This window comes from Porcincola sp. LCP21S3_C12 (genome assembly GCF_052118625.1).
Taxonomy (GTDB): domain Bacteria; phylum Bacillota; class Clostridia; order Lachnospirales; family Lachnospiraceae; genus Porcincola.
The window spans coordinates 1-41,247 of the sequence record NZ_JBQKGW010000022.1 but is presented as its reverse complement, the minus strand read 5'-3'; the positions used below and the strand labels follow the sequence as shown (position 1 = coordinate 41,247).

Annotated in this window: 48 protein-coding genes; 47 read left to right on the top strand and 1 reads right to left on the bottom strand. The window is 50.2% G+C overall.

The genetic code is table 11. The annotated features are described in order from the left end of the window. The 14 genes from ACTQ1N_RS10870 to ACTQ1N_RS10805 all read left to right on the top strand — a co-directional run. On the top strand, window positions 1-194 hold a 194-nt coding region (locus ACTQ1N_RS10870), incomplete at its 5' end, for a hypothetical protein (protein ID WP_441956756.1). A gap of 384 nt (window positions 195-578) precedes the next feature. Continuing rightward, window positions 579-1,205, top strand: coding sequence for a hypothetical protein (locus ACTQ1N_RS10865; protein ID WP_441956755.1), 627 nt, complete (start codon window positions 579-581; stop codon window positions 1,203-1,205). Between the two features lie 96 nt (window positions 1,206-1,301). Further along, window positions 1,302-1,670, top strand: coding sequence for a DUF3846 domain-containing protein (locus tag ACTQ1N_RS10860; RefSeq protein ID WP_441956754.1), 369 nt, complete (start codon window positions 1,302-1,304; stop codon window positions 1,668-1,670). Then, entirely contained in the window at window positions 1,663-3,105 is a 1,443-nt protein-coding gene (locus tag ACTQ1N_RS10855) for a DEAD/DEAH box helicase (protein ID WP_441956753.1), read from the top strand. The genes ACTQ1N_RS10860 and ACTQ1N_RS10855 overlap by 8 nt, the downstream gene beginning before the upstream one ends. A gap of 32 nt (window positions 3,106-3,137) precedes the next feature. Then, the gene (locus tag ACTQ1N_RS10850; protein ID WP_441956752.1) at window positions 3,138-3,551 is read left to right on the top strand and encodes a gp33 family protein; all 414 of its coding nucleotides are present in this window, start codon (window positions 3,138-3,140) and stop codon (window positions 3,549-3,551) included. A gap of 80 nt (window positions 3,552-3,631) precedes the next feature. Continuing rightward, window positions 3,632-4,417 carry a hypothetical protein gene (locus ACTQ1N_RS10845; RefSeq protein WP_441956751.1) on the top strand — a complete coding sequence of 262 codons (786 nt, stop codon included), beginning with the start codon at window positions 3,632-3,634 and terminating at the stop codon, window positions 4,415-4,417. A 91-nt stretch (window positions 4,418-4,508) separates the two neighbouring features. Continuing rightward, entirely contained in the window at window positions 4,509-6,443 is a 1,935-nt protein-coding gene (locus tag ACTQ1N_RS10840; RefSeq protein WP_441956750.1) for a bifunctional 3'-5' exonuclease/DNA polymerase, read from the top strand. Between the two features lie 115 nt (window positions 6,444-6,558). Continuing rightward, entirely contained in the window at window positions 6,559-7,338 is a 780-nt protein-coding gene (locus ACTQ1N_RS10835) for a phage antirepressor (RefSeq protein WP_441206699.1), read from the top strand. Between the two features lie 3 nt (window positions 7,339-7,341). Next, complete coding sequence (locus ACTQ1N_RS10830; protein WP_441206700.1) at window positions 7,342-7,800, top strand: DUF7768 domain-containing protein; 459 nt, start codon at window positions 7,342-7,344, stop codon at window positions 7,798-7,800. Then, window positions 7,797-10,286 carry a phage/plasmid primase, P4 family gene (locus ACTQ1N_RS10825; protein WP_441206702.1) on the top strand — a complete coding sequence of 830 codons (2,490 nt, stop codon included), beginning with the start codon at window positions 7,797-7,799 and terminating at the stop codon, window positions 10,284-10,286. Before ACTQ1N_RS10830 ends, ACTQ1N_RS10825 begins: the two co-directional genes overlap by 4 nt. A 436-nt stretch (window positions 10,287-10,722) precedes the next feature. Beyond that, a complete protein-coding gene (locus ACTQ1N_RS10820; protein ID WP_441956749.1) occupies window positions 10,723-11,025 on the top strand; it encodes a VRR-NUC domain-containing protein in 303 nt (100 codons plus the stop codon). Beyond that, the gene (locus ACTQ1N_RS10815) at window positions 11,022-11,258 is read left to right on the top strand and encodes a hypothetical protein (RefSeq protein ID WP_441956748.1); all 237 of its coding nucleotides are present in this window, start codon (window positions 11,022-11,024) and stop codon (window positions 11,256-11,258) included. The genes ACTQ1N_RS10820 and ACTQ1N_RS10815 overlap by 4 nt, the downstream gene beginning before the upstream one ends. Further along, complete coding sequence (locus ACTQ1N_RS10810) at window positions 11,255-11,680, top strand: sigma factor-like helix-turn-helix DNA-binding protein (protein ID WP_441956747.1); 426 nt, start codon at window positions 11,255-11,257, stop codon at window positions 11,678-11,680. Before ACTQ1N_RS10815 ends, ACTQ1N_RS10810 begins: the two co-directional genes overlap by 4 nt. 138 nt (window positions 11,681-11,818) lie before the next feature. After that, window positions 11,819-12,178, top strand: a complete 360-nt coding sequence (locus ACTQ1N_RS10805) for an HNH endonuclease (RefSeq protein ID WP_441956746.1) — start codon at window positions 11,819-11,821, stop codon at window positions 12,176-12,178. 98 nt (window positions 12,179-12,276) lie between these two features. Here ACTQ1N_RS10805 and ACTQ1N_RS10800 read toward each other — a convergent pair whose 3' ends face one another. Continuing rightward, the gene (locus ACTQ1N_RS10800) at window positions 12,277-12,408 is read right to left on the bottom strand and encodes a hypothetical protein (protein WP_441956745.1); all 132 of its coding nucleotides are present in this window, start codon (window positions 12,406-12,408) and stop codon (window positions 12,277-12,279) included. A gap of 237 nt (window positions 12,409-12,645) precedes the next feature. On the opposite strand from ACTQ1N_RS10800, the gene ACTQ1N_RS10795 reads away from it, so the two are divergent. The 33 genes from ACTQ1N_RS10795 (at window position 12,646) to ACTQ1N_RS10635 (ending at window position 41,148) form a co-directional block, all read left to right on the top strand. Beyond that, window positions 12,646-13,902, top strand: coding sequence for a site-specific DNA-methyltransferase (locus ACTQ1N_RS10795; RefSeq protein ID WP_441956744.1), 1,257 nt, complete (start codon window positions 12,646-12,648; stop codon window positions 13,900-13,902). A 121-nt stretch (window positions 13,903-14,023) separates the two neighbouring features. After that, window positions 14,024-14,767, top strand: a complete 744-nt coding sequence (locus ACTQ1N_RS10790) for a virulence protein (RefSeq protein ID WP_441956743.1) — start codon at window positions 14,024-14,026, stop codon at window positions 14,765-14,767. Beyond that, window positions 14,764-14,988 carry a DUF4314 domain-containing protein gene (locus tag ACTQ1N_RS10785; RefSeq protein ID WP_441956742.1) on the top strand — a complete coding sequence of 75 codons (225 nt, stop codon included), beginning with the start codon at window positions 14,764-14,766 and terminating at the stop codon, window positions 14,986-14,988. The genes ACTQ1N_RS10790 and ACTQ1N_RS10785 overlap by 4 nt, the downstream gene beginning before the upstream one ends. 1 nt (window position 14,989) lies before the next feature. Then, a complete protein-coding gene (locus ACTQ1N_RS10780; protein ID WP_441100585.1) occupies window positions 14,990-15,169 on the top strand; it encodes a DUF5049 domain-containing protein in 180 nt (59 codons plus the stop codon). A gap of 130 nt (window positions 15,170-15,299) precedes the next feature. Further along, on the top strand, window positions 15,300-15,734 hold the full coding sequence (locus ACTQ1N_RS10775) for a DUF7698 family protein (RefSeq protein ID WP_441956741.1): 435 nt from the start codon (window positions 15,300-15,302) through the stop codon (window positions 15,732-15,734). A gap of 182 nt (window positions 15,735-15,916) precedes the next feature. After that, on the top strand, window positions 15,917-16,144 hold the full coding sequence (locus tag ACTQ1N_RS10770) for a DUF7678 domain-containing protein (protein ID WP_441956740.1): 228 nt from the start codon (window positions 15,917-15,919) through the stop codon (window positions 16,142-16,144). A 147-nt stretch (window positions 16,145-16,291) separates the two neighbouring features. Beyond that, a complete protein-coding gene (locus ACTQ1N_RS10765; RefSeq protein WP_441206720.1) occupies window positions 16,292-16,765 on the top strand; it encodes a phage terminase small subunit P27 family in 474 nt (157 codons plus the stop codon). Between the two features lie 20 nt (window positions 16,766-16,785). Next, window positions 16,786-18,381 (top strand): terminase large subunit, encoded by a 1,596-nt coding sequence (locus ACTQ1N_RS10760; RefSeq protein WP_441956757.1) that lies wholly within the window; start codon window positions 16,786-16,788, stop codon window positions 18,379-18,381. A gap of 14 nt (window positions 18,382-18,395) precedes the next feature. Then, complete coding sequence (locus tag ACTQ1N_RS10755) at window positions 18,396-19,769, top strand: phage portal protein (RefSeq protein ID WP_441206721.1); 1,374 nt, start codon at window positions 18,396-18,398, stop codon at window positions 19,767-19,769. Beyond that, on the top strand, window positions 19,766-20,620 hold the full coding sequence (locus tag ACTQ1N_RS10750; RefSeq protein WP_441206722.1) for a head maturation protease, ClpP-related: 855 nt from the start codon (window positions 19,766-19,768) through the stop codon (window positions 20,618-20,620). Before ACTQ1N_RS10755 ends, ACTQ1N_RS10750 begins: the two co-directional genes overlap by 4 nt. A gap of 13 nt (window positions 20,621-20,633) precedes the next feature. Next, complete coding sequence (locus tag ACTQ1N_RS10745) at window positions 20,634-21,827, top strand: phage major capsid protein (protein ID WP_441206723.1); 1,194 nt, start codon at window positions 20,634-20,636, stop codon at window positions 21,825-21,827. 81 nt (window positions 21,828-21,908) lie between these two features. Beyond that, entirely contained in the window at window positions 21,909-22,178 is a 270-nt protein-coding gene (locus ACTQ1N_RS10740) for a head-tail connector protein (RefSeq protein WP_441206724.1), read from the top strand. Window positions 22,179-22,190: 12 nt separating this feature from the next. Then, the gene (locus ACTQ1N_RS10735) at window positions 22,191-22,523 is read left to right on the top strand and encodes a phage head closure protein (protein WP_441206725.1); all 333 of its coding nucleotides are present in this window, start codon (window positions 22,191-22,193) and stop codon (window positions 22,521-22,523) included. After that, entirely contained in the window at window positions 22,520-22,891 is a 372-nt protein-coding gene (locus ACTQ1N_RS10730) for an HK97 gp10 family phage protein (protein ID WP_441206726.1), read from the top strand. Before ACTQ1N_RS10735 ends, ACTQ1N_RS10730 begins: the two co-directional genes overlap by 4 nt. Before the next feature lie 15 nt (window positions 22,892-22,906). Further along, on the top strand, window positions 22,907-23,233 hold the full coding sequence (locus tag ACTQ1N_RS10725; RefSeq protein WP_441206727.1) for a hypothetical protein: 327 nt from the start codon (window positions 22,907-22,909) through the stop codon (window positions 23,231-23,233). A gap of 1 nt (window position 23,234) precedes the next feature. After that, window positions 23,235-23,885, top strand: coding sequence for a major tail protein (locus ACTQ1N_RS10720; protein ID WP_441206728.1), 651 nt, complete (start codon window positions 23,235-23,237; stop codon window positions 23,883-23,885). A gap of 15 nt (window positions 23,886-23,900) precedes the next feature. Then, window positions 23,901-24,275 carry a hypothetical protein gene (locus ACTQ1N_RS10715; protein WP_441206729.1) on the top strand — a complete coding sequence of 125 codons (375 nt, stop codon included), beginning with the start codon at window positions 23,901-23,903 and terminating at the stop codon, window positions 24,273-24,275. A 32-nt stretch (window positions 24,276-24,307) separates the two neighbouring features. Next, window positions 24,308-24,442: a hypothetical protein gene (locus tag ACTQ1N_RS10710; RefSeq protein ID WP_441100600.1), complete on the top strand. Its 135-nt coding sequence runs from the start codon at window positions 24,308-24,310 to the stop codon at window positions 24,440-24,442. Between the two features lie 55 nt (window positions 24,443-24,497). Continuing rightward, window positions 24,498-27,149 carry a phage tail tape measure protein gene (locus ACTQ1N_RS10705; protein ID WP_441206730.1) on the top strand — a complete coding sequence of 884 codons (2,652 nt, stop codon included), beginning with the start codon at window positions 24,498-24,500 and terminating at the stop codon, window positions 27,147-27,149. 3 nt (window positions 27,150-27,152) lie between these two features. Next, a complete protein-coding gene (locus ACTQ1N_RS10700; protein ID WP_441206731.1) occupies window positions 27,153-27,521 on the top strand; it encodes a hypothetical protein in 369 nt (122 codons plus the stop codon). Window positions 27,522-27,536: 15 nt separating this feature from the next. Further along, window positions 27,537-29,666: a hypothetical protein gene (locus ACTQ1N_RS10695; protein WP_441206732.1), complete on the top strand. Its 2,130-nt coding sequence runs from the start codon at window positions 27,537-27,539 to the stop codon at window positions 29,664-29,666. Then, the gene (locus tag ACTQ1N_RS10690; RefSeq protein ID WP_441206733.1) at window positions 29,663-31,123 is read left to right on the top strand and encodes a hypothetical protein; all 1,461 of its coding nucleotides are present in this window, start codon (window positions 29,663-29,665) and stop codon (window positions 31,121-31,123) included. Before ACTQ1N_RS10695 ends, ACTQ1N_RS10690 begins: the two co-directional genes overlap by 4 nt. After that, the gene (locus ACTQ1N_RS10685; RefSeq protein WP_441206734.1) at window positions 31,120-31,971 is read left to right on the top strand and encodes a hypothetical protein; all 852 of its coding nucleotides are present in this window, start codon (window positions 31,120-31,122) and stop codon (window positions 31,969-31,971) included. Before ACTQ1N_RS10690 ends, ACTQ1N_RS10685 begins: the two co-directional genes overlap by 4 nt. Window positions 31,972-31,988: 17 nt before the next feature. Further along, window positions 31,989-32,318, top strand: coding sequence for a hypothetical protein (locus ACTQ1N_RS10680; protein WP_441206735.1), 330 nt, complete (start codon window positions 31,989-31,991; stop codon window positions 32,316-32,318). Window positions 32,319-32,321: 3 nt separating this feature from the next. Further along, the gene (locus ACTQ1N_RS10675; protein ID WP_441206736.1) at window positions 32,322-32,591 is read left to right on the top strand and encodes a phage holin family protein; all 270 of its coding nucleotides are present in this window, start codon (window positions 32,322-32,324) and stop codon (window positions 32,589-32,591) included. 129 nt (window positions 32,592-32,720) lie between these two features. After that, complete coding sequence (locus tag ACTQ1N_RS10670) at window positions 32,721-33,482, top strand: LysM peptidoglycan-binding domain-containing protein (protein ID WP_441956739.1); 762 nt, start codon at window positions 32,721-32,723, stop codon at window positions 33,480-33,482. Window positions 33,483-33,722: 240 nt separating this feature from the next. Continuing rightward, window positions 33,723-34,541: a hypothetical protein gene (locus tag ACTQ1N_RS10665; RefSeq protein ID WP_441956738.1), complete on the top strand. Its 819-nt coding sequence runs from the start codon at window positions 33,723-33,725 to the stop codon at window positions 34,539-34,541. Continuing rightward, a complete protein-coding gene (locus ACTQ1N_RS10660) occupies window positions 34,541-36,253 on the top strand; it encodes a recombinase family protein (protein WP_441956737.1) in 1,713 nt (570 codons plus the stop codon). Before ACTQ1N_RS10665 ends, ACTQ1N_RS10660 begins: the two co-directional genes overlap by 1 nt. 219 nt (window positions 36,254-36,472) lie before the next feature. Continuing rightward, a complete protein-coding gene (locus tag ACTQ1N_RS10655; RefSeq protein WP_441956736.1) occupies window positions 36,473-37,285 on the top strand; it encodes a PD-(D/E)XK nuclease family transposase in 813 nt (270 codons plus the stop codon). Between the two features lie 104 nt (window positions 37,286-37,389). Then, window positions 37,390-37,617, top strand: coding sequence for a hypothetical protein (locus ACTQ1N_RS10650; RefSeq protein ID WP_441956735.1), 228 nt, complete (start codon window positions 37,390-37,392; stop codon window positions 37,615-37,617). A gap of 619 nt (window positions 37,618-38,236) precedes the next feature. Continuing rightward, window positions 38,237-39,448, top strand: a complete 1,212-nt coding sequence (gene cps2T, locus ACTQ1N_RS10645; RefSeq protein ID WP_441956734.1) for a beta 1-4 rhamnosyltransferase Cps2T — start codon at window positions 38,237-38,239, stop codon at window positions 39,446-39,448. A gap of 42 nt (window positions 39,449-39,490) precedes the next feature. After that, window positions 39,491-40,819, top strand: coding sequence for a glycosyltransferase (locus ACTQ1N_RS10640; protein ID WP_441956733.1), 1,329 nt, complete (start codon window positions 39,491-39,493; stop codon window positions 40,817-40,819). Next, the gene (locus ACTQ1N_RS10635; RefSeq protein ID WP_441956732.1) at window positions 40,807-41,148 is read left to right on the top strand and encodes a hypothetical protein; all 342 of its coding nucleotides are present in this window, start codon (window positions 40,807-40,809) and stop codon (window positions 41,146-41,148) included. The genes ACTQ1N_RS10640 and ACTQ1N_RS10635 overlap by 13 nt, the downstream gene beginning before the upstream one ends. Window positions 41,149-41,247 lie beyond the last annotated feature (99 nt).

Here is a 41,247-nt window from a genome sequence, read left to right as displayed (position 1 = left end):
AATCTGGCATCTGGTGTACAAAACTGGCGTTTCGTTTACAAATATGCAGTTTTCAATTTACAAACAAGCATCTCGCCTTACAAACTGGCGTCTCGGATTACAACTCAGCCAGTAGTTCAAAAGGAACTACAGAAAACAAGGAATCTATCCATAGGATAGCACAAGCGCATACAAATCTCAAATATATTATTTGAGAAAAGGATGTGACAAAGATTCCGTTTCACTTCGTTTATAGAGACAGAAAGGAGCCAAGCGATGAACACAGAAGTCAAAAGAACGATCCGGCCACCGTAGAAAAAGGCCGTATTGCAGATGCAATTCCTTAACTCCCGGGAGGAACGTTCAGGAAAGAACGGCCTCCTACATTACCAATAAATCTATCTCAAAGTCTGAGTGCGCATAAGACGGCGGGAAGCACATAGAGGTCACAAGAATCCAATACAGGATTTCTTGTCTCTGATGCTTTTCACCGTTCTTGTCGTGCACATTTTCAGGTGCCAGGAGTCGGTGAACTATCAGCCGGCTCCTTTTTTTGTGCTTTCCCGCCGCAGCAACAGCTCAGCGGAAAGGAACAAAAGATGCCAAGAGGCAAGAGTAAGGATTATTCCGACCAGTTCGGAGGACTGGATATCGCAAAGGACCGCTACGACGAGAACCGGGAAGGTTTCGTCGATGAGCAGGGCAACTACCACTACGTGACGGGAATTGGTATGGGTGCGGCAGTGCCGCCTGTTGTTCCGCTCCATGGCAAGAACGGAGAGGACAATTCTGAGTGGATCAAGATACTGGCAGAAGAAGATCACAAGGTGAATATCCAGAAGCGCAATGACAAGGATCATGCGGATGGCCTTTATATCTCTTACAAGAGGCGGCAAGACACAGATGACAGAGGGCTTAACGCTGGATGCAGTCCAATAGATAAGGAGACATATCTTCGGTGGGAAGCAAAGCAGAACGGGGAGGAAGACGATGATGAGGACCCTGTCTTAGTGTTTGTCCATGAATTTCTCTGCAGCCTGAATGATGCGGACCAGACCATCATGTACGGAGTTTTTGGAAGTGAACGGAAGCAGAATGACGTTGCGGATGAGCTGCATCGGGATCCGAAGTCGATCAGCCGCAGCATCCAGCGAATTGAGAGGCGTCTTACGAAGGCTTTGGCCGATAAGCTTGGTTACCACGGAGAAGATCGTCACAAGGAATAAGACCGGTTGATTTTTATGGCTCCTTTACGGGGGAAGAGGGACGATTCCTTCTTCCCTTGTATTTCATTCATTTCTCAGAAAGGAGAGAAACACACGATGAACACATGGAAAGTTGTTGTTGCAAAGCCAGGCAAGAAGGCGGAGATCAGAGTGATTCCAGCAGTCTATGAGTCACTGAAGGAATTGGTCGGAGGCCCTGTCGAGGTGACGGAACCGCTGTCGGAGGATACCGCTGTTCTCTGCAATGAAGAGGGAAAACTCATGGGACTGCCGATGAACCGGATCATCAGGGGCGATAATGGAAATCCCGTGGATGTTTACTGTGGAACAATCGTTTGTATCGGCAGCCGCCCGGAGAATGAGGAGTTTGATTCCCTGACAGATATAGAGGCTGCCATCTACATGATGATGTATGACGATCCGGATTTTATGTACCGCAAAGAAAGTGAGGACAGCGATGATTGATCGGTCGATGTCACTTCCAATGCCGGTCAAGGTTCGTCCTTATGCTCATCAGCAGGCGGGGTATGACTTCGCCTGCCAGGTATTTGGTCTTTCCGACGGAAGAATGAGATCACACGGGGTGGCATTTCTCATGGAAATGGGAACCGGAAAGACGCTGACGAGCATTGGAGTTACCGGTGCCCTCTATCAGTTTGGACTGGTGAATCGGGTCCTTGTGGCCTGCCCGCTGTCAATCACAGGGGTATGGGAAGAGGAGTTTCAGGCGTTTGCCGACTATCCGGTGAATATCACGGTATTGAAAGGCACTAGTGAAAAGAAGAAACAGCAGATTTCTAAGATCCCGTCGGATGGTCTGCAGGTTCTTATTGTAAATTACGAGTCCGCATGGAGGCTGGAAGCGGAGCTTTTGAAGTTTGATGCTGATCTCATCATTGCCGATGAAGGCCATAAGCTGAAGGACAACAGGTCCCGCCAGTCAAAGGGGATGCAGCATCTCGGAGATAAGGCAAGATACAAGCTGCTTCTTACCGGAACGGTCATTACCAACCGGGAGATGGATGTGTTCTCACAGTATCGCTTCTTAGATAGCCGGATTTTTGGCACGAGCTTTTATGCCTTCCGAAATCGCTACTTTGACATGACAGGATACGGGAACCATATCCCGGTCTTCCGGCAGTCGATGGCAGATGACTTCCTAAAGCGGATGCATTGCATCGCCTACAGGGTGACTAAGGCGGAGTGCCTTGATCTGCCACAGATCCGGGAGGAAGTACGAAAGATTGATCTGGAGCCGAAGGCAATGAAGATGTATGAACAGCTGCAGGAGGAATGCTTCACTCAGCTCAAAGGTTCCGAGGTGACAGCAGCCAATGTCCTGACAAAGATGCTCAGGCTCTCCCAGCTTACAGGCGGCCATCTGACGGATGATGAACACCATGTCCGCCCGGTCAGCCATGCGAAGCTCGATGCCTTGTCGGACATCATCGATGCGGCGGTAAGCGATGGCCAGAAACTCGTTGTGATGGCACGGTTTGTGGCCGAGATGGATGACATCGAGGAGCTGCTAAAAAGCAAAGGCATCGGATATGCCGTGGTTCGCGGTGGGGTAAAGGATCGGGATGATGAAGTAAAGCATTTCCAGACGGATCCTTCCTGTCAGGTTTTTGTCGGTCAGATCGCAGCAGCAGGACTTGGGATCACACTTACGGCGGCACACACCATGGTGTTCTACAGCCTCGATTATTCCATGAGTAACTTTGATCAGGCCAAGGCAAGAATCCACAGGGTAGGGCAGAAACAGAAGTGCCTGTATATCTATCTCATTGCCAGAGGAACGGTCGACAGTAAGGCGCTCCGGTCGCTCCGAAAAAAAGTAAATCTTGCCAAAGCGCTCGTGGATGACTACAGAAACGGAAGAAACCCGTTTGATGAATAAATATACATCAAATATGCATTATGGAGGAAGACATGATGGAACAGACAGAAGTATTTAAGATGGCTGACGAACTGAAGGCGGCAAAGGACGAAAAGAAGGAGCTGGAGGCAAAGACCAAGGAGGTCAATGCCAGGATCGAGGAGCTGGATCGGGAGCTTTCGGATGCCATGGCAGATGCGGAGTGTGACAAATTCACCAGAAACGGCAGCACGTTTTATCTGAATTCGAGGCTCTATGCGTCTCCGGCGGCAGGAGGAAGGGATGCACTGATTCATGCTTTAAAGGACAACGGTTATGGCAGTATCGTGACCGAAACAGTCAACGCTAATACCCTGGCTTCCTTCTGCAAGGAGCAGATGACCGCGAATGAGGATGAGCTGCCGGAGTGGCTTTCCGGTGTTGTGAATACATTCGAAAAGGTCACGGTTGGTATCCGGAAAAAATAAGCGGTTGATTTCTATGTCCCTATAACGGGAAAGAGAGGTTCTTTCCCGTGTAAAGGACTGTCAAAAAGGAGGACAGCAAGATGTCAGAAGAAAATGCAGTTATGAAAACAGAGAAGAAGGAACTCGCAGAGCAGAACAGCTTCGCATCCGGTGGGAATCTCGAAATTCTTCAGGAAGCATTAGGCGGTGGTGAATGCACCGGCCTTACCTTCCGCTTCGATCGCATCAAAATCCCTTCCGGCGGGAGCCTTGCCTTTGAGGTGCCGGGAGATGAGGAAGAGACCGAGATGGCAAAAACCATCACGGCGGTCATTGCGTTCCATCACCCGGCTTTCGGATACTATGCAACGAAGTTTCAGGGCGGCTCCAACCCACCGGACTGTGGATCATTTGACGGTATTCATGGCACAGGAAATCCGGGCGGCCTCTGCAGGGCATGCCCGTATAACAAGTTCGGATCCGGCGGCAACAAGTCCAAGGCCTGCAAGAACCGCCACATGCTCTATCTTGTGCGCGAAGGCGAGATTTTCCCGGTGGTGATTTCACTTCCAACTGGGAGCCTTAAGAGCTTCACCGACTACGTGAAGCATCAGCTGACCAAGGGCAGGAAACTTTCCAACATCGTGACACAGATCTCTTTGGAGAAGGCAACGAACGATGAGGGCATTGTCTATTCTAAGGCGAAGTTTAAGTTCGTCCGTGTCTTAAATGACGATGAGAAGAAATTCATCGGGGAGATGACAGGCCTTATCCGGAATTATGCCGATAGCCTTACGATAGGCGACATGACAGACGAGGAAGCTTCCGCAGAGGAGCCCCCGTTTGTGGATACGGAGACCGGTGAGGTCATTAAGCCTCTGAAGTGACAAAAGCCTTTATAGCAGGATGATCGAAGAGACGAAAGAGACAGGACTCCGGGAGAATGAAAATCCCGGAGTTTCTTTTATGGAGAACAGCATGGATAAGAACTATAAATCCGTTACGGATATCGAGGAACTGAAACACTATATCGGGGATGCCAGGCTCGTGTCATTTGACTATGAGACTGCGGCAGACAAGGGACACCGGAGCGAGGAGAAGGCGGCGCTCGATCCGCACAAGGCGCATATCACAGAGTGCAGCTATTCGGTGCAGGAAGGGACCGGAGTGTCTGTACCGCTAAGGCATCTGATCGGAAAAAACATGGACTGGGACGACTGGCTTTCCTTCCACAAGGAGCTATTGGAGAGCCACAAAGTAGTCAAGGTCTGTCACAACATCGCGTTCGAGTCTGCCTTTTCTTATCACCTCGGGATCGTGATCCAGACTCCGGTGTATGACACCATCTGTGCGGCACAGATGACGCAGAACGGGGACTACTCGTTCAGAAGGCTTAAGGACAGTGGCCTTAAGACCTTGTCGGAGGAGCTTCTCGGTTACAAAAGAAAGACCTTTACCGAGACAACAGACGGAAAACCCTTTGATGAGCTGGATCCGCAGAATCCTGAAACCATTGCATACGCCTGTGAGGATGCGGACCAGGCGCTCCAGCTGATGCGGATTTTCAATGACTGGTTTGATAAATATCTGCCAAGGCACAGGTGGATCGTGGAACACCTGGAGTCACCGACGGCAGTATATCTTGGCATCATGAAACATAATGGTGCGCCACTTGATATCCCGCTCATGGAGGAGAAAAAGAAGGAAGCGGAGGAGACGATGGAGAAGCTTCGTCAGGAGATTGCTTTTCTGATCGGAGATGTGAACATCGGAAGCAACTGCAGTACGAAGGCCTTTAAGGAGTATCTCTATGGAACATTAAAGCTTCCGGTCCTAAAGACGACACTTACGAATCGTGAAGCAGCGGATGATCAGACGATGACCATGCTAAAAGAGTGGTGCGATGAGAACCGTCCGGAGCTTTCAGAGCTTTTTATTCTGGTGCAGGAATACCGGAAGTGGGGCAAGATCAAATCGACCTATATTGATGGATATCTGAAATTCTTAAATCCGGTGACAGGCTGTGTGCATCCGGACTTTTTTGCCCTCTCGACGGATACCGGGCGATTTAACTGCCAGCATCCAAATGCTCAGAACATGCCGCGGAAGACAAATGACCCCATTGGCGTCAGAAACTTTATCAAAGCGCCAGAAGGCCACATCATCATCAGCCTGGATTTTTCCCAGATTGAACTTCGTGTCGGGGCATTTTATCTGTCACAGGCCGGAGACGATACGATGCGCGAGGTTTACCTTCACAACCTAGACCTTCATGCCAAGACTACTTCAGTTATTTTCGGGGTGCCATATGAACAGGCGCATGACAAAAATTCAGAGAACTACAAGGAGCACCGGACGATTGCAAAAAACGTGAATTTCGGTGTTTTCTATGGCCTCTTTCCACGCGGCCTGCAAAAGACGCTGAAGTTTAAGGCAGGAATTGATCGTTCCTTTGAGGAGTGCTCTCAAATGATCGACAACTTAAAAGAAGGTTATCCTGGTCTTTCCCGATGGCAGGAGAGCGTGAAGGCGGATGCAGCGCGGCGCATGTACACAGAGACCTGGCTTGGCAGAAGAAGGTATCTGCCCAATATCAGGTCGGAGGACTGGGGACAGAAGTCCTTTTCAGAGCGCTGTGCCATGAACACCCCGATTCAGGGAACAGCGGCGGATATCTTAAAGATGGCGGTTTGTCGGATCCTTGCCGGGCTGCCTGATCTGCCATGGCTTCGGCCTATTCTGCAGATCCATGATGAGCTTACCTTCATTATCCCGGAAGATAGGCTCTCCGATGCGATTTCATTTGTGAAGCGGTGCATGGAGGAGAAGCCTTTCCCGGAATTTAACTTACCTCTTATCGCCGAGGCATCCGCCGGACCTACATTCGGCACCATGGACGAACTGGACGTGTAAATCTGATTGAAATCAGGGCGCATAGGACCTGGTTGATTTCTATGGCTCCTTTACGGGAGGAACAGGGAGTTCCTCTCAAAGGAGTCTTTTTTATTCAGTCAGGAGGTCTGATCCTATGGAACTTACAACATTTACCAGTAACGATTTTGGAAGAATCCGTGCGATGGAAGTAAACGGAACGCCTGCTTTTGTAGGCAAAGATGTCGCAGAATGCCTCGGGTATTCTAACGCCAGCAAGGCAGTAGTGATGCATGTTGACGAGGAAGACAGGTTCAAGGTGATGCTCAGAGCAGATTCCCAAAATGGGAAGGTGGTCACAGAGACAACGATGATAAATGAGTCTGGGCTGTACAGCCTGATTCTTTCCAGCAAACTGCCGGGAGCTAAAAAGTTCAAGAGATGGGTTACGGCAGAAGTCCTTCCTACGATCAGAAAGCATGGCATGTATGCGGTCAATGAACTTCTGGATGATCCGGATGCCATGATCACCGTGCTTGAGGCGCTGAAAGAGGAACGTAAAAAACGTAAGAATCTGGAGCTCACGGCAGCGGTCCAGAGGCAGCAAATTGCGGAGCTTCAGCCGAAGGCCAGCTATTATGACCTGATCCTGCAGAACAAGAATACGGTTCCAGTGACCCAGATCGCAAAGGACTATGGCATGAGCGGAAGGAAGTTCAATCAGCTTCTGCATGAAATGGGTGTGCAGTACAGGCTCAGAGACACATGGATTCTTTATCAGGAGTATGCAGAGCTCGGTCTGACACAGTCGAGGACCTTTGCAGTAGATTCCAACAAAAGCGTTATGCATACGTACTGGACGCAGAAGGGAAGACTGTTCCTGTATGACCTTCTGAAAGGCGAGGGAATTCTCCCTCTTATCGAAAGGGAGGGATAAACCATGTATAAGAATTACGAAGGATTTTCTGATCCGACTGCCGGTCTGGCGATGAGTCATGTCGTGAAGGAATATAGGGAAGAACGACGGAGAACCTGGCGGAGGGAAACAGAGATCAAGGAAAGGCCAAAGGTCTACATGGCATCAAAGTATGCGGGCGATATCGAGAAAAACCGTAGAGACGCCATCCGTTACTGCAGGGCAGCGATAAAAAACGGGTATATCCCCATTGCCTCACATCTTCTCTATCCTCAGATCCTTGATGACAAGGATTCCCGTGAAAGAGAGCTTGGACTTCTCTTTGGACAGGCGCTTCTTGCCTGCTGCGATGAGGTCTGGTTCATCGGTAACAAGGATAAGAACGAAAAAATTGAGATGTCTGATGGCATGAAGGCAGAGTATCGCGAAGCAAAGCGCCTTCATAAAACGATCCGGATCATGGATGGAAAGGAACTTAGATGAGCAAGGTATCAGCGGAAGATGTGGTAAGAAGCCTCTTTGATCCAGGTGAAACCGTCCATGTCCGTATCTTTGATGATAAGAAGTCTGGGACTTTCACCGGCATGAAGCTTGCCGTTGAGGCAGGAAAGTTCTCCTCTATCATGGAGCAATTAAAAAAACACAACGCCTTAAACCGCGGCATCTTTTTTGTGGTCAATGCTGGTGGAGATGATGACAAGTCGATCACCAGAGTGAACGCACAGTTTGTGGAGTGCGATGATCTGTCCATGGAGGAGCAGATCCGGCAGGTCGAAGCATTTCCTCTGCCTCCATCCATGGAGATCAAAACGCGCCGTTCGCTTCATACCTACTGGTTCATTAAGGATGGAGACGTTTCGCTTTATCGTCCGATCCAGAAGGCATTGGTAGAAAAGTTCCATGGAGATCCCGTGTGCGTCAATGAATCCAGAGTGATGCGCCTCCCGGGATTTTATCACTGTAAGGCTGATCCGGTAGAGGTAGAGTGCATTTCTTTTCACCCGGAGCGCAGGTATACCCAGGAAGAACTCATGCAGCTGCTTCCGGTAAAGCAGGAAGAAAAGCTTAAGGAGACGAATCCCATCGGGACAGAAAAAGGACTGGCACTTGTTCTTACAGGCTGTGATTTTATGAAGCACTGCAGGGAAGATGCGGCGACACTTTCCGAGCACGACTGGTATGCGATGCTTACAAACCTTGCCTCCTTTGAAGGCGGTACGGAAAAAATCCACGAGCTGTCAGCCCCTTATCCGAACTACAAGAGGGAAGATACGGACGCGAAGATTCAGCACTTTTTAAAGAGTGGTACGGGACCTATGACGTGTGCGGTGATTGCAGAGAAAGGTTTCAAGTGTCCCAGGATGGGAACCAAGGACTGTACCTGCAAGGCACCTGCGGCCATGTGCTATCAGCCAATCACCACGGATATGGCAACGAGGCTTATTAACACGCTTCCTGTCTCTTCGAATGCTGTCGAGAACTTAAAAGTAGTACAGCGCTTTGTGACGGAATATCTTTACAATCTTGATACCGCGACAGCGCAGGGCATCATTAACCATATCCTTCGTTCAAAGTTTTCTCTGACCGTAGCGGATGTGCGTCCGGTCATTGCAGAACAAAAGAAGATGTATGCAGCGTTTCAAAAGAAGCAGGAAGAGAAAAAGCGTCAGGCATCACAGGGTCAGATTCCTGCCTGGTATGAGGTGACGGAACGCGGGCTTCGCTTTATGCCAGATGTCCTGGCAAAACACATGGCGGAGAACGTGCATGCCTTCTACGCGGCAGAGCAGTTTTGGCGTTATGAGAGCGGTGTCTACAAAGCAATGTCGGACCTTACAGCAAAGAGCATGGTTCGCGCAAAAATGCTCGAGGGGCATGCAACCATGGTGCAGATCTCGGATGCGACCGGTCAGTGGAAGCTGGCGGTTTTGAAGGATTCAAGAGAGCTGAATGCCAACCCCTACATGATCAATGTCCGGAACGGCATTTACAATGTACTGGAAAATAAGCTCACAAAGCACACGCCGGAGTTCTTATCAACCGTGCAGTTAAATGTCAATTTCTCCAGTCAGGCAGATTGTCCCCGCTTCAAGGAATTTCTGCATCAGTGTGTCGATGATGATCAGGTGCCACTTTTGCAAGAGATGCTTGGATACTTTCTTGTCCCGGTGAACAAGGCTCAGAAGTCCTTCGTTATTGTGGGTGAGGCTGGTGCCGGAAAGTCCGTTCTGCTTCGTGTATTAAATGAGATTCTTCTCGGCAAGGAAAACGTGAGCAATGTCTCGTGGCAGGCGCTGAACGAGAGGTTCAAGACGGCGGAGCTCTATGGGAAGCTCGCAAATATCTTTGCAGATCTTCCGACAAAGAACATTGATGATAATGGTATCTTCAAAGCTCTTGTTGGAGAAGATTTCCTGACGGTCGAGCGCAAGAACAAGGATCCGTTCAACTTTCAGAACTATGCAAGGCTGCTGTTTTCCTGCAACGAGATACCAAAGAACTTTGGCGACCGATCGGAAGGGTTCTACAGACGTCTGATCATTATTCGATTTCCACATGCCGTACCTAAGGAAAAGCGGGATCCGATGCTTCTGGAAAAGTTCAGGGCGGAGGCAGATGGAATCTTCCGGTTTGCACTGGATGGACTGATCCGGCTCATGAACCAGAACTGGCGATTCTCAGAGACCAGGAGCAACATCGAAGAAAGACAGAGATACCGTGAAGAGTCCAATAGTGCGCTTTCCTTTGTGGCAGAGTGCTGTGAGCTTGGGGATGGGTTCGAGGTCGGAAGAACCGAGTTCTATTCCCAGTATCAGATGTTCTGTAAGGACAGCGGCTTAAGCCCCTTCTCTCAGACCAGATTCAATAAGGAAATCGAAATCGGATATCCGGGTGTTGCCAGAGCCAAGGACAAGACCGGCAGGAGGAAGACCTGGCGCGGGATCCGATACGTGGACGATGCGGATTAAAAACGGATTTCTTACCACAGGCAGCGCATAACAATCTGCGCTGTCTTTTTTTTTCGTGGGACAAAGGGCAGAGATCCTTGCCACAGGGATTAGGGAGCAGGAATCGATGGGATTCCACGGCAGATTTCTGGACGGGTTTTAGGGTACTGGACGAGTTCTTCTTATTCTTCTTATTTACATTCAAGAAAAAAAACATGGTGTATTTAAAAGGAAATATATAAAGGGGTATGGGGGAAAACCGTCCCGTCCCAAAGTCGTCCAATGGCAGAAAACGCAGTGTCTATGCGGGTTTGCGCGCCTTTGCCGTGGATAACTTTTGGACGGGTTTTGTATTGCATAGATCATGAATGTCTGACCTTCCTGTTTGTGGTTGATTTCTATGGCTCCTTTACGGGAAAGAAGAGCCCTACATTCAATGGAAAGGAGTCGCAGGAACATGAGTAGACAGGAACTGGTAAAGGAATCGGTTATAGTCAGGTCCATCCTAAAGCACTTAAAGAGTATGCCGGATTGCTTTGCGTGGAAAGAGCATGGCGGCATGTATGGTACGGCAGGCATACCGGACATCATTTGCTGCATTGGTGGCAGATTCTTTGCCTTTGAGGTGAAGAATGAAAAAGGCACTGTGACAAAACTGCAGGAAGCAACAATTAATAAGATCAAAGCCGCTGGCGGAACTGCCGCAGTTGTTCGCTCGGTAGAAGATGTGAAGCAAGTAGTTGGGAGGTACAGCAAGTGATTAGAAGAAATGAAGGAGATCCGTACGAAAACCTCGCCAACGCTATCGTAGCACAGGCAGCAGATGATTATCTGACGGCGCTTCGTAAATTAAAAAGACATCCGGGTAATAAAGCAGCCATGACAGACGCTATGGAGCTGGAGCACTTCTTCCATTCTGGTTGGTATGGGGTTCTTACCCATGTGGATCCAGATTATCTGATCCGGAAGCTGAGAGAGAAGGTGGCAGCATGACACCAAAGGCATATCTCAATCAGGCTTACCGGCTGGAGCAGCGAATCCGGCTGCATCAGGAAGAACTGGAGAATTTAAGGATGCTGGCTTCTTCTGTTGGCAGTCCCGGATTCGAGGAGCATTACAATCCGAATCGTCCAGACGATGCACCATTCGTAAAAACGCTGGATCGCATCTGGGAGAAGGAAAAGAAAGTGAATGATGAGCTTTGCCTTCTCCTGAAGCTCAAAGACGAGATCCAATCCGTGATCGATCAGGTCGAGAACATGGATGAACGGTTGATTCTCACGTACCGGTATCTTAAGAACTACACATGGATGCGGATTGGCGATGAGCTTTCCGCCGATGAACGTACTATCCGCAGATGGCACAGCAGAGCATTGTCCCATGTGAAGGTGCCAAAAAATCCTACGATGATCTAAATGCGCCGGAAATGTCCGCAAATGTCCGGGTGCTATATGTGATATGGTATAGTCAGCGAAGAAGATAGGATGAAGCCTCGAAGGATAAAACCTCCGGGGCTTTTTACTTGGGAGAAATCAGGAACGGAGGTGCCGAACATGCCGATGAAACCAAAGGTACCCTGCAGGCATCCCGGCTGTCCGAACCTTGTGCCAGCCGGACAGAAGTACTGTGAGAAACACAAGAGGATGCGTTCGGAAGAAATACGGTCTGCCGCGGCACGAGGATACAACAGCCGATGGAGACGGGAGAGCAAGAAGTTCTTACAACTTCACCCTCTTTGTGAGGAGTGCCTGCGGCATGGCATCGCTACACCTGCGACGGTTGTGGATCACATCGTTCCGCACCGAGGAGATCAGAAGCTCTTCTGGGACAAGTCGAACTGGCAGGCGCTGTGTAAGAAGTGCCACGATAAAAAGACCGGAAGAGAGGACAGCAATCCGACGTATCGATACTGAAAGCGTGGAGGCGGGGGAGGTCATAATCCTGAAAACTAGAGGCACAGGTGACCGGCGCTCCCTCTTGCGTTGATTTCCGCGAAATTGATACCCCGGGGTCAGACGGCCGCCGGACGGGTCCCGGAAAGGTACATTTCACGTGCAATATCCGCATAGAATGCGGATTTGTTTGAAAAATTGATAACTTTTACAGGCAGTGTTGGAGCAAGATCCGCCACTGCTTTTTTCATGCCCAGAAGTCCTTTGTTTCCAAGGCCTCGGGCATTTTTGCGGACAGGAGAACAGTATGGAAGACATCGAAAGAAAGCAGGATCTTTCCCTGTTCCTCGAGTCCTGTGCGAAGCGGTTCTGTCCGGAGTGTGGGAAGCCGATCGAAGGGAATCGGCGAGGCAGGCCCAGGTGCTTCTGCAGTAACCGCTGCCGCTGGGCATTCAACAAGAGGATGGAACGGGAAAGGAGAAGAGAACGTGAAGACAGCAACGTTAAAAACAATACCAGTGAAGGATCTGAAACCGGCAGCCTACAACCCGAGAAAGAAACTGAAATCGGGAGATAAGGAATACGAGAAGATCAAGAACTCCATTCAGGAGTTCGGGTTTGCGGATCCTTTGGTTGTGAATGCCGATATGACAATTATCGGAGGACATCAGCGTTTGACAGTAGCAAAGGATCTCGGCTACACCGAGGTTCCCTGTGCCGTCGTCGACATCGATAAGACCAGAGAGAAGGCCCTGAACATTGCGCTCAACAAGATCACCGGTGCATGGGACGAAAACCTTCTGGCAGATCTTCTGCATGATCTTGAAGCATCTGACTTCAACACGGCGCTCACCGGCTTCGAGCCTCCGGAGATGGAGCAGCTCTTTAACAAGGTGGCGTCGAAAGAAGTCAAAGAGGATGACTTTGATGTGGACGAGGAATTGAAGAATCCAACCTTCTCCAAAGCCGGGGACCTTTGGTTCCTGGGACGGCACACTGTTTTCTGTGGTGACTCCACGGATCATGCTTCTTACGAGAAACTGATGGACGGTGTGAAGGCAAATGTCATCGTGACGGACCCGCCTTATAACGTAAACGTGGAGGAGACGGCAGGGAAGATCCTGAATGACAACATGGCCGACGAGGACTTCTACAAGTTCCTGCTTGCTGCCTATACCTGCATGCATGACAACCTCGCCGATGACGGTTCCATCTACGTATTCCATGCGGATACGGAGGGACTGAACTTCCGCAGAGCATTTGCGGATGCAGGCTTCTACCTTTCCGGCTGCTGCATCTGGAAAAAGAACGCGCTGGTCCTTGGACGCTCCCCCTACCAGTGGCAGCATGAACCGTGCCTGTTTGGCTGGAAGAAAGGCGGCAGGCATGAGTGGTACTCGGACCGCAAACAGACCACCATCTGGGAGTACGATCGTCCGAAAGCATCCAAGGATCATCCGACGATGAAGCCGGTGCAACTGATGGCGTATCCAATCCGGAACTCCTCGATGACAAACGGAATTGTTCTGGATCCCTTCCTCGGATCCGGCTCTACCCTGATTGCCTGTGAGCAGACCGACCGGATTTGTCGAGGCATTGAGCTGGATCCCAAGTTTGTGGATGTCATCGTAAAGCGCTACGTCGAACAGGTCGGAAACTCCGATGATGCGTATGTACTTCGTGACGGCCAGAAGCTCACGTTCGATGAAGCGATTGCGGCGATGCCGAAGGAGGAGAGCGCGTGAGCATGTACACATCTGCCAAAAGCTCCGCCTGATCTTTGTTCATAATTCCTGCCAGTATGAGTTGCTATTCCGGTGCTCCTGAGTGATGTATGTACTACCAAAAGAAAAGGAGGCACACGCCATGAAAGCAAACTACAACCTGACAGGAACTAAGAGAAAAGAGCTGGTGCATGCGATCGAGGAGATCACCGGAGATAAAGCACAGTACATGCGGATGCCGACCTGCGCCTACGAGATCGGAGACATCACGGTTGACAAGGATGGCGGGGTAAGCTGCAGCGATGAGGAGAAGATGCAGATGGTGATGAAAGCATTGAACGAGAAGGGATTCACCGCTGAGGAAGATGCCGAGACCAAGCAACCCGAGCAGGCGGAGACCACAGAGCCGGAACACACCACCGAGCCGGAACACACCACCGAGGAAGAGAAGGAAACAGCCGAGGATGAGCAGGAACCGGCGCTGACGATCAGCCTTCCACTTGCATCCGCAAACGTCGGAATCTTGAGAAACCTGATCAGCGCAAAGGAGAGCCTCATCAAGAAGGCGCTCGGAATCACCGACACCCGGATCAACATCACGGAGGAGAAGATCGAGTTCCCCTGGTTCGACCGGGAGCTGACGCCGGAAGAGACAAACGCCTACATGCTTTTTCTCACCCAGCTTTGCAAGCTCTCGAAGGAGCTGAAGCACGCAAGCAAGAGGCCGGTAGAGACAGACAATGAAAAGTACGCCTTCCGCACCTGGCTTCTTCGGATGGGCTTCATTGGACCGGACTTCAAGGCAGCTCGGAAGATCCTATTGAAGAACCTCTCCGGAAGCTCCGCCTTCCGAAACGGCGCTTCAACAAAGGAGGTGGAAGCATGAAGCTAATCAGACCAGAGGAGTTTGAAGAACTCCGCAAGATCTATCCGAACGGCACCCGTGTGGAGCTGCTTCAGATGAACGACATCCAGGCACCGCCAATCGGCACAAAAGGAATCGTCTATGGCGTCGATGACACGGGATCCTTGCTCGTCCACTGGGATAACGGTTCAGGACTAAGCGTGATCTACGGCGAGGACATCGTGCGGAAGGTGGTGGACTGATATGGATGAGAAGATCAGGCAACAGATTATTGCGATTCGAGACAGCGGCCTTACGAACATGTTCGACCTGCCCTACGTGCAGCGCCTCGCCTTCGACCGGAACTACTACGATCTGGTGCTCTTTATTGAGGAGCACCGGGACGAATACGTCCGCTTTATTCTCCATGGAGATGTCAGATAAGCACAGGATTTTCGGTACATCTTTGTGCAGGTTATGAGGCTTATTTCCTTGCTATATATCGCCTGCAGAGTGATATATGTACATGCCAAAAGGAAAAGGCAAACAAGCAAAAAGCAAGGAGGACAAAGCCATGACGAACATTTTTGAAGAAACCTACAACACCATCGCAGAAGCAAAGAAAGCCTACAAGGAAGCCACCACTGCAGAGGGCAGGGATGCCGCAAGAGAAGCCGCGAAGGCAGCCGAGGATCGGATCATTGAGATGGGCGACATTGCCTGCAAGGTTTGGAGAGCCTACCGGAATTCCAGAGACAACGAGAACGAGATCCTCGACTTCGACGACATCATCTGGGATCGGGATGTGGAAGCCATCACCACCTGCATGAAGGAGAACGGCATCAAGGCCTTCACCTACTCCTGCCGGGCAACGGACGCGGTCGAGACGCTTTGGCTTTTTAAAGGGGCCGGCTGCACGATCGGCGAGATGGTCGAGGTCAACCTCCGGAAGGACTTTTTCGGAAAAGGCTACGAGAAGGGCCACGCCTTCAGAATGACACTGAACTGAAAACGGAAAGGGAGGGAGAGCCCCGCAAAAGGGACCTCTTCCTCGTACAAAATACACAGTTTCCGGGGCGGATCTTTGTGACACATATCCGGCTGATCTCCTTGCTATATAAGCCTTGCAGAGTGATATATGTACATGCCAAAGGAAAAGGCAAACAAGAACAAAACAAGGAGGAAAAAACCATGTGGAACAAAGGAAGCATCAAGATCGAGAACCAGACATTCACCTACAGCGCGAAGGTTTACGGAGAGCCGAGCGAGGACTACGGAATTGAGGGCGGCAAGATCAGCAAGCTTGAGATTCGCCTCGGAGACTTCCCGGTCGCAAGATACGACAGAGGATGGGACATCGAGCCGGAGACGGAAAACGCACAGCTTGCGCTCCTTGCCATCCTGCAAAACTTCAACTGAAAAGAAAACGCTGAATTGAAAGCAACTTCCGGGAGGAGAGCCACACGGCTCTTTCTCTCGTTCACATATACCGCATTACACATACATCACATGGGACAGGATCGCTTCGGCGGTCCTTTTTTGATGGACAGAAAGGAGGTGTTCCCTATGGCTACCAGAGGAAGAAAGCCAACTCCGACCGCAATCAAGGAGCTGGAAGGAAATCCCGGGAAAAGAAAACTGAATGAGAATGAGCCAAAGCCAGAGCGGAAAGCACCTGCCTGTCCGAAGTGGCTCGATAAGGATGCCAGAAAGGAATGGCACAGGCTGGCAAAGAAGATGGAAGCCATCGGTGTCCTCACCGAAGTCGATATGGCTGCCTTTGCTGCATACTGCCAGTCTTACGCAAGATGGAAGGAAGCTGAGGAGTTTATCACAGAGCACGGCACTCTTGTCCGGACACCTTCTGGCTACTGGCAACAGGTCCCGCAGGTCTCCATCGCACAGACCTACATGAAGCAGATGGGAAAGTTCGCGACCGAGTTCGGTCTGACTCCGGCATCCCGTTCCCGCCTGATCGCAGATGCCGGGAAGCCAACGCCAGGAGATGAGATGGAGGAGCTGTTGGGAGGTGATCCGTAATGGAGAAACGTCCCAATGATATGCCAAAGCTGACCGATTACCAGCCGACAAAATTCATGCTTCCAACATCTCACTATGACAAGGTCAAAGCAGACCGGGCGGTGAAGTTCATCGAGATGCTCCGGCATACCAAAGGCAAGTGGGCCGGAAAACGCTTCTGGCTCCTCCCTTGGCAGGAGAAAATCATCCGGGATCTCTTTGGAATCGTAAAGCCAGACGGAAACCGGCAGTTCCGGACAGCCTACATCGAGATTGGCAAGAAGAATGGAAAGTCGGAGCTTGCCGCCGCAGTTGCCCTGTACCTGCTGTATGCGGACAACGAACCATCCGCAGAAGTCTATGGTGCCGCCGCGGATCGCCAGCAGGCGTCGATCGTTTTTGATGTCGCCCACCAGATGGTAAATATGACACCGGCGCTTTTAAAGCGCTCCAAGATCATGGCCGCCAGCAAGCGAATTGTGAACTACTCGAATGCCGGATTCTACCAGGTGCTGTCCGCAGAGGTGGGAACGAAACACGGCCTGAATGTTTCTGGTCTTGTGTTCGATGAGGTCCATGCGCAACCTACTAGAAGACTCTTCGATGTACTCACGCAAGGCTCTGGTGATGCCCGTGAGCAGCCGTTGTATTTCCTGATTACGACTGCAGGAACCGATAAGAACTCGATCTGCTACGAGCTGCACCAGAAGGCAAAAGACATCCTCTCCGGGCAGCGTGTAGATCATACGTTTTATCCAGTTGTCTACGGACTGGAAGATGATGAGGACTGGCACGATGAGAAGAACTGGTACAAAGCAAATCCAAGTCTCGGGCAGACGATTGACATTGAACGTGTCCGGGAGCATTACCACGAGGCAATGGAAAATCCGGCGGAGGAGGCGGTGTTTAAGCAGCTCCGACTCAACATGTGGGTATCTTCAACGACCGCCTTCATTCCGGAGCAGGTCTTTGATCAGGGCAATGAGACGATTGATCTGGACTCGCTCAAGGGTCATGAGTGCTATGGAGGTCTAGACCTTTCCAGCACCGGCGACATCACCGCACTGGTTCTGATGTTTCCACCGAGGGATGAGAGGGAGAAGTACATCTGCCTGCCGTTCTTCTGGGTTCCGGAGGACACCATTCCAATCCGGGTGCGAAGGGCCTCTGTTCCCTACGATGTCTGGGTAAAGCAGGGATACATGAAGGCGACGGAAGGAAATGTGATCGACTACAACTTCATCGAGAAGTTCATCCTGGATCTCTACAAGATCTACAACATCAAGGAAATCGCGGTCGACAGGTGGAATGCGACCCAGCTCATTATCAACCTGCAGGATGACGGCTTGACGATGGTGCCCTTTGGACAGGGCTTCAAAGATATGTCCGCCCCGACCAAGGAGTTCTACAAACTGATGATGGAAGGAAAGATCATCCACGGTGGTAATCCGGTCCTTCGGTGGATGGCCCTGAACGTGGTAGTAGATCGGGACGCTGCCGATAACATCAAGCCGACCAAGGCAAAGTCACCGGAAAAGATCGACGGTATCGTTGCATCGATTATGGCGCTGGATCGCTGTATTCGGCAGGAACAAGCAGAGAGTGTTTACGACAGCCGAGGGCTGATCACATTTTGATGGAGGAAGGATCGATGGGATTTAAGGATTTATTTCACAGAAGGAAGGCAAGAGCGGATCCGCAAGACTCTACCTCCGGCAGTGTCTACCGCGCTTACTATGGACACACCTCATCCGGCAAGACCGTGACAGAGCGAAGCTCGATGCAGGTGACTGCCGTGTATGCCTGTGTCCGGGTGCTGGCAGAAGCTGTGGCAAGCCTGCCACTTCACCTCTACAAAGAGGAGGATGGGAGCAAGGTAAAGGCAACGGATCATCTGCTGTACTTTCTTCTTCACAGTGAGCCGAATGAAGAGATGACGGCTTACACCTTCTGGGAGACGATCCTCACACATCTTCTCCTGTGGGGTAATGCCTATGTGCAGATTATCCGGAATGGAAAAGGCGAGATCACAGCACTGTATCCTCTGATGCCAAACCGCATGACGGTGGACCGGGATGAGAACGGACATATCTACTACCAGTACCTCTGGTCCAAGGGATCGGATGCGCCGACCATGAAGGAGACGATCGTCAAGCTCTCTCCCCATGAGGTGATGCAGATCCCGGGCCTTGGGTTTGATGGCCTTGTGGGGTACAGCCCGATTGCGATGGCAAAGAACAGTATCGGTCTTTCGATGGCCTGTGAGGAATATGGCTCTAAGTTCTTCGAGAACGGAGCCGCGCCTTCCGGAGTTCTCGAGCATCCCGGTATCCTGAAGGATCCGGAGAAAGTACGGGATAGCTGGCAGGCTGCCTTTGGCGGGAGCCAGAATGCCGGGAAGGTTGCGGTGTTGGAAGAGGGCATGAAGTATTCGCCGATCTCCATCAATCCGCAAGAAGCGCAGTTTCTGGATACTCGAAAGTTCCAGATCGATGAGATCGCAAGGATCTTCCGGGTGCCGCCGCATATGATTGGAGATCTTGAGCACGCGACTTTTTCTAATATTGAGGAACAGTCGCTGGAATTTGTGACCTACAGTCTGCAGCCGTGGCTTGCCAGAATCGAGTCTGCAATCTCTCGCTCTCTCCTTACCCCGGAGGAGAAGAAGATCTACTATGCGCGTTTCAACGTGGACGGTCTTCTTCGCGGCAACTATGAGAGTCGTATGCAGGGCTATGCGACCGGAATCAGCAACGGCTTTTTGTGTGTGAACGATGTCCGGCGCTTAGAGAACATGGATCTTGTCCCAGACGAGGAGGGCGGGAACCTGTTTCTTGTAAATGGATCGATGACGCCTTTGAAATCGGCAGGAGCGGCCTACCAGACTTCCGGTGGTGGAAGTAGTCCTCCGGAGCAGGATGAGCCCGATGAAGAGCCTGAGAAGAAGCAGGAGGATCCAGACCAGGAGCCGGAAGAAGATACCAAGAACAATAAGCCCCTAAGAAGGGGAAGGAGGAACACATGAACAAGTTTTGGAAGTGGGTGCGGAACAAGGCACCGGATGGAGAAGATCCGGATCTTGCCGCACGCACACTGTTTTTGAACGGAACCATCGCTTCGGAGAGTTGGTTTGACGATGACGTCACGCCAGCTCTTTTTAAGTCCGACCTTGATTCCGGGAAAGGACCGATCACGGTCTGGATCAACTCTCCGGGCGGCGATGTCTGGGCGGCAGCGCAGATCTACAACATGCTCTTGTCCTATGACGGAAAGGTCACCGTGAAGATCGACGGCCTTGCAGCATCAGCGGCATCGGTCATTGCGATGGCAGGAGACGAGGTTCTTGTCTCTCCGGTGTCGATGCTGATGATCCACAATCCGTCCACGATGGCAATGGGGGATAAGGATGATCTTGCGCAGGCCATCTCGATGCTCGATTCCGTCAAGGATTCGATCCTGAATGCCTACGTCAAGAAGACCGGGCTCTCCAAGAACAAGCTCAGTAAGCTCATGGACGATGAGACCTGGATGGATGCGAGCAAGGCAGTGGAGCTTCATTTTGCAGACCGTGTGATGGAGAGACCGGATCTCTATCGCAGGGAACAGGAAGAACAGGATCAGGAAGAGGACGATCCTGCCAAGGAGAATCCGGAGGAATCTGAAGGTAATCCTGAGAAGAAGAACGAAGATCTGCTTGTTGCGGGTTTTCTTTATTCCAGTCGTCAGATGGCGGCTGCATTCACCAACAAGGTGAAGGAACACTACAAGGTTAGAAACAAGGCACAGGATGGTCCTGATGCCGAAAGCAAAGTAGAGGAAGGCCGGAGCGTGGATGCTCTGATGGATCGCCTGAATCTGCTGCACACGATGATGTGAGGAGGAGAACACAATGAACGTACAGGATTTGATTGCAAAAAGGGCAAGAGCGTGGGAGGCAGCAAAGGCCTTCCTCGAAGCACACAGAGGAGAGAACGGCGTCCTTTCTGCCGCCGATGGAGAAACCTATGACCGCATGGAAAAGGAGATCACAGATCTCACCAAGGAGATCGACCGTCTGAATCGTCAGGCTGCTATTGAGGCACAGCTGAGTCAGCCGACCTCTTCTCCTCTTTCCAACATGCCTTCCGCAGGCAACGATAAGCCGAAGAAGCAGGGACGCGCTTCCGATCAGTATGCCAAGGATATGCTGACCGCCATGCGCACGAACTTCCATCAGGTTTCCGACATCCTGCAGGAGGGTGTGGATGCCGATGGCGGATACCTCGTTCCGGAGGAGTGGGACAGCCGCCTCATCGATGTCCTGAATGAAGAGAACATCATGCGGGGCCTTGCAACCCACATCACCACTTCCGGCGAGCACAAGATCAACATCGCGGGAGCCAAGCCGACGGCAGCATGGATTGAAGAGGGTGGTGCGCTTCAGTTCACCGACGCGAAGTTTGGACAGAAGATCATGGACGCCCATAAGCTCCATGTGGCAGTGAAGGTTACCGAGGAGCTTCTGTATGACTCCATGTTTGACCTTGCAAGCTACATCACCACACAGTTCGGAATCGCCATTGCCAATGCCGAGGAGGATGCTTTCTTAAACGGCGATGGGAAGGGAAAGCCCACCGGTCTCTTTGATGAGACTAATGGCGGCACGGTCGCAAAGACCCTGACCGGCACCAAGCTTGGCACCGATGATGTGCTGGATCTGGTCTACGCGTTGAAGCGTCCGTACCGGAAGAAAGCATCGTTCATCATGAACGACCAGACCCTTGCAACTCTCCGGAAGCTTAAGGACAACAACGGCGCTTACATCTGGCAACCGTCCTATCAGGCAGGGGAGCCGGACAGACTTCTTGGCTATGCGGTTCACACCAGCGCCTTTGCACCGGAGCTTGCGGCAGGAAAGCCTGTGATGGCCTTTGGTGACTACAGCTACTACAACATCGGCGATCGCGGGAGTCGTTCCATGCAGGAGCTTCGTGAGCTCTTTGCCGGAAACGGCATGATCGGGTATGTCGCCAAGGAGCGTGTCGATGGCCTTCTGGTTCTTCCGGAAGCCGTGCAGATCCTGAAGGCAGGAGCATCTGCCTGATCTGCAGAAGTAATTCAGAAATGATGGAGGCTCAGAGTGTCAAAGCTCTGGGCTTTCTTTCTAATTTGAAGGGAGGACAGGATGATCACGCTGGAGGAAGCAAAGAAATATCTCCGGGTCGATTCTGGTGACGAAGATGACATCATTCAGCAGGAATTGGATGCCGCTGAGAACTTAGTTGCTGCCGTTCTCCGGAAAGACAGCCTCGAAGATGAGAGCAGCCCGATCACAGTTGTGGCAGTCCTCTATACCCTGGCCTATCTCAATGAGCACCGGGAGGAAGCGGATCATCACGCCCTGACCATCACGCTTCGAAACCTTCTCTTCGGAGAACGGGATCCAAGGTTCTGACGGAGGTGCGGGATGAATATCGCAGCAATGAATGTAAGGCTTACGATCCAGAAGAATGAGGTCATCAAAGACAAGTATGGCAATCACACCAACACCTGGACAGACTTCTACACCTGCTGGGCAACACCGGTACAGAGCGGAGGATCCGAAAAGCAGGAGGCGGGAACCACAAACAGCACGGATGCGATCGACTTTACCGTCCGGTATGCAAAGTGCCTCGAAGGGCTCGACTCCACAAAGATCCGGATCCGGCTGGGAGACAATATCTACAACGTGACCGCCATTGACCCGATGGGCTTTAAGAAACGGAGCATGAAATTCAAATGTGAGAAGGTGAAGCGATGAAGGTGAAAGTAGATGATCTAGCGGCGACGGCGGAAAAGACCCTCTCGGACTACGCGGAGGATGTGAACGACATCGTAAAGCAGGAGATCAAGGATGCCGGGAAGGAAGCGGCAAAAGAACTGAAGGAGAAATCGCCAAAGCGCACCGGAAAGTACGCAAAAGGATGGCGATCTACCGTCCAGAAGGAGACGGCGGTTGGCGCAGAAGTGGTTGTTCACAACAAGATCTATAGACTCACGCACCTCTTGGAGAAAGGCCATGCCAAGCGTGGAGGTGGAAGAGTTGCAGGCATTCCACACATCGCTCCGGTCGAAGAAGAGATCACCGGGAAGCTATCAGATGAGATTGAGAAGGAATTAAAGGGCTGAGGATGGGAGGAAGCAATGGACAAGATCATACAGATTCTGGAGGAGTTGGAGAAGCAAGGGATTCCTTATACCTATGATCACTTTGCGGAAGGGGAAGGGCCGGATCCTCCCTTCCTCTGTTTCCGCTGTCCGAACAGCGATAACTTTGCCGCGGATGGAACCGTATATTTCCCGATCACAGAGATCGACATCGAGCTCTACACGGATAAGAAGGATCCGGAGATAGAAAAGAGACTGGAAGATCAGCTGATCCAAAGCGGGATCTTCTTTGAAAAGACAGAGACCTGGATAGATTCTGAGAAGCTCTACGAGGTCCTGTATTCATTTGAACAGGAGGTCTGAAATGGCAAGTAAAAAGAACAAGGTCAAGTACAACCTGAAAAACGTACATTATGCCATTGCAACGATCGCGGAGGATGGGACCGCCACCTTTGCGGATCCGATTGCATGGCCGGGTGCGGTATCTCTCTCACTGGATGCACAGGGAGACCAGACGATCTTCTGGGCAGACGGCGTGCAGTATTTTGTCACCAATGCGAACAGCGGCTATAACGGGGACTTCGAGTCTGCGATGGTACCGGAGGACTTCCGGGAGAACGTGCTCGGCGAGATCAAGGATGGAAACGGAGTTCTGGTTGAAGATGCGGATGCCCAGCCCATTCACTTTGCGCTTCTCTTTGAGTTTGATGGCGATGTGAATGAGATCCGCCACGTCATGTATAACTGCACGGCAACAAGACCGTCTGTGGCATCCAGCACCAAGGAGGACTCCATCGAGGTACAGACCGAAAGCCTTACCATCAATGCGACATCGATCAGGGATGCCACGCTTGGAAAGAACATCGTAAAGGCCCGTTCCTGTGCAGATACCACCGATGCCACCTACCAGAGCTGGTACAGTAAGGTCTACACGCCTGCTGCTGCAAAGGCGTCAGGAGGTTCTTCTACGTCTGGCGGTAGTACCACATCTTCGACAACGACAAGCTCTAAGTGATAAGGAGGAGTAGACATGTATCAGGAAATTTCCCTCCGGCTCAATGATGGGTCGGAGCAGAAGTTCCCGTTTCTCGCAACGGGGACCACAGCATACCGCTATAAGCAGGTCTTCCACCAGGATCTCATGATCCTCTTAAACAAGATGGAGAACAGCGAGGATGACCAGACGGATATGACCGTCGGCGACAAGCTGGCCTTTATCATGAACGCGCAGGCAGAAAAGCGTGACATGAATAAGCTGAACGAGGACGCCTTCCTCGAATGGGCGGATCAGTTCGACGGGGCAGAGCTCTTTCTTCACATGCAGGAGTTCGTCACGCTCTACCTTGGATCACGGAGGACAAGCTCCAAGCCAAAAAAAGAAGCCGCCCAACGGAGCGGGAAGTAAACACGGCGGTGTTTCTCCTGAGGGCGAAGCAGATGGGACTGACGTTGTCTGAGCTGGATGAGCTGGACGAGGGGACTGTGATGGATATGATCATTGAGTCTGGGAACGACTTCTGCGACGATGAGTACCGGCAGGTGGCGACACAGGAGGATTTCGATTCGTTTTAATTCGCATCGGTGATGAGCCGATGCTTTTTTCATGCCATGAAGGGAGGAGTAGGCTATGGCAGATCGTATTAAAGGAATCACAATCGAGCTGGACGGCGATACGACCAAGCTCTCCAATGCCCTGAAAGGCGTGAACAAGGAAATCCGGGATACCCAGAGTAACCTGAAGGACGTGAACAAGCTCCTCAAGATGGATCCGGGCAATGCAGATCTTCTGGCACAGAAGCAGAAGTACCTGACCGAAGCGATCGATGCGACCAAGAAGAAGCTTTCCGAGGAGAAAGAAGCCCTTGCCCAGCTTAAGGCTGGTCCTCAGACTGAGGAGACGCAAAAACAGCAGGAAGCACTGACCCGGGAGATTGAAGCCACTAAGCAGTCCCTCGAAGGACTCGAGGACGAGTATAAGAAGTTTGGCTCTGTTGCAGGACAAGAACTTCAGGTCGCCGGGGACAAGATGAAAGAAGTCGGCGGCAAGATCAGTGATGTCGGTGAAGGACTCACTAAAGGCATCACGGTTCCAGTCGCTGCAGTCGGTGCTGCCTCGGTTGCCGCGTGGAAGGAAGTCGATGAAGCGCTCGATACTGTGACGCAGAAGACAGGAGCAAGCGGTGCAGCCCTTGAGGACATGCAGAAGCGTGCCAAGTCGATCGCAGAGACGATTCCGACGGACTTTCAGACTGCTGGGGATGCCATTGGCGAAGTAAACACCAGATTTGGTCTGACGGGGGATGCACTTGAAGACCTCTCTAAGAAGTTCGTGGAGTTCGCAACCCTCAACAGCACGGACGTCAGCACCTCGGTTGATAACGTCTCTTCCGTCCTCAATGCCTTCGGGCAGTCGTCCGATGATGCCGGAAACCTCCTCGATGCCTTAAATCAGGTCGGACAGGCGACCGGTGTGTCGATGGATACGCTCTCGCAGGATCTTTCCAAAAATGCTGCACAGTTCCAGTCGATGGGACTTTCTGCCGAGCAGGCCGCTGGGTTCATGGGTGCGGTGGAGATGTCCGGCCTTGATACCTCGACGATGCTGACCGGCCTTACCAAGGCGCAGAAGACCGCGACAAAGAATGGACAGTCTCTTAGCGATGCACTGAAGGATTTCTCCAAAACCATGAACAGCAATGCCTCCGATACCGAGAAGCTGCAGGCAGCCTACGACCTTTTTGGCTCCCGTGCCGGTGGTGCGATCTACAACGCGGTGCAGAGCGGGAAGCTCTCGCTTAGCGACCTCTCTACCACGCTGGGAGATTACGCGGGATCGGTGGAGAGTACGTTCAATGAAACTCTGGATCCGCTCGACCAGATGACAGTTGTGATGAACAACTTAAAAGACCTCGGCGCGGAGATCGTAGATGCGTCGGCACCAATGATCACGGAAGCGATGACCCAGATCAAAGATGTGGTGACGGCTCTCAAAAGTGCGTGGGATGGTCTGTCCCCGGGAATGCAAGAGGCAATCGTCAAAGCCGCACTTATCGCTGCAGCTGTTGGTCCGGTCGTCGTCGGTGTCGGCAAGGTTGTCACCGCTGTGGGTTCCGTCACAAGTGTGGTCGGAAAGCTGGTCGGATTTCTTTCTACAACGGCGATCCCGGCGATCACAGCAGTTTCCGTTCCGATCCTCCCGATCATCGCCATCATTGCGGCGGTCGTGGCTGCTGTAGTCGCGGTGATTGAGATCGTGAAGCACTGGGGAGAAATCTCCGAGTGGTTTGGCGGTGTCTGGTCTACCGTCTGTTCTGGTGTACAGAGCATTGGTGAAGGCCTCGGCGACTTCTTTTCCGGCCTCTGGGATGGGATTAAATCTACTACAGAATCGGTCTGGAACGGCATCAGCAGCTTCTTCACAGGACTTTGGGATGGGATCAGTACGACAGCAACCACGGTCTTTACTGGGATCTCTGATTTCCTTTCGAATACCTGGTCGACGATTAGCTCTACAGCATCGACAGTATGGGGCGGTATTACATCCACTCTCTCCGGTGTGTGGGACGGGATCAAGACGACAGCAGGCACGACCTTTGACAACGTCAAAACCACGATCGGTACTGCGTGGGATACCATAAAGACGAACACCGGGAATGCCTGGGATGCGATTCAGTCGTCCATCGATCAGCACGGCGGCGGGATCAAGGGCATCATCGGAACAGCTGTGGATGCTTACAAGTCGATCTGGGAGACGGGCTTTACTACCATCAATAATCTCACAGGCGGGAAGCTTGGTGATGCGCTTTCTTCCGCACAGGGGAAACTTGGTGAGATCAAAGGAGCTTTCTCCTCCATGATCGAAAATGCCAAGAGCATCGTGAGTGGCGGCCTGGATCGGATCAAGGGATTCTTCTCCGGCTGCCATCTGGAGCTTCCACATATCAAGCTCCCGCACTTCTCGATCAGCGGTAAGCTCTCCATTAATCCGCCCTCGGTTCCGCATCTTTCCGTCGATTGGTATCGGAAAGCTATGGATGATGCCTACCTCTTAAACAGCCCGACGATCTTCGGCGCTGCAGGTGGAAGACTCATTGGTGGCGGTGAAGCAGGGCAGGAAGCTGTGGTTGGTACGGATAAGCTTGCGGAAATCGTGAAGGGTGCCCTCGCAGGAGTAGGTGGCGGTGACATCATTATCCCCGTCTACATCGGGCAGGAGAGGATTGATGAGATCGTCGTCCGGGCGACCCAGCGGAGCAACTATCGGTCAGGAGGTCGATGATGCATGCTAAGTGATTACCCAATCTACTTTGATGATGTAAAGCTCTTCACACCGGAAAGCTGGGAAGAGAGCTATTCTGTTGTGGAGAGTACCAATCAGACCGAGGCAGGAACGGATCAGGTCATTGTCACCAGGTATGACAAGCTGTCCGTCTCTGCCTCTTTTCCATGTTCGAGCCGGTGGGCAGCTATCTTTGCCACGTTCCGGGATAAGGATTCGATACAGGTGAGGCTCTATGACCTGAAGACGCAGGGCTACAAGACAAGAACCATGCGGATGCGGAACTTCAAAACCGGACCGGAGAAGCATTCAGAAAAGACAAGAGGGACGAATGGACTCTACACCGTAAGCTTCGATCTGGAAGAGTTCTAAGGAAGGAGGCGCTTCATGTACGCTGTAAGTGAACAATACAAGGCCGCCATGAAGCAGCCGGTACAAAGCTTTCGTATGAAGGGAACGATTGGAGCAGTTCCTTTTTGGGATGAAAACATCCTCTCTGGGTCTTTTTCGATTACGAATCAGTGCTCGGATGAAACAACCGTGGGGATCGGACAGGTTTATATCGGGCAGTTAAAGGCAACGTTTAATGGTCTTCATTTAGAGAAGAGAACACTTCTCGGAAAACCGATAACTCCAGTCTGTGGGCTAAAACTTGCGGACGGAAGCTACGAGGACGTGCCGCTTGGTGTGTTTTACATTGCCGAAGCAAACTGGACCTTGTCGGGAGTTGAAATCACAGCCTATGACGGGATGAGCCTGTTTGATAAGACGGTTTCTCTGTCATCCTCCCAAGGGTCTATTTATGATTTTCTGCACTTGGCGTGTAACGCCTGCGGTGTGTTGATGGCACAGAGCAAGACAGATCTTCAGTTATTCCCAAACGGCAAAGAGAATCTCGCCGTGTATGAGGACAACGACATAGAAACCTGGCGGGATCTGGTGAGCTGGACCGCTCAGGCAGCGGGTTCCTTTGCCACAATGGATCGAGAGGGAAAGCTTATCCTTCGACGGTACACAAAGGAACCGGTGGATACGATCGATTCCAGGCATCGCTATACTGGAGCGAAGTTCTCAGATTTTGAGACTCGCTACACAGGCATCTCAAGAGTGGATATCGCAACACAGACAACGAAATACTACTGTCTTGATGCGGATGATGGCTTAACCTACAACCTCGGCGCAAACCCTCTGCTCCAGTATGGCGTTTCCGATACGCTTGAGCAGCAGACCAGGGCTGTCCTTAGTGCGCTTTCTGCAATTGATTATGTGCCAATGGAAGTGTCCATGATCGGTAACCCAGCCTATGATCTTGGAGACGTACTGGTATTTTCTGATGGGATTGCAGATGGAGATAAGCTCTACTGCATCACAAAGTACGACTGGACATATGGCGGTGAGTACAAGGTAAAAGGTGTCGGTCAGAACCCGGCACTTGCAAGCGCCAGAAGCAAGGTGGATAAGAACCTCGCGGGGCTTATGAACCGAGTCGATGGAGATGCAGTCCACTATTACGATTACCAGAATGCACAGGACATCCACATCGGGGATGGCCAGAGTGGAAAGATCATTGAATTTCATTACGTCACGACAAAAGACGCTCATGTGGACTTTCATGCAGAGATCATCTATCAGCTCAATACAACAGAATCCATTCTGGAAGGTACCTTTTCCGAACAGGAAGGAATCCTGAAGGTCAGCTACGAACTAAACGGCGAGTCAATCACAGACTACTATCCTGTGGAAACCGCGTCAGACGGAACGCATCTGCTTCATCTGTTATACACCTGGAACTCTACGGCAAATATCATCGGATCCTTTCTTGTAAACATCACGATGGAAGGCGGAGAAATCGACATCGGCATGGCGCAGGCGAGGGCATATATTTCCGGTCAGGGACTTGTAGGGGATGGTGCCTGGGATGGGACGACCCAGGTGGAGGATACGCTTCCTGCAACGGATCTTCGGGAAGTGCTTCTTGGAGATTTTGAGGATTCTGTTTCTTCTGTATTCGCGGCAGCAAAAGACTTTGCACTTAACGACCAAATCAGCCATCTCGATGTCGCAGAGGTACTGTTGAGAGCATTCTCAGATGCAATCGGTCCTATTTTCCGGTTGCATCAGTTCACAGTATCCTACGCAAAGGATGTCATGGCTTATGACAGAGTCACTTATGACGGCACGGTTTGGAAAAACGCGGATGGGGCAAGCCAGGGAACCCTGACCACGCCCGTTTGTGAAGTTTCCGCTATTATGCAGATTACATCCAAGCATTCTGGGGATGATGTCGCATACCTGGTGTCATTTGATAAAGGAAAAAGCTGGTGGACTTATGCGGATGAGTGGGTGACACCGGATTATACCCAGGATGTGTACGGCATGTTTGAGGGAACAATGCGCTCGATTACCCCTTCGGCATGGGCAGAAAAATGCACCGGTTCCGTGATGGTGCGCGCGATTCTGACAGAGTCCGCAACCGTTACGGACATTCAGATTTATGAGGAGGAAATATCGGCATGAGAGGGATCACAACGATAGAACTTTTTAATGCAAAGACGGGGAAGCTGGAGAAGAAGGCAGAGCATCATAACCTCGTCACGGATGCGCTCCGGTACGTGATGAATATCGCGCAGAACTGCGGGGCCAATTTGGACAGCGAGGTGTTTCCGATTGCGACCAATGCCCTCGGCGGCATCCTTCTTTTTGATGGGATGCTTACGGAGGACATCCGTAACGTACATTTTCCGACAAAGGACGTGCACCTCGTAGGATATGCAGACGGCTCTACAAACACATCGGATATCCACAGAGGCTCGTTTAATGCTGCAGAATCGGGACCTGTGGAGAATGGATATAAAAGCGTCTGGGACTTCGGTACGTCACAGGCGAACGGGACGATCAAAGCGTTGGCACGTACCAGTAATTACGCGGCTTCCAATCCGCTGATCAATTACATGGGCTACTACAGCAGCTCGTCCAATGGAAGCCCTTCCACAGACGGAAGCTGGTATCCAGTTCGATATGATGGGGAATACCTGTATATGTTTAAAAATGTCAAGGACTCGATTCGGGTATCTCGTGTCCGCAGAGCTATGCTCCACCATAACGTGTACGACTTTGCTTCCCGCGTGGAGGATTATGAAGCGGTTACGGAATTTGACACGACGTGCTGTTCTTTCACATATGTATCGAGCAGTTCCGGAGCAACGAATTCCTATACCTACCGCTGCCGGAACGAGAAGCTGTATTTTGATGGCGGAGACGGATTCCTTTACTGTGTTTACGCGGGATTTGATCCCGAAAAAGAGCCCGGCCACGTATTCAACTGGTTTACCATCAAGTATTCAGATGGCTCTTACAGCAAATCTGACATCCACACGATGACGATAGCGCCGAGAGTTTTATGCAATTATGACACGGTATCCGTCTATGACAAAACAAAGAAAACCTATGTGACGCAATATGTCAGTTACTTCAGCGATCCTTATCAGATCCGGGTTCGGAATGGCTATCTGTATGTGATTGCGGTAAACCAGAAAGAGGTGCTTAAGGTGAGTCTCAAAAATCCTGTGGATGTCAAAGCAATCCGGGTGATTGAGGACGGATCCAGTGACTATATCTACAGTTTTCAGCAGATCACCCCTTATAACGGAGGTGTTCCGCTGAACCTCTATCATTACACCAAGGACGGCTATGAATGGCGAAACGGTCTGGTGTATGAAGACGGAACTGTATTCCTCCATATCTTTAAAGGCACCCGCCGCGAGTCAGACTGGTCGGATCATTTCCAGGTATGCGGGGACCATCTGGAGTGTTTTGGCTATTATGACTCGTCCCGGATCTACCGTGGTTATGTTGCCAACTATCTCGGGACAATTGCCAACCTCTCAAGTCCTATCGAAAAGAATGCCTCACAGACGATGAAGATCACATACACGCTGCTTGATGAGGATAAGACAAAGGAGGCGGGCTCATGAATTTTTTCCGGATTGCTTACAAGGGGAAATCTAAAATCCTTAAAAAGTTATGCGAGCTCTCGAACGCTCTCGTTGATGTGGTTTCTTCCTTTGATGCAGACGGGGACGGAGTTGTGGACAATGCTGCCAAGGTGAACGGACACACGGTAGCCTGCGACGTACCTGAGAATGCAGTCTTTACGGATACCGCCTATGACGATACGGAAATCAAAGCTGACGTGAAGGAAAACACCGATGCCATCAAGAAAAATACAGAAGCTCTTGGCGGGCATACTGTACAATCGGATGTCCCGGAAGGAGCCGTCTTTACGGATACGACCTACACCTTTGAACTAAGTGACAGCAAGCTCACGATCCGCTCCTCGGAAGGAACCAAACAGGTGCTGACTCTTCCAGCATCCGGATCTGGAGGATCCTCCGGTGAGGTCACGGAAGTAGGCAAGCCCTCCTTCGATCACATCAAGAACGTCGCTGCGGTGACAAAGCTTGCGCTGGACGTGGATGACGGGAGGGGCTTCATTACCTATCCCGCAAACAGCGCTGTGCATTTGAAGAGATCCTCAATCACGAAGAGTGATCCGGATATCCGCTTGAAGGTCGTGGAAGTACGGCTTTCGGACGGAACCCTGTCAACGGACATGGATACCTATAACGGATTCCGGTTCTATGCCACAACAGGAAAGTGCATCGTAGATAGCGAAGACAACGGAACAACCAGCTACCCGGATGCGGACCAGATCGGGCATTTCAAGTTTGCCGATGGTGTTGCCAATGATGAGACAACTCTGATGGCTTATAACCAAGCAACGCTTAAGTACAAGTACCTGATGGTATATGTGGAGGATTAAGGAAGGAGGTGATTCCATTGATCGACTTTATCTTGAAATACTGGATTCAGGAGCTCTTTGCCCTGATCCTTGCCGTCCTCACTTGGCTCTGGCGGACGCTTCTCCGGCGAAAGCAGGAGAACGACGAAATCAAAGAAGGAATGATGGCCCTGCTGCATGACCGTATTTATCAGGCCTGCAGCTTTTTTATTGCCCGGGGATGGTGCTCTCCGGATGACCGGAGCAACCTAGAGTACCTGTACAAGCCGTACAAAGCACTCGGCGGGAATGGTACGGGGGAGTCCCTGTACAAGAAGTGTCTGGAACTGCCGCTTACGGCAGACAGAAATAAAGAAAAGGAGGAATGACTTATGGACTTTGGAATCGCAAGTGTGGCGGCAATCACAGTGATTGCGTATCTTGTCGGCATCGGTTGCAAAGCAGCTGGCTCGGTAAAGGATGAGCTGATCCCGGTGATCTGCGGATGCGTCGGTGCGGTGCTCGGCATCGCGGGGCTGTATCTCATGCCGGACTTCCCGGCAAAGGATGTCATTAATGCCCTTGCTGTCGGCATTGTGTCCGGTCTTGCAGCGACTGGCGTGAACCAGATCTACAAGCAGCTCACCAAGACAGATGCGTGAGAGGAGGTGAACCTCGTATCTCGGCTGCTCCATCCGTTAATGGAGCATTGTTATGTTTGGCTCTTCGGGCTTCAAAACCCGGAGGGCTTTTTGATTTGCGGGAAATAGAAGTTTGAGGAGGAGAAAATCATGAGTAAAACAGAATCTGCCATCCAGTGGATGGAAAATCATGCAAATGACAATCGATACGGTTACGACCAGAGGTATCGCTGGGGTGAGAGAGGAGACTTTGACTGCTCCTCGGCAGTGATCTCGGCATGGCAGGCAGCCGGTGTTCCTGTGAAGACAAGGGGTGCTACCTATACTGGCAACATGCTTCCGGCCTTTTTGTCCTGCGGCTTTGAGGACGTAACCGGCACGGTAAACCTCGCAACCGGAGCAGGCCTTAGACGCGGCGATGTCCTTTTAAACACCGCGCACCACACCGCGATGTACTGCGGAAATGGAAGAGAGGTCGAGGCATCCATCAATGAGAAGGGAACCGCAGTTGGTGGCGCTCCCGGTGACCAGACCGGACGTGAGTTTCTGATCCGTTCGTATCGGAACTTCCCTTGGAACCATGTGCTTCGCTACAAGGAGAATACCGCGACGAAGTCCATCACCGAGGTGGCAAAGGAAGTGATCGCCGGGAAGTGGGGGAATGGCTCTGACAGGAGAAGACGCCTTGCTTCTTCCGGCTATGATGCCTCCGCTGTGCAGGCGAAGGTGAACGAACTGCTTCACGAAAAGGCTAAGCCGCAGGCGGTTTACTACACCGTGCAGCGAGGAGACACCCTCTCCGGAATTGCCAGAAGGTATGGGACAAGCGTATCCGCCATCCAGAAGCTGAACGCATCCCTGATCAAAAATGTGAACCTGATCCGGGTGGGATGGAAGATTCGGGTGAAGTAACCGAAGATATAGTGCCTGCATTACCCCGTAGATCTACCAATTTCTGCCCTTTTGTGAAGGGTCAGGTTTGGTGGTTTCTGCGGGGTTTATTCGTTGCTATAAACAGGCTTTAGAGTGATGAATAGACCAGAAAGGAGACGTGCAAACATGGAATACACAATCATTACCGATAAGAAAAAAATCATCAAACGGCTGATGGATCTTACCGGACAAAAATCAAAGTATCTCGGAATTCCGAGTATGGCCTACCAGGTCGGGAACTACACGGTGGACAGCAACATGATTTTATCCTTTGAAGAGGATGCGCAAAATGTGGTTCCAACTCTTGCGAGGGAGAGGATGATCCACACAGGTGAGGAACCTGAGGAAGAAGTGATCCTGCCCCCGGTAAATGTTAAGAAACAACAGAAGGAACGCATTCTGCAGGAGGCAGTAAAAGAGCCGGAAAAAACTACAATAGGGATCGCTGTGCCGCTCAACCAGCACACCGGAAACAGCCTGCTAAGGCTAATCCACCTGATCCGCGCACACCAGACCGTCATGAACCGAGCTACGCTTGGACACTTTTCCATCGACGATGATTTCATTGCATGGATCAACATGCAGGATGAGGCGGTATATGGAGTCCGGAATTTCATCAAGGCTGTGGAAACCTATGAGGAAGAGCACGGACAAGTGATACAGGGGCTTACGGTAAAAGGAGACCTGCTGATCTACACCGGATACGGAGACGTTGATCTTCATGCCTGCCAAACTCTAACCGCTTTTATTAACGCAGCAGCAATTAACCAAAAATCGGCAAGCAGTTTTGAAAACCGAAATGGAAGCGACAAGTTCATCTTCCGGAGCTGGCTGGTGCGTCTTGGGATGACAGGACCGGAGTATAAAGAGGATCGAAAACAGCTGTATCGTAATCTTACCGGATACACCGGCTTTCCTACGAAGGAGAAGTATGATGCCTGGAAAGAGGACGCCATGCCAAAGATCCTCGAGAGGACGAGAAAAAACCGGGAAGCATTAAGGACTGAAAGACAGCGTAGAAGAGAGGAGGCTATGTGATGGGTGAGATAACTGTATTACCGGCAACCAAGAAATTCTTCCAGACTGCCGATACCCTGGAGCGATCCAGAGGTGTCCGCGTAGCTGCCTACTGTAGGGTTTCCACAGACGAACAAGATCAGGAAAACTCCTATCAGAACCAGGTGGCCTACTATAAGCAGTATATTGCAGATCAGAGAGACTGGATCTTTGCGGGGATTTATGCAGATGATGGTATCTCCGGCATGAGCACCAAGGGAAGAGACGGCTTCAAGCAGATGATCGCGGACGCAAAGGCGGGTATGTTCGACTACATCATCACAAAGTCCATCTCCCGCTTTACCAGAAACACGGTGGACGGATTAACCATTGTGAATGAACTTCTGCATCAGGATCCGCCGGTCGGGGTCTACTTCCAGAAGGAAAATCTGGACACCATGCAGAAGGGGGTTGAGTTTCTGCTCACAATCATGACGGGTATTGCTCAGAGCGAGAGCGACTCTACAGGCGAGAACATCACCTGGACGATCCGGAGAAAGTTTGCTGCCGGAGATCCGCTGGTCAACCCGAACCGAATCTACGGATACCGGAAAGGCGAAGATGGGAGCTGGGAGATTGATCCAAAGCAGGGGGAAGCCATTCGCTTTATCTACGAGAAATACCGGGAGGGCTGGGCATCCAGGGACATCGCAAAAGACCTGATGGATAGAGGCGTTCCGGCACCGGGTGGGAAGATTTGGTATCCGTCTACCGTGATCCAGCTGATGAAGAACGAGAAGTACAAGGGCGATGTCCAGATGCAAAAGACGATCACCGTTGACCGGAAGAACAAGATCTGCAAGAAGAATGAAGGAGAAGCGAAATCCTACTACATCAAGGATCATCATGTGCCGCTGGTCTCCCGGGAGCTCTGGGAAGAATGCAACCAGATCACAAAAGACAGAGAAGCGGCAAAACTTGAGAACTTTAAAAAGAACCGGGCAAAACCACCGTTTAAGCTGTTGAATCTTTTACACAACAAAGACTATTACAAATCTCGTAATGAACGGTCAGTACAGAACTTTGAAGACGAGCGGGGAGAAGGGCATTACTACTTCCGGCGAGAATTTATAAGAAGACACAGCAACGAAGAAAAATGGTATGAGTTTGCACTGGAGCAGAGCTTCATGGAAATGCTCTACGCCTGCAAGGAAGATTACGAGACCTATGGAGACGGATCCGACATTGCGATGGACTTCAATGAGAAGTACGATGAAGCGAAACTGAATAAAGCCCCGCAGAAGGAGCTGGAAAAGATGATGGAAGAGTATCAAAACTTCCTGAAAGCGCTCTCGGAGTTACCGACTATCACAAAGACCGGAAGACCACTCATGGTCAACGGAGTCAACGCGCAGGGAACATTGATGCGGACCGTGGAAGGGTACATCATCCCCGGAGCCTACTCCATGGTCAAGCATGGCAGGATCAATGTAACGGATGACAAGATCCAGAAAACCCCGGACATCTTAACCTTTGACAGAGCCTTTGCAGAGCGGTACTTTACGAACATGGACCTGATCGGCGATGAGGCAGAGTACACCACAAGGTTCGGTGTGAAACTGAAGAGCATAAGGAATCAGCGAACCCTGAACGCCTTCATGGGATACCGAAAGTTCGATGAGCAGGGCAACGCCTCCCTGGTGATGGAAGAGTATCAGGTGGTTCTAGATAAGCCGATGTTCAGGGAGAAGTGACCAAAAAAGGAGCCCGACGCATCAGGCTCCCTCTAGGTGTTGTCCGAAGACGACCACCGCAATTCGTACTAATAATATAACATCGAGTGGTATGCGGTGCAAGTCTTTCAATCCCTGCGGAAATTGGAAGAGTTAGACAATTTAGCTTTAAATCTTGCATCTTGTCTGATATAATAAAGTCAGGGTAGTATATACAAATCAAGAAAGAACGGCGGTTGCATGAACAAAGATTTAGATTTTGAAGAAAAGCACAAAGAAGATCTGGAGCGTCTTCACAATTTGCGCCTGCTCGATGATGACTTCATGACGAAAGTCTTTGAGGACACAAAGTGCGCTGAATTTCTGCTCCAGATTATTCTGAAACGTGATGATCTGAAGGTCACAAAATCCACCAGCCAGTATGGAATTAAAAACCTTCAGGGGCGCTCCGTCAGACTTGATATTCTGGCGGTCGATCAAAAGAATCATGTGTACAACATCGAGATCCAGCGCAGTGATCATGGCGCAGGAGTGAAGAGAGCCAGATACAACAGCAGCCTGATCGATGCAAACGTAACAGAACCCGGAGAACAATATGAAGCACTCAACGAGAGCTATGTGATTTTCATCACAGAAAACGATGTGCTGGGGAAGGGTCTTCCGATTTATCACATTGAGCGCACGGTCACGGAAACCGGAGAGCCCTTTGGAGATGAAGAGCATATCGTCTATGTGAACTCACAGATCAAGGATGAAACTTCTCTCGGAAAGCTGATGCACGATTTCGCTTGTACCGAAGCAAAGGACATGTATTATCATGTGCTAGCGGATCGGGTTAGATATTTTAAAGAAGACGAGAAAGGAGTGACGGTTATGTGCAAGGCTATGGAAGATATGAGAAATGAAGCAGCTAGAGAATCTGCTAGAGAAAAGACACTGCAAATAGCTAATAATATGCTAGGTATGAAGAAATTCACCTACGAAGACATTGCAAGAGCAACCGGATTGACTGTAGATGAGATTAAGGAGCTGGACTCAAAGAAGTCCGCTTGATGTTTTTGACCGATAAGGTCGCCTTGAGGCATTTCCCTCAAGATGGGGTGTAGTTAGACCGCACCCCTTTTTGTAATATCATCTATGATCAAGGAGTGACGGTTATGTGCAAGGCTATGGAAGATATGAGAGCTGAAGCAAGAGCTGAAGGAAGAGCTGAAGGCAAAGCTGAAGGAAGAGTCGTAGGAAGAGCTGAAGGTTCAAAAGAAAACGCCATTAGTGTAGCTCGTAAAATGCTTAAGACTGAAAGGTTTAGCCATGAGGAGATTGCAGATTTTTCAGGACTAACCGTTGATGAAGTAAAGAAACTGGCAACCAAACAGCCTGCATAACAAATTGAATCAGCTTCTCTAAGGAAGATCCCTTCTGTGGGGGTCTTCTTTTTTTGTCCTTTTCGAATGAGTTTCTTCCTTATTAAATATACACATTTCGAGTGACCTGCTGTCACCTTCCGGGAGGAGAAATCTAGTCTCACCTCCCAGAGTCGCTCTATCATTCTTAAACCCCATAATCAGGAACGAGTTTCTTCCTTATTATATATAGTCCATAATCAAGCTCATAATCAGACTCATAATCACGATAGGGGTGATTATGACTTATAGACTATAGTACCTATCTATCCCTTTTTCAAAATCTCCTATTCCCGGGCATTTCTGCCGATTCCCGCGATCCCTCCCTCATATCGTGGTAATACCCCTTAATCAATCAATATCTAGTAGCCGCATGAATTCGATACCGCAACATATAGCGAGGAACTGATTCGTGGGGTGCCATCTCATCACTGGCCATGTCAGTATCATGCTTATGATTGTTTGTATTCCACACTATGGCATTCATTCACGGGTTGGTCAGCGATTGACAGGCGAGAGAATGATTAGACCCGCGGGTGAATGGAAGAGTGTGCTTCACGTTTTATATGAAAAGATTTTTAATGAGGGAGTGTAGTGACAGGTGCAGGATGTATTTATTATCGGATCAAAAGGATTAGGAAATTACGGCGGCTATGAGACGTTCGTAATGAAATTGATCGACTACCACTCGTCTAATCAGAATATACGCTACCACATCGCGTGCAAGGCAAACGGATCCGGGTACATGGATGAGAAGAATCTTCCAGGAGCCAAGACCATAAGCCCACATCACTTCAAGTACAGAAACGCAATCTGCTACAAGGTTCCAGTGAAGGAGCAGTTTAAGTCTGCACAAGCAATTTTCTATGACATCGATTCTCTGAAATGGGCGATAAACCATATCAAGGAACATCATATCGAGCATCCCATTGTTTATGTTCTGGCTTGCAGGATCGGACCATTCTTTGGAAAATACGTAAAAGAGATTCACCAGCTTGGCGGCAAGGTCTTTGTAAACCCCGACGGCCATGAGTGGATGAGAGCAAAGTGGTCTGCACCGGTTCGAAAATATTGGAAGGAATCGGAGAGAGGCATGGTCAAATACGCTGATCTTTTAGTCTGTGATTCCGTCAACATTGAGAAATACATAAAAGAAGAGTACGGAAAATATAGCCCCAACACCACATTCATCGCTTACGGCGCGGATGTGGTGAAAAGCAAGCTGGAGGATACTGATCCGGTGTTCACAGATTGGCTGAAAGAGCAGGGACTGAAACCGTATCAGTACTATTACTGCTGTGGCCGCTTCGTTCCAGAGAACAACTTCGAGACGATGATCCGCGAGTTTATGAAGAGTAAGACAAACCGTGATTTTGCGATTATCACGACAAAGAACGATGCGTTCCTTAATGAGCTGGATGAAAAGCTTGGATTCAGGAAAGACCCAAGAATCAAGTTCGTCGGTACGGTTTACAACCAGGAGCTGTTGAAAAAGATCAGAGAGCAGGCGTATGCATACTTCCACGGGCATTCAGTGGGTGGTACGAATCCGAGTCTCCTCGAAGCACTGGGGAGTACGCGTTTGAACCTTCTGTTTGACGTTGGCTTTAATAAGGAAGTTGGTCAGGACGCGGCTCTTTACTGGAGCAAGAAAGACGGAGACCTGGCGGGACTGATCGACAGAGTAGATGTGCTTGAGGATGCGGTCTTGGAAGAGTACGGACTAAAGGCAAAGCAGAGGATCAGGGACGCATACAGTTGGCAGTTCATTGCTGACCGGTATGAAGAGATATTTTGTGGGGAAGATGAGTAAAGTCACTGTAAGAATGAGAATTCGAGAAAGGCGGTTAGAGAATTGAATATACTACATTATTCACTTGGCTTTCCACCATATCGTACCGGTGGCCTTACCAAATTTTGTTTTGATCTCATGAAAGAGCAGGTTAAGGAAGGAGACCAGGTATCGCTTCTCTGGCCGGGAGAGATTCAGTTATTCGGTAAACGTACGAAAATAAAGAAGAACAGGAGTATTGATGGCATTGCGAGCTTCGAGGTCATCAATCCGACACCTGTCTCTTATGATGAGGGAATTGTTGATATACCTGCATTCACGGACGAAGGAGATCTGAAGGTATATGAGCAATTCCTTCAATTTGTGCATCCGAACGTAATTCACATTCACACTCTGATGGGACTTCACAAGAATTTGCTTGTAGCAGCTAAGAAGATGGGCATTAAGACGGTGTTCACGACACATGATTTCTTTCCAATCTGCCCAAAAGTGACAATGTTCCGGGATGGCATGATCTGCCCAGATGTAGATGCCTGCGAGAGCTGTCCGAAATGCAATTTGACAGCGCTTTCGCTTAGGAAGATTCAGATACTGCAGAGCCCAGTGTACAGAACGCTAAAGGACTGTGCAGCTGTGAAGAAACTTCGAAAAGGTCACCGTGATGAGTATCTAAGTGGGCAAGAAGTGGTTGAAGGAGAGACAACAAGGACAGCGGAAGATTACCGGAAGTTAAGGGAATGCTATAAAAGCCTTCTGGATCTGATAGATGTAGTCCACTACAACAGTTCTGTGACAAAGGAAGTATATGAGAAATACATGGGTGAAAGAAAGAGCATGCTGATTCCAATCACCCATGGAGATATTAAGGACCACAGGAAGAAGAAAGAATTTGGAAACAAGATCAGGATAACATATCTCTCTGCTCAGAGTGCTGCGAAGGGATACTTTGTATTAAAGAGCGTCCTTGATGAAGTCTGGCGGGTAAGACAAGACTTTGAGCTGAATGTGTTTTTCAAGCCAGCTAAAGACGCACCTTACATTAAGTCGCATGAAAGGTATGACTACTCACAGCTCGGTAGCATTATGGATAATACGGATGTCTTGGTACAGCCTAGTGTGTGGAATGAGACTTTCGGATATACAGTGATAGAAGCACTAAGTTATGGGGTTCCAGTGATTGTGACTAACCACGTTGGTGCCAGGGATGTTATTCCTAAAGGCGGTGGGATGATTATATGTGATAAGAATGAATTGAAATCTGTTTTGAGTCACCTGACAGTTGAAAAGCTTAGGTCTATGAATTACCAGTTGATGGGTTCAAACATAATGAATATCTCAGAATTACTAGTAAAAATCAAAACACTGTATCAGGAGACAGGATGCTTAGACTAAGAAAAAAAACATATATTCCATTTACTGTTTTACTAATTTTGCAGTCGTATATTCCATCAACATTATTTTTGATGCTGGGAATAATTGAATTATCTCTTTATATAATATTTGTGCTAAAAGGGAAGATTCCGATTAACATTATCCCGGGCTTTAACATACTGATTTTATTTTTGCTATGGGGAGCTGTATTAGGGTTAATAAATTTTAATGCAAATGGTATTGCGATACGAGATTATGTAAGAGATATTTTCTATTATTCTAGTCCACTTATCTTTATGCCTATCGGCATGATTTATGGAAAAATGAATATAGAAAAATCTGAGTTTTAAGCCATTTGTACTAGTAACTACTGTCAAGGCTCTGAAAACAGCGTAAATTCAATACTTTTGAGGCTCAACTGCATTGCAAATCTCCGTTATTAGTAGTAC

Bases quoted from the DNA above. Each gene is read 5' to 3' on its own strand.
- ACTQ1N_RS10865 (WP_441956755.1), top strand. From the start codon at position 579: ATGCCAAGAGGCAAGAGTAAGGATTATTCCGACCAGTTCGGAGGACTG.
- ACTQ1N_RS10860 (WP_441956754.1), top strand. From the start codon at position 1,302: ATGAACACATGGAAAGTTGTTGTTGCAAAGCCAGGCAAGAAGGCGGAG.
- ACTQ1N_RS10855 (WP_441956753.1), top strand. From the start codon at position 1,663: ATGATTGATCGGTCGATGTCACTTCCAATGCCGGTCAAGGTTCGTCCT.
- ACTQ1N_RS10850 (WP_441956752.1), top strand. From the start codon at position 3,138: ATGATGGAACAGACAGAAGTATTTAAGATGGCTGACGAACTGAAGGCG.
- ACTQ1N_RS10845 (WP_441956751.1), top strand. From the start codon at position 3,632: ATGTCAGAAGAAAATGCAGTTATGAAAACAGAGAAGAAGGAACTCGCA.
- ACTQ1N_RS10840 (WP_441956750.1), top strand. From the start codon at position 4,509: ATGGATAAGAACTATAAATCCGTTACGGATATCGAGGAACTGAAACAC.
- ACTQ1N_RS10835 (WP_441206699.1), top strand. From the start codon at position 6,559: ATGGAACTTACAACATTTACCAGTAACGATTTTGGAAGAATCCGTGCG.
- ACTQ1N_RS10830 (WP_441206700.1), top strand. From the start codon at position 7,342: ATGTATAAGAATTACGAAGGATTTTCTGATCCGACTGCCGGTCTGGCG.
- ACTQ1N_RS10825 (WP_441206702.1), top strand. From the start codon at position 7,797: ATGAGCAAGGTATCAGCGGAAGATGTGGTAAGAAGCCTCTTTGATCCA.
- ACTQ1N_RS10820 (WP_441956749.1), top strand. From the start codon at position 10,723: ATGAGTAGACAGGAACTGGTAAAGGAATCGGTTATAGTCAGGTCCATC.
- ACTQ1N_RS10810 (WP_441956747.1), top strand. From the start codon at position 11,255: ATGACACCAAAGGCATATCTCAATCAGGCTTACCGGCTGGAGCAGCGA.
- ACTQ1N_RS10805 (WP_441956746.1), top strand. From the start codon at position 11,819: ATGCCGATGAAACCAAAGGTACCCTGCAGGCATCCCGGCTGTCCGAAC.
- ACTQ1N_RS10800 (WP_441956745.1), bottom strand. From the start codon at position 12,408: ATGAAAAAAGCAGTGGCGGATCTTGCTCCAACACTGCCTGTAAAAGTT.
- ACTQ1N_RS10790 (WP_441956743.1), top strand. From the start codon at position 14,024: ATGAAAGCAAACTACAACCTGACAGGAACTAAGAGAAAAGAGCTGGTG.
- ACTQ1N_RS10785 (WP_441956742.1), top strand. From the start codon at position 14,764: ATGAAGCTAATCAGACCAGAGGAGTTTGAAGAACTCCGCAAGATCTAT.
- ACTQ1N_RS10780 (WP_441100585.1), top strand. From the start codon at position 14,990: ATGGATGAGAAGATCAGGCAACAGATTATTGCGATTCGAGACAGCGGC.
- ACTQ1N_RS10775 (WP_441956741.1), top strand. From the start codon at position 15,300: ATGACGAACATTTTTGAAGAAACCTACAACACCATCGCAGAAGCAAAG.
- ACTQ1N_RS10770 (WP_441956740.1), top strand. From the start codon at position 15,917: ATGTGGAACAAAGGAAGCATCAAGATCGAGAACCAGACATTCACCTAC.
- ACTQ1N_RS10765 (WP_441206720.1), top strand. From the start codon at position 16,292: ATGGCTACCAGAGGAAGAAAGCCAACTCCGACCGCAATCAAGGAGCTG.
- ACTQ1N_RS10760 (WP_441956757.1), top strand. From the start codon at position 16,786: ATGCCAAAGCTGACCGATTACCAGCCGACAAAATTCATGCTTCCAACA.
- ACTQ1N_RS10755 (WP_441206721.1), top strand. From the start codon at position 18,396: ATGGGATTTAAGGATTTATTTCACAGAAGGAAGGCAAGAGCGGATCCG.
- ACTQ1N_RS10750 (WP_441206722.1), top strand. From the start codon at position 19,766: ATGAACAAGTTTTGGAAGTGGGTGCGGAACAAGGCACCGGATGGAGAA.
- ACTQ1N_RS10745 (WP_441206723.1), top strand. From the start codon at position 20,634: ATGAACGTACAGGATTTGATTGCAAAAAGGGCAAGAGCGTGGGAGGCA.
- ACTQ1N_RS10740 (WP_441206724.1), top strand. From the start codon at position 21,909: ATGATCACGCTGGAGGAAGCAAAGAAATATCTCCGGGTCGATTCTGGT.
- ACTQ1N_RS10735 (WP_441206725.1), top strand. From the start codon at position 22,191: ATGAATATCGCAGCAATGAATGTAAGGCTTACGATCCAGAAGAATGAG.
- ACTQ1N_RS10730 (WP_441206726.1), top strand. From the start codon at position 22,520: ATGAAGGTGAAAGTAGATGATCTAGCGGCGACGGCGGAAAAGACCCTC.
- ACTQ1N_RS10725 (WP_441206727.1), top strand. From the start codon at position 22,907: ATGGACAAGATCATACAGATTCTGGAGGAGTTGGAGAAGCAAGGGATT.
- ACTQ1N_RS10720 (WP_441206728.1), top strand. From the start codon at position 23,235: ATGGCAAGTAAAAAGAACAAGGTCAAGTACAACCTGAAAAACGTACAT.
- ACTQ1N_RS10715 (WP_441206729.1), top strand. From the start codon at position 23,901: ATGTATCAGGAAATTTCCCTCCGGCTCAATGATGGGTCGGAGCAGAAG.
- ACTQ1N_RS10710 (WP_441100600.1), top strand. From the start codon at position 24,308: ATGGGACTGACGTTGTCTGAGCTGGATGAGCTGGACGAGGGGACTGTG.
- ACTQ1N_RS10705 (WP_441206730.1), top strand. From the start codon at position 24,498: ATGGCAGATCGTATTAAAGGAATCACAATCGAGCTGGACGGCGATACG.
- ACTQ1N_RS10700 (WP_441206731.1), top strand. From the start codon at position 27,153: ATGCTAAGTGATTACCCAATCTACTTTGATGATGTAAAGCTCTTCACA.
- ACTQ1N_RS10695 (WP_441206732.1), top strand. From the start codon at position 27,537: ATGTACGCTGTAAGTGAACAATACAAGGCCGCCATGAAGCAGCCGGTA.
- ACTQ1N_RS10690 (WP_441206733.1), top strand. From the start codon at position 29,663: ATGAGAGGGATCACAACGATAGAACTTTTTAATGCAAAGACGGGGAAG.
- ACTQ1N_RS10685 (WP_441206734.1), top strand. From the start codon at position 31,120: ATGAATTTTTTCCGGATTGCTTACAAGGGGAAATCTAAAATCCTTAAA.
- ACTQ1N_RS10675 (WP_441206736.1), top strand. From the start codon at position 32,322: ATGGACTTTGGAATCGCAAGTGTGGCGGCAATCACAGTGATTGCGTAT.
- ACTQ1N_RS10670 (WP_441956739.1), top strand. From the start codon at position 32,721: ATGAGTAAAACAGAATCTGCCATCCAGTGGATGGAAAATCATGCAAAT.
- ACTQ1N_RS10665 (WP_441956738.1), top strand. From the start codon at position 33,723: ATGGCCTACCAGGTCGGGAACTACACGGTGGACAGCAACATGATTTTA.
- ACTQ1N_RS10660 (WP_441956737.1), top strand. From the start codon at position 34,541: ATGGGTGAGATAACTGTATTACCGGCAACCAAGAAATTCTTCCAGACT.
- ACTQ1N_RS10655 (WP_441956736.1), top strand. From the start codon at position 36,473: ATGAACAAAGATTTAGATTTTGAAGAAAAGCACAAAGAAGATCTGGAG.
- ACTQ1N_RS10650 (WP_441956735.1), top strand. From the start codon at position 37,390: ATGTGCAAGGCTATGGAAGATATGAGAGCTGAAGCAAGAGCTGAAGGA.
- ACTQ1N_RS10635 (WP_441956732.1), top strand. From the start codon at position 40,807: ATGCTTAGACTAAGAAAAAAAACATATATTCCATTTACTGTTTTACTA.